Annotated in this window: 80 protein-coding genes (1 of these 80 cut by a window edge); 20 read left to right on the plus strand and 60 right to left on the minus strand. The window is 54.9% G+C overall.

The genetic code is table 11. The features are described 5' to 3' along the window. The 7 genes from C7433_RS22225 to mobA all read right to left on the minus strand — a co-directional run. A partial coding sequence (locus C7433_RS22225) for a toprim domain-containing protein (protein WP_369974393.1) occupies positions 1 to 1551 on the minus strand: 1551 nt, incomplete at its 3' end. 26 nt (positions 1552 to 1577) lie between these two features. Further along, entirely contained in the window at positions 1578 to 1838 is a 261-nt protein-coding gene (gene icmT, locus C7433_RS22230) for an IcmT/TraK family protein (protein WP_110268932.1), read from the minus strand. After that, positions 1828 to 2994, minus strand: a complete 1167-nt coding sequence (gene traJ, locus C7433_RS22235; protein WP_110268933.1) for a plasmid transfer ATPase TraJ — start codon at positions 2992 to 2994, stop codon at positions 1828 to 1830. The genes icmT and traJ overlap by 11 nt, the downstream gene beginning before the upstream one ends. A gap of 10 nt (positions 2995 to 3004) precedes the next feature. Next, positions 3005 to 3784 (minus strand): type IV secretory system conjugative DNA transfer family protein, encoded by a 780-nt coding sequence (locus C7433_RS22240; RefSeq protein ID WP_110268934.1) that lies wholly within the window; start codon positions 3782 to 3784, stop codon positions 3005 to 3007. Beyond that, a complete protein-coding gene (locus C7433_RS22245; protein ID WP_110268935.1) occupies positions 3781 to 4281 on the minus strand; it encodes a DotD/TraH family lipoprotein in 501 nt (166 codons plus the stop codon). The genes C7433_RS22240 and C7433_RS22245 overlap by 4 nt, the downstream gene beginning before the upstream one ends. Positions 4282 to 4293: 12 nt before the next feature. After that, complete coding sequence (traI, locus tag C7433_RS22250; RefSeq protein WP_110268936.1) at positions 4294 to 6270, minus strand: TraI/MobA(P) family conjugative relaxase; 1977 nt, start codon at positions 6268 to 6270, stop codon at positions 4294 to 4296. Continuing rightward, positions 6260 to 6577 (minus strand): plasmid mobilization protein MobA, encoded by a 318-nt coding sequence (mobA, locus tag C7433_RS22255; RefSeq protein ID WP_110268937.1) that lies wholly within the window; start codon positions 6575 to 6577, stop codon positions 6260 to 6262. Before mobA ends, traI begins: the two co-directional genes overlap by 11 nt. Positions 6578 to 6854: 277 nt before the next feature. Here mobA and C7433_RS22260 point away from each other — a divergent pair, with 277 nt between their 5' ends. Beyond that, positions 6855 to 7217, plus strand: coding sequence for a MobC (locus tag C7433_RS22260; protein ID WP_233255823.1), 363 nt, complete (start codon positions 6855 to 6857; stop codon positions 7215 to 7217). Between the two features lie 504 nt (positions 7218 to 7721). Here C7433_RS22260 and C7433_RS22265 read toward each other — a convergent pair. The 30 genes from C7433_RS22265 to C7433_RS22415 form a co-directional block, all read right to left on the minus strand. Beyond that, a complete protein-coding gene (locus C7433_RS22265; protein ID WP_110268938.1) occupies positions 7722 to 8258 on the minus strand; it encodes a hypothetical protein in 537 nt (178 codons plus the stop codon). 131 nt (positions 8259 to 8389) lie between these two features. Then, entirely contained in the window at positions 8390 to 8701 is a 312-nt protein-coding gene (locus C7433_RS22270) for a hypothetical protein (RefSeq protein ID WP_110268939.1), read from the minus strand. A gap of 45 nt (positions 8702 to 8746) precedes the next feature. Beyond that, on the minus strand, positions 8747 to 9190 hold the full coding sequence (locus tag C7433_RS22275; protein WP_110268940.1) for a single-stranded DNA-binding protein: 444 nt from the start codon (positions 9188 to 9190) through the stop codon (positions 8747 to 8749). Between the two features lie 73 nt (positions 9191 to 9263). Further along, positions 9264 to 9482 (minus strand): hypothetical protein, encoded by a 219-nt coding sequence (locus C7433_RS22280; RefSeq protein WP_110268941.1) that lies wholly within the window; start codon positions 9480 to 9482, stop codon positions 9264 to 9266. 155 nt (positions 9483 to 9637) lie between these two features. Next, positions 9638 to 9919: a hypothetical protein gene (locus C7433_RS22285; protein WP_110268942.1), complete on the minus strand. Its 282-nt coding sequence runs from the start codon at positions 9917 to 9919 to the stop codon at positions 9638 to 9640. Between the two features lie 44 nt (positions 9920 to 9963). After that, positions 9964 to 10404: an antirestriction protein gene (locus tag C7433_RS22290; RefSeq protein WP_110268943.1), complete on the minus strand. Its 441-nt coding sequence runs from the start codon at positions 10402 to 10404 to the stop codon at positions 9964 to 9966. 204 nt (positions 10405 to 10608) lie between these two features. After that, entirely contained in the window at positions 10609 to 10923 is a 315-nt protein-coding gene (locus C7433_RS22295; RefSeq protein WP_110268944.1) for a hypothetical protein, read from the minus strand. Continuing rightward, positions 10920 to 11384 (minus strand): DUF1380 family protein, encoded by a 465-nt coding sequence (locus tag C7433_RS22300; RefSeq protein ID WP_110268945.1) that lies wholly within the window; start codon positions 11382 to 11384, stop codon positions 10920 to 10922. The genes C7433_RS22295 and C7433_RS22300 overlap by 4 nt, the downstream gene beginning before the upstream one ends. A 583-nt stretch (positions 11385 to 11967) precedes the next feature. Beyond that, positions 11968 to 12198, minus strand: a complete 231-nt coding sequence (locus tag C7433_RS22310) for an Hha/YmoA family nucleoid-associated regulatory protein (protein ID WP_110268947.1) — start codon at positions 12196 to 12198, stop codon at positions 11968 to 11970. A gap of 1 nt (position 12199) precedes the next feature. Continuing rightward, the gene (locus C7433_RS22315; protein WP_110268948.1) at positions 12200 to 12445 is read right to left on the minus strand and encodes a hypothetical protein; all 246 of its coding nucleotides are present in this window, start codon (positions 12443 to 12445) and stop codon (positions 12200 to 12202) included. 46 nt (positions 12446 to 12491) lie between these two features. After that, entirely contained in the window at positions 12492 to 12830 is a 339-nt protein-coding gene (locus C7433_RS22320) for a hypothetical protein (protein WP_110268949.1), read from the minus strand. 185 nt (positions 12831 to 13015) lie between these two features. Beyond that, a complete protein-coding gene (locus tag C7433_RS22325) occupies positions 13016 to 13876 on the minus strand; it encodes a DUF4942 domain-containing protein (protein ID WP_110268950.1) in 861 nt (286 codons plus the stop codon). Between the two features lie 72 nt (positions 13877 to 13948). Further along, entirely contained in the window at positions 13949 to 14128 is a 180-nt protein-coding gene (locus tag C7433_RS22330) for a cobalamin biosynthesis protein CbiX (RefSeq protein WP_110268951.1), read from the minus strand. A gap of 624 nt (positions 14129 to 14752) precedes the next feature. After that, the gene (locus C7433_RS22335; protein ID WP_110268952.1) at positions 14753 to 16036 is read right to left on the minus strand and encodes a DGQHR domain-containing protein; all 1284 of its coding nucleotides are present in this window, start codon (positions 16034 to 16036) and stop codon (positions 14753 to 14755) included. A gap of 62 nt (positions 16037 to 16098) precedes the next feature. After that, entirely contained in the window at positions 16099 to 16365 is a 267-nt protein-coding gene (locus tag C7433_RS22340; RefSeq protein ID WP_110268953.1) for a DNA-binding transcriptional regulator, read from the minus strand. A 44-nt stretch (positions 16366 to 16409) separates the two neighbouring features. After that, positions 16410 to 16859 (minus strand): RadC family protein, encoded by a 450-nt coding sequence (locus tag C7433_RS22345; protein ID WP_110268954.1) that lies wholly within the window; start codon positions 16857 to 16859, stop codon positions 16410 to 16412. Positions 16860 to 16982: 123 nt separating this feature from the next. After that, on the minus strand, positions 16983 to 17378 hold the full coding sequence (locus C7433_RS22350; protein ID WP_110268955.1) for a hypothetical protein: 396 nt from the start codon (positions 17376 to 17378) through the stop codon (positions 16983 to 16985). A gap of 137 nt (positions 17379 to 17515) precedes the next feature. Continuing rightward, the gene (locus C7433_RS22355; RefSeq protein ID WP_110268956.1) at positions 17516 to 17944 is read right to left on the minus strand and encodes a hypothetical protein; all 429 of its coding nucleotides are present in this window, start codon (positions 17942 to 17944) and stop codon (positions 17516 to 17518) included. Beyond that, entirely contained in the window at positions 17944 to 18378 is a 435-nt protein-coding gene (locus C7433_RS22360) for a hypothetical protein (protein WP_110268957.1), read from the minus strand. Before C7433_RS22360 ends, C7433_RS22355 begins: the two co-directional genes overlap by 1 nt. 20 nt (positions 18379 to 18398) lie before the next feature. Beyond that, positions 18399 to 18878: a hypothetical protein gene (locus C7433_RS22365; protein ID WP_110268958.1), complete on the minus strand. Its 480-nt coding sequence runs from the start codon at positions 18876 to 18878 to the stop codon at positions 18399 to 18401. Next, the gene (locus C7433_RS22370; RefSeq protein ID WP_110268959.1) at positions 18871 to 19116 is read right to left on the minus strand and encodes a sugar ABC transporter substrate-binding protein; all 246 of its coding nucleotides are present in this window, start codon (positions 19114 to 19116) and stop codon (positions 18871 to 18873) included. The genes C7433_RS22365 and C7433_RS22370 overlap by 8 nt, the downstream gene beginning before the upstream one ends. 327 nt (positions 19117 to 19443) lie before the next feature. Continuing rightward, positions 19444 to 20001 (minus strand): phospholipase D family protein, encoded by a 558-nt coding sequence (locus C7433_RS22375; protein ID WP_110269019.1) that lies wholly within the window; start codon positions 19999 to 20001, stop codon positions 19444 to 19446. A 56-nt stretch (positions 20002 to 20057) separates the two neighbouring features. Further along, complete coding sequence (locus C7433_RS22380; protein ID WP_110268960.1) at positions 20058 to 20492, minus strand: plasmid partitioning/stability family protein; 435 nt, start codon at positions 20490 to 20492, stop codon at positions 20058 to 20060. Between the two features lie 2 nt (positions 20493 to 20494). Beyond that, positions 20495 to 21475 carry a plasmid segregation protein ParM gene (locus tag C7433_RS22385; RefSeq protein WP_110268961.1) on the minus strand — a complete coding sequence of 327 codons (981 nt, stop codon included), beginning with the start codon at positions 21473 to 21475 and terminating at the stop codon, positions 20495 to 20497. Between the two features lie 229 nt (positions 21476 to 21704). Continuing rightward, positions 21705 to 22457: a tyrosine-type recombinase/integrase gene (locus tag C7433_RS22390; RefSeq protein WP_110268962.1), complete on the minus strand. Its 753-nt coding sequence runs from the start codon at positions 22455 to 22457 to the stop codon at positions 21705 to 21707. An 18-nt stretch (positions 22458 to 22475) separates the two neighbouring features. Next, positions 22476 to 22724, minus strand: a complete 249-nt coding sequence (locus C7433_RS22395; protein WP_110268963.1) for a hypothetical protein — start codon at positions 22722 to 22724, stop codon at positions 22476 to 22478. Continuing rightward, a complete protein-coding gene (locus tag C7433_RS22400; protein ID WP_110268964.1) occupies positions 22721 to 23203 on the minus strand; it encodes a hypothetical protein in 483 nt (160 codons plus the stop codon). The genes C7433_RS22395 and C7433_RS22400 overlap by 4 nt, the downstream gene beginning before the upstream one ends. Continuing rightward, entirely contained in the window at positions 23200 to 23787 is a 588-nt protein-coding gene (locus C7433_RS22405) for a restriction endonuclease (protein ID WP_110268965.1), read from the minus strand. The genes C7433_RS22400 and C7433_RS22405 overlap by 4 nt, the downstream gene beginning before the upstream one ends. Beyond that, complete coding sequence (locus tag C7433_RS22410) at positions 23780 to 24028, minus strand: helix-turn-helix transcriptional regulator (RefSeq protein WP_085107945.1); 249 nt, start codon at positions 24026 to 24028, stop codon at positions 23780 to 23782. Before C7433_RS22410 ends, C7433_RS22405 begins: the two co-directional genes overlap by 8 nt. A 33-nt stretch (positions 24029 to 24061) precedes the next feature. Next, the gene (locus C7433_RS22415) at positions 24062 to 24487 is read right to left on the minus strand and encodes a hypothetical protein (RefSeq protein ID WP_110268966.1); all 426 of its coding nucleotides are present in this window, start codon (positions 24485 to 24487) and stop codon (positions 24062 to 24064) included. A 142-nt stretch (positions 24488 to 24629) separates the two neighbouring features. Between C7433_RS22415 and C7433_RS22420 the strand changes: the two genes are divergently transcribed. Then, positions 24630 to 25175, plus strand: a complete 546-nt coding sequence (locus C7433_RS22420; protein WP_110268967.1) for a hypothetical protein — start codon at positions 24630 to 24632, stop codon at positions 25173 to 25175. 472 nt (positions 25176 to 25647) lie between these two features. Here C7433_RS22420 and C7433_RS22430 read toward each other — a convergent pair whose 3' ends face one another. Genes C7433_RS22430 through C7433_RS22460 form a run of 7 tightly spaced genes read right to left on the minus strand, consistent with a single transcriptional unit; the run spans position 25648 to position 28218 of the window. Continuing rightward, complete coding sequence (locus C7433_RS22430) at positions 25648 to 25839, minus strand: hypothetical protein (RefSeq protein WP_110268969.1); 192 nt, start codon at positions 25837 to 25839, stop codon at positions 25648 to 25650. A gap of 25 nt (positions 25840 to 25864) precedes the next feature. Beyond that, positions 25865 to 26266, minus strand: a complete 402-nt coding sequence (locus C7433_RS22435) for a hypothetical protein (RefSeq protein ID WP_110268970.1) — start codon at positions 26264 to 26266, stop codon at positions 25865 to 25867. A gap of 40 nt (positions 26267 to 26306) precedes the next feature. Beyond that, entirely contained in the window at positions 26307 to 26540 is a 234-nt protein-coding gene (locus C7433_RS22440) for a hypothetical protein (protein WP_110268971.1), read from the minus strand. Between the two features lie 40 nt (positions 26541 to 26580). Beyond that, positions 26581 to 26805, minus strand: coding sequence for a hypothetical protein (locus tag C7433_RS22445; RefSeq protein WP_110268972.1), 225 nt, complete (start codon positions 26803 to 26805; stop codon positions 26581 to 26583). Further along, entirely contained in the window at positions 26802 to 27119 is a 318-nt protein-coding gene (locus tag C7433_RS22450; protein WP_110268973.1) for a hypothetical protein, read from the minus strand. The genes C7433_RS22445 and C7433_RS22450 overlap by 4 nt, the downstream gene beginning before the upstream one ends. Before the next feature lie 47 nt (positions 27120 to 27166). Beyond that, positions 27167 to 27763, minus strand: coding sequence for a type II toxin-antitoxin system RelB/DinJ family antitoxin (locus C7433_RS22455; protein ID WP_110268974.1), 597 nt, complete (start codon positions 27761 to 27763; stop codon positions 27167 to 27169). After that, positions 27760 to 28218 (minus strand): hypothetical protein, encoded by a 459-nt coding sequence (locus tag C7433_RS22460; protein WP_110268975.1) that lies wholly within the window; start codon positions 28216 to 28218, stop codon positions 27760 to 27762. The genes C7433_RS22455 and C7433_RS22460 overlap by 4 nt, the downstream gene beginning before the upstream one ends. Positions 28219 to 29099: 881 nt before the next feature. Here C7433_RS22460 and C7433_RS22465 point away from each other — a divergent pair. After that, a complete protein-coding gene (locus C7433_RS22465; RefSeq protein WP_110268976.1) occupies positions 29100 to 29387 on the plus strand; it encodes a hypothetical protein in 288 nt (95 codons plus the stop codon). Between the two features lie 101 nt (positions 29388 to 29488). Then, complete coding sequence (locus tag C7433_RS22470; RefSeq protein WP_110268977.1) at positions 29489 to 29737, plus strand: hypothetical protein; 249 nt, start codon at positions 29489 to 29491, stop codon at positions 29735 to 29737. A gap of 19 nt (positions 29738 to 29756) precedes the next feature. Here the strand turns inward: C7433_RS22470 and C7433_RS22475 are convergent, their stop codons facing one another. The 4 genes from C7433_RS22475 to C7433_RS22490 form a co-directional block, all read right to left on the minus strand. Next, a complete protein-coding gene (locus C7433_RS22475) occupies positions 29757 to 29960 on the minus strand; it encodes a hypothetical protein (RefSeq protein WP_110268978.1) in 204 nt (67 codons plus the stop codon). A gap of 29 nt (positions 29961 to 29989) precedes the next feature. Further along, positions 29990 to 30292 carry a hypothetical protein gene (locus C7433_RS22480; RefSeq protein ID WP_110268979.1) on the minus strand — a complete coding sequence of 101 codons (303 nt, stop codon included), beginning with the start codon at positions 30290 to 30292 and terminating at the stop codon, positions 29990 to 29992. 10 nt (positions 30293 to 30302) lie between these two features. Continuing rightward, entirely contained in the window at positions 30303 to 30629 is a 327-nt protein-coding gene (locus C7433_RS22485; protein ID WP_110268980.1) for a hypothetical protein, read from the minus strand. Positions 30630 to 30762: 133 nt separating this feature from the next. Further along, positions 30763 to 31056 carry a hypothetical protein gene (locus C7433_RS22490; RefSeq protein ID WP_110268981.1) on the minus strand — a complete coding sequence of 98 codons (294 nt, stop codon included), beginning with the start codon at positions 31054 to 31056 and terminating at the stop codon, positions 30763 to 30765. 161 nt (positions 31057 to 31217) lie between these two features. Here C7433_RS22490 and C7433_RS22495 point away from each other — a divergent pair, with 161 nt between their 5' ends. From C7433_RS22495 to C7433_RS22515, 4 genes are read left to right on the plus strand one after another with little or no spacing between them, the layout of a single operon-like run. Continuing rightward, entirely contained in the window at positions 31218 to 31886 is a 669-nt protein-coding gene (locus tag C7433_RS22495; RefSeq protein WP_110268982.1) for a type II toxin-antitoxin system RelB/DinJ family antitoxin, read from the plus strand. Continuing rightward, positions 31883 to 32446 carry a hypothetical protein gene (locus C7433_RS23985; protein WP_233255824.1) on the plus strand — a complete coding sequence of 188 codons (564 nt, stop codon included), beginning with the start codon at positions 31883 to 31885 and terminating at the stop codon, positions 32444 to 32446. Before C7433_RS22495 ends, C7433_RS23985 begins: the two co-directional genes overlap by 4 nt. Before the next feature lie 25 nt (positions 32447 to 32471). After that, on the plus strand, positions 32472 to 32888 hold the full coding sequence (locus C7433_RS22510) for a hypothetical protein (RefSeq protein ID WP_110268983.1): 417 nt from the start codon (positions 32472 to 32474) through the stop codon (positions 32886 to 32888). A 48-nt stretch (positions 32889 to 32936) separates the two neighbouring features. Continuing rightward, positions 32937 to 33494, plus strand: a complete 558-nt coding sequence (locus C7433_RS22515) for a hypothetical protein (RefSeq protein ID WP_110268984.1) — start codon at positions 32937 to 32939, stop codon at positions 33492 to 33494. Between the two features lie 170 nt (positions 33495 to 33664). Here C7433_RS22515 and C7433_RS22520 read toward each other — a convergent pair whose 3' ends face one another. Next, a complete protein-coding gene (locus tag C7433_RS22520; RefSeq protein ID WP_110268985.1) occupies positions 33665 to 34408 on the minus strand; it encodes a DUF4145 domain-containing protein in 744 nt (247 codons plus the stop codon). Between the two features lie 682 nt (positions 34409 to 35090). On the opposite strand from C7433_RS22520, the gene C7433_RS22525 reads away from it, so the two are divergent. Next, positions 35091 to 35519, plus strand: a complete 429-nt coding sequence (locus C7433_RS22525; protein ID WP_110268986.1) for a hypothetical protein — start codon at positions 35091 to 35093, stop codon at positions 35517 to 35519. Between the two features lie 226 nt (positions 35520 to 35745). On the opposite strand, the gene C7433_RS22530 is transcribed toward C7433_RS22525, so the two are convergent. Next, positions 35746 to 36156, minus strand: a complete 411-nt coding sequence (locus C7433_RS22530) for a hypothetical protein (protein ID WP_110268987.1) — start codon at positions 36154 to 36156, stop codon at positions 35746 to 35748. A 116-nt stretch (positions 36157 to 36272) separates the two neighbouring features. On the opposite strand from C7433_RS22530, the gene C7433_RS22535 reads away from it, so the two are divergent. Genes C7433_RS22535 through C7433_RS22555 form a run of 5 tightly spaced genes read left to right on the plus strand, consistent with a single transcriptional unit; the run spans position 36273 to position 39216 of the window. After that, positions 36273 to 36971: a type II toxin-antitoxin system RelB/DinJ family antitoxin gene (locus C7433_RS22535; protein WP_110268988.1), complete on the plus strand. Its 699-nt coding sequence runs from the start codon at positions 36273 to 36275 to the stop codon at positions 36969 to 36971. Beyond that, entirely contained in the window at positions 36964 to 37149 is a 186-nt protein-coding gene (locus C7433_RS22540) for a hypothetical protein (RefSeq protein WP_110268989.1), read from the plus strand. Before C7433_RS22535 ends, C7433_RS22540 begins: the two co-directional genes overlap by 8 nt. 9 nt (positions 37150 to 37158) lie before the next feature. Then, entirely contained in the window at positions 37159 to 37557 is a 399-nt protein-coding gene (locus C7433_RS22545) for a hypothetical protein (protein ID WP_110268990.1), read from the plus strand. A 4-nt stretch (positions 37558 to 37561) separates the two neighbouring features. Further along, the gene (locus C7433_RS23990; RefSeq protein WP_233255825.1) at positions 37562 to 38203 is read left to right on the plus strand and encodes a hypothetical protein; all 642 of its coding nucleotides are present in this window, start codon (positions 37562 to 37564) and stop codon (positions 38201 to 38203) included. Further along, positions 38200 to 39216, plus strand: a complete 1017-nt coding sequence (locus C7433_RS22555; protein WP_110268991.1) for a hypothetical protein — start codon at positions 38200 to 38202, stop codon at positions 39214 to 39216. The genes C7433_RS23990 and C7433_RS22555 overlap by 4 nt, the downstream gene beginning before the upstream one ends. Before the next feature lie 53 nt (positions 39217 to 39269). On the opposite strand, the gene C7433_RS22560 is transcribed toward C7433_RS22555, so the two are convergent. Together C7433_RS22560 and C7433_RS22565 are read right to left on the minus strand one after the other, a co-directional pair. Beyond that, on the minus strand, positions 39270 to 39461 hold the full coding sequence (locus C7433_RS22560; protein ID WP_110268992.1) for a hypothetical protein: 192 nt from the start codon (positions 39459 to 39461) through the stop codon (positions 39270 to 39272). A 212-nt stretch (positions 39462 to 39673) separates the two neighbouring features. Next, positions 39674 to 39856, minus strand: a complete 183-nt coding sequence (locus C7433_RS22565) for a ribbon-helix-helix domain-containing protein (RefSeq protein ID WP_110268993.1) — start codon at positions 39854 to 39856, stop codon at positions 39674 to 39676. 272 nt (positions 39857 to 40128) lie between these two features. Between C7433_RS22565 and C7433_RS22570 the strand changes: the two genes are divergently transcribed. After that, on the plus strand, positions 40129 to 40428 hold the full coding sequence (locus C7433_RS22570; protein WP_110268994.1) for a chromosome segregation protein ParM: 300 nt from the start codon (positions 40129 to 40131) through the stop codon (positions 40426 to 40428). Positions 40429 to 40471: 43 nt separating this feature from the next. On the opposite strand, the gene C7433_RS22575 is transcribed toward C7433_RS22570, so the two are convergent. The 4 genes from C7433_RS22575 to C7433_RS22590 form a co-directional block, all read right to left on the minus strand. Further along, positions 40472 to 40711, minus strand: a complete 240-nt coding sequence (locus C7433_RS22575; RefSeq protein ID WP_110268995.1) for an Arc family DNA-binding protein — start codon at positions 40709 to 40711, stop codon at positions 40472 to 40474. Positions 40712 to 40742: 31 nt separating this feature from the next. Further along, positions 40743 to 42008 (minus strand): translesion error-prone DNA polymerase V subunit UmuC, encoded by a 1266-nt coding sequence (gene umuC, locus C7433_RS22580; protein ID WP_110268996.1) that lies wholly within the window; start codon positions 42006 to 42008, stop codon positions 40743 to 40745. Beyond that, positions 42005 to 42430: a LexA family transcriptional regulator gene (locus C7433_RS22585; RefSeq protein WP_110268997.1), complete on the minus strand. Its 426-nt coding sequence runs from the start codon at positions 42428 to 42430 to the stop codon at positions 42005 to 42007. Before C7433_RS22585 ends, umuC begins: the two co-directional genes overlap by 4 nt. A gap of 145 nt (positions 42431 to 42575) precedes the next feature. Next, positions 42576 to 43229, minus strand: a complete 654-nt coding sequence (locus C7433_RS22590) for a CPBP family intramembrane glutamic endopeptidase (protein WP_110268998.1) — start codon at positions 43227 to 43229, stop codon at positions 42576 to 42578. A gap of 112 nt (positions 43230 to 43341) precedes the next feature. On the opposite strand from C7433_RS22590, the gene C7433_RS22595 reads away from it, so the two are divergent. The 5 genes from C7433_RS22595 (at position 43342) to C7433_RS22615 (ending at position 48566) form a co-directional block, all read left to right on the plus strand. After that, the gene (locus C7433_RS22595; protein ID WP_110268999.1) at positions 43342 to 43692 is read left to right on the plus strand and encodes a DUF1496 domain-containing protein; all 351 of its coding nucleotides are present in this window, start codon (positions 43342 to 43344) and stop codon (positions 43690 to 43692) included. 104 nt (positions 43693 to 43796) lie between these two features. Continuing rightward, positions 43797 to 44192, plus strand: coding sequence for a lytic transglycosylase domain-containing protein (locus C7433_RS22600; protein ID WP_233255826.1), 396 nt, complete (start codon positions 43797 to 43799; stop codon positions 44190 to 44192). Then, positions 44192 to 45493 (plus strand): conjugal transfer protein TrbA, encoded by a 1302-nt coding sequence (locus C7433_RS22605; RefSeq protein WP_233255827.1) that lies wholly within the window; start codon positions 44192 to 44194, stop codon positions 45491 to 45493. The genes C7433_RS22600 and C7433_RS22605 overlap by 1 nt, the downstream gene beginning before the upstream one ends. Before the next feature lie 10 nt (positions 45494 to 45503). After that, positions 45504 to 46466 carry a DsbC family protein gene (locus C7433_RS22610; protein ID WP_110269001.1) on the plus strand — a complete coding sequence of 321 codons (963 nt, stop codon included), beginning with the start codon at positions 45504 to 45506 and terminating at the stop codon, positions 46464 to 46466. 12 nt (positions 46467 to 46478) lie between these two features. Beyond that, a complete protein-coding gene (locus C7433_RS22615) occupies positions 46479 to 48566 on the plus strand; it encodes a conjugal transfer protein TrbC (protein WP_110269002.1) in 2088 nt (695 codons plus the stop codon). A 942-nt stretch (positions 48567 to 49508) separates the two neighbouring features. Here C7433_RS22615 and repA read toward each other — a convergent pair. The 4 genes from repA to C7433_RS22630 all read right to left on the minus strand — a co-directional run. Continuing rightward, complete coding sequence (gene repA / locus C7433_RS22620) at positions 49509 to 50567, minus strand: plasmid replication initiator RepA (protein WP_233255828.1); 1059 nt, start codon at positions 50565 to 50567, stop codon at positions 49509 to 49511. Next, complete coding sequence (repB, locus tag C7433_RS24170) at positions 50564 to 50614, minus strand: IncL/M-type plasmid replication leader peptide RepB (protein WP_369896887.1); 51 nt, start codon at positions 50612 to 50614, stop codon at positions 50564 to 50566. The genes repA and repB overlap by 4 nt, the downstream gene beginning before the upstream one ends. Before the next feature lie 252 nt (positions 50615 to 50866). Continuing rightward, positions 50867 to 51097, minus strand: a complete 231-nt coding sequence (gene repC, locus C7433_RS22625; protein ID WP_110269004.1) for an IncL/M type plasmid replication protein RepC — start codon at positions 51095 to 51097, stop codon at positions 50867 to 50869. A 77-nt stretch (positions 51098 to 51174) separates the two neighbouring features. Continuing rightward, positions 51175 to 51802, minus strand: the 3' portion of a protein-coding gene (locus tag C7433_RS22630; RefSeq protein WP_110269005.1) for a hypothetical protein. 23 nt of this gene lie beyond the right edge of the window; the window shows 628 of its 651 coding nt (coding positions 24-651); its start codon lies off the right edge, out of view; its stop codon occupies positions 51175 to 51177.

Raw genomic sequence — 51802 nt, forward strand, 5'->3', positions numbered from 1 at the left:
CTCACTGGCTACCGGCGCAGCGGGTGCAGGTTCAGCTGCTGCAGACTCACTGGCCACTGGCGCTGTGGGTGCAGGTTCTGCTGCTGCAGTCGCACTGGCCACCGGCGCAGCAGGTGCAGATTCTGCTGCTGCAGACTCACTGGCCACCGGCGCAGCGGGTGCTGGTTCTGCTGCTGCAGGCGCACTGGCCACCGGCGCAGCGGGTGCAGATTCTGCTGCTGCAGTCGCACTGGCCACCGGCGCAGCAGGTGCAGATTCTGCTGCTGCAGTCGCACTGGCCACCGGCGCAGCGGGTGCTGGTTCTGCTGCTGGCATACTGTCTGCCGGGTTCAGGCCTTGCTCAGTTTCGGGTACGGCTTGATCGTCCTGGGGAGTTACGCTTGGCATACTTTCCACCCTGTTAATCTGATTAATGGAGTTTTCGATTTGCTCTCTGACGTGATGCAGACCTTCAGAAACATGCAGGTCGTTATAATCAGTCAGCCCTTTGCGGGGTTCGCGGAAAACAGGCGTGAGGACATGACCGCCTGTCAGCTCGGCAGCTTCGGTTGCTTTTTCGAGGCCGGCGTTTTCATCGCTGTAGATGTCGTTATCAGCCAGAAAGTAATGCTGACTGGCGGGGAAGGCTTCTTTGAGATGGCCGGCAACTTCAACCATGTTTCCGGCATTGACGGTCATAATAACGGGCTTATTTACAGCTTCGCTGATGCTCGCCGCAGTGGCATAGCCTTCGGCATAAAGCAGGTCGTCACCATCCTGCAGCTGACCACCCACAACAAAAAAACTTCCCCATGCCTGTCCACCCTTTTCAAGGTGCTTTGTCCCGTCCGTCCAGATACGCTCCAGCGTTCTGAATTCATTGTCTGCGTTATACAGAGGTATAACGGCATTTCCACGCTCATCGACCTTAACGCCATCAGCGGCTGTTACCTGCTTGTCTCGCAGGTACGCTACTTCACCCGTGGCATCCGGAAGGCGGTTATATTCATCCAGAAGCCGGGCGGCAACCTCGTTGTGAGATTGCTGCCTTTGCGCTTCTCGCACTTCACGCTGCGCTGCGGCTTCAGCTCGCATCTGAGCAAGGCGCTCCGGCTCAATTTTCTGTCCGGATGAAACCCACTTACGGGGCTCGTCATCGGTTTTGTAATTCCGGAACCATCCGGCCGGCCGTCCATCAAGAAAGCCCTGGTAAGCGGCCTTTTTACTGCCGAGCCTGGAGCCTTCAGTGTCAACGTAGACCTTTACGCCGTCGAGTTTGGCAGGCTCGGTCAGGATGGCCCCCTGCATTTCCAGCCAGTGGTTGAATTCCTCTTCCAGCTTCGGCAGATCCATGACCGGCGCAGCTGTCGGCGTTTTGTTTGGATCATATATCCATTCTTTAAGCCGGGTCAGATTCGCGCCTGGCTGGGCGTACCACACCTTTTCTTCCCGCACGTAATCCAGTGCATTGCTGCCATCGGCAAGACGGCCGGCGGCGCGCATAGCGCGCTCCCGATCGTCCCAGGGTATAGCGAGCCGGGTTCTTTCTGTCGCAATTTCAGGTTTAGCCATGAACTTATCCCCCTGTTAATTTTTCATTAACGCTGTGAACGCCGATACCACCACGGGCGGCCGGTCAGTTTTTTGCCACGGATCACCCGCAGGATGACCTGATAGAGCACCGGCACCGTGAATCCCATCATTGAAAGAATGAAGTAAAAAAAGACCACGCCGCTGCAGAAGAAAAACGTGTTCCATGACGGGAAAGGAAACCAGAGAAAGAAAACGAGAAATGACATGACCGGTATTCCGAAAAAGGTCATTCGTCTGCCGGCGTAACGCCACTGATTAATGTCCATACTTACCCTCTTTTAACGCCAGATAATCCATGTAGCCTGCGACCTCAATAACTTCTTCCTCATCAATGAGGTTGTCCTGATACATCTTCCAGGTGTTCTGAATGAGGCTGCGTTGCTCCATGATAAGAATGTCGTCGATGTACCGGCCCCAGCGGCTGTATTCAATGTCGAAGAGCTTGCGGCGCAGGCTGTTATCGATAACGATGTATTCACGGACGGCCTTACGACGCCCGTCCTGCGTTTTAAGCAGGCGTTGCACGATGATGTACTGAAGGATACTGAGCAGGTCGTAAGCAGCGGCCTCACGCATTTCTGGCGGATAGTTCTGAAGTGATCGGGAAATGGATTCCCCGCACGTTTTAACATGCTGAGTTCCCATAACAAAGTGACCCGACTTGCCGGCAAGTACGGCGGCTTCATACGACGCACGGTTTAATAATTCACCCACGCCCATGACCTTTGGTGAACGCCTTAACCCGGAGAGAGTAATGAAATTATGAAATGTATCGATGTCGCGGCCAATCTGAGACTGTGCCGGCTTGGGGGCTTTCCACTTTTTGGTTTTACCCAGACGGTACTCAATGGGATCTTCAACAGTGATGATTTTGCGGTCCTGATACGTCTCACCGCAGTACTCAAACGTGCTGGCCATCAGTGTTGATTTACCAGAGCCCGTCTCTCCGCAGATAAGACCCAGCCCCGCTGCCGGCAAAAGCGACCTGAAAAGCTCAGGCTCTAACTCCATATCCTCCAGTCTGGGGATGGTTTCGTTAAGTACGCGAAGAGTCAGGGACATTGCCGCTTCAGTATTACCGATATCGGCCTGAGTGAAGTTTGCGCGGAACCGGCGGGTTTCACCCCGGCTGAGTCCGATGGTGCAGGCTTCGTCACCTTTGAGCTGGATAGCAGAGTTATGCGTCTGGGCGCTTTTCAGGATGCCTTTGATTTCCTGCCCGAAGACTTTATCGACGTTGCGCTCAAGTTCAAGGTTATCAATCGGGTAGTCCGTCATAGGCAGCTGGCGCCCGTGACGCTCTACCCAGATCCTGTCTCCGCCCTGCAAAAGAATGTCAGAGACGCTGTTGTTGGAGCAGTGAACGAGAAAACTTTCGAGTTTTCCGGGAGTAAGCGTGGGACCGAAATTAAATGCTTCCATAAACGGTCCCTCAGCGCACCGTCGGCTTCCAGCTGCGTTTGTTTACGTCAAACTCAGCCTGTTGCTTCATGCGTTTAGTTTTGTCGCCCAGCAGAAGTCGGTTTTTATCACCCGTGACGGTCTGCTGCTGCTGTGTAATGACCGGTGCCTTAATCATGTCCTGCTGCAGCAGAGTGCTGTAGCGCAGCATACCGGTGTAATCCCGCGTAAGACGGTTAAAGTTTGACGTAAAGATCTCGTCAGCTTTTTTACGCCCGTCAGTCCAGCCCAGCTGAACTGCCTTTTTCCAGATATCACGTTCTTTGCCGTCTTTTGGCATGGCGGCCGGTTCAGGCAGTTCAATACGCTGCACCATCAGCCCCGTCAGGAGATAGCTTTTCCAGGTCGGCGGATTACTGACAAATCTCGCCGGCACAACAATGTCATAGGCGCGGTTCGCACTACGGATCTGGTCAGGGGTGATGTGCGCGACATCTTTGGCTTCAGCAATCACCGGCGGCAGATAGCCGTCAGTAGAAATCAGCGGCTGGAAAGAATACATGTAGTCCAGGTTAGAGCGCTGATTCTCAAGCGCCGCACGGATCTCTTTGGAACGCTCAGCTTTGCCGCCACGAAAACCAATGGTATGAGCAGCCTCGTTAAGCATGCTGCCCGTTACGTCGCTTTGATCTTCACCCTGGCTTGGCGGGTTCATGTAGTAATCAACGCCTTTGGGGTCTGAGTCGTCCGCGCGCGCCACGTTCGCAGCGAGCAGCGGAAGCGATACGAGCACGATCAGTTTGAGTTTCATGAGCGGCCTCCCCGCAGGAACGTATTTTTGTTGGACGGGGTGAGGTAAAGCAGCTGCAGTTCGCCAGGTTTCTGATTGATGGTTGCACGATACTGCGTCTGCTGACGGATAAGGGTCAGAAGCTGTTCAAACGTAACCTTCGAACCGCCAACGTCGATGTTAAGCGGCAGAGGCAGCTTGATACCCTGGCTGGTAAACTGCAGGCCGCGTTGTTTGGCCAGCTGACCAAGCAGCTCATAGGCGTCGCCCTGCCAGGTCACACGAACATACTGACTGTTTGCATTGATGACGGTAGGAAATTTGTAGCGGGTGCGGTTAATGGCGCCTGCCTGATACAGCTCATCCTGTGCAAGTTTAATGGTAATGGCCTGTTCACGGATTTCCTGATCAACGAGTTGTTGGGCAGAAATCTCTTTTTCTTTGTTACTGTGAGAACTGCAACCGGCAAGCACCAACACAGAAACGGCCGCGAGGGCCGTTTGCATTTTCATTTTCATTTCCTACCTCTTTTAATTCGGTTTGAATTTGTCGTCGCTTTGACTTCTGTTTTGCATTTCATTTTTACTATCATTTTGCTCACGAATCAAACGATGTTTCGCGTCCTGAGCATAAGCCTGCTGGCTGGAATCAGTGAACGTAATGCCCTGCGCGACAGGGTGTGAATGCTTAACAGCAGCATCTGCAATACGATCACAGCAGAACTCCTTGAATTCAGCATCCCCGGTTACGCGGACAGATTCAGCTTTACCGGCGAGCGTTAATGCAATTGCAAGATCGGCGGTTTTCTCTTTTCCATCGCCGTGACTTTCGGTCAGCACCACATGACCACGATCTGCCGCAACAGGCTGGCCATCTTTCGCAAAGATAACGGTGCCGTCCTTGAGCAGGCGAGGCTTCACGCCGTGGCGGGAAGAAGCCATAACGGCCACGTCGTCCCGATCGTGACTGGTAATACCGTTCTGCGTCTTAACGAATCCGATTTCAGCGACCAGCTTCTGCTTATAGGTATCCTTCTTCCTGGAGGAATAGGCAAAGCCACGCATCTGACTCAAAGCTGCCTTATCACCCTTAAGCGCTTCCTGCTCAACCCACTCACGATATGACAGTCGGGGATTAGCAGCCCGGAATCCGTTACGCTCTTCCCGCAGATTGAGACGCAGGTTAGCAATAGCCTGCATACGCTTGAACTCGGCAAGGTTATACATCAGCTTTCGGGTGTAGGGATCGGACACAGTCATGCGGACGTTATATTTAAGCAGCCGCGTATGCTGTGCAATTTTACGGTATTCGTCGGATATGAAGTTTTTATCCGGTGAATAGGCAGGCAGGTTATTACGGTAGGCACGATAGCGGCCTTTAAGTAACAATCTTTCTTCGGCACGCTCAATTTTGCGCTTCAGACGTTTATTTGCATCGCGGCGATAAACACCAGGCGTATACGCTGTTTTAAATACTGACACTTTGGCCGGAGCAACCTGAGAGGGCTGATAATCACCAAATCTTTCTTCCATAGCCTTAAGCGTATACTGAGCTTTATTGAAAATAAGGCTCGCTTTAACGGCCGTCTTCTTGTTCTGATGTTCGTGGGTAATCACGTACCCCTTTTTACCCTGTGCTTTTTCTACTCGCAGACCAATATCCGAAAACGTCTGGTGTATATCCTGCCAGCTTTTAGCCTCACGAAGTCCGGTGGAGACATGAATAAAGTTCTGACGGCTTCCCGGCTTCTTGTCATCACCAACGATATAACGATAAAGGGTTTCAACGCCCTCTTTGTTTTCAACCTTGTTGATGCGATCGAGTGAACGAGAGTTGCTGCGTTCCTGTTTGCTATGCGTGTTACGGACAATCTGCTGTCGCTCGTTAACAACATAAGCACCGTTGGAATGCGACCAGCCATGTTTCATTTCCAGCATTCGACACGCCTGATGCAGAGTGTCTTTTGTGAAACTTGAAGATGCCGCCTTGTGTGTCTGCGGATTGATACGGTTCACGGCGACGTGAACGTGCAGATTATCGGTATCGCGGTGAATGGCGGCCACATACTGATGTTCACTCATACCCATTGAGGCAAGCGTAAACTTCACGGAATCAAACACCTGATCGTCTTCCGGTTTCTCGTAGTCAGGCCATGAAAGAACGTAGTGCATGACCGGATCTTTACATCGGGTATTCTGTTGAGAAACAGAACTCATTTCGAGTGAGGCGCCATCCAGTGAAAAGGTATTGTACTGACAGGTAACGTCGCCGACCTTAACACGCTGAACGCCTGGCTCAACGTCAACGGGTTCGCTGATCACTTTTTGCTTACGGAGCAGATACGCATTAAGACCTTCAAATATATCGGGCTCTACAGCCGAAACCGTCTCAGGGGTTGGCTGAACGGTATCAGTCAATCCCTGAGACGGCTTATCAGCCATGTACTTAATCAGCTGGCCAAAGCTGGATTTTTTATCACGCCTTGCCTCAATGATTTTAGGTATCACCGTCAATCTCCTTCTGCAGAAGCTGGGCTGCTTTTTTAAGTTCAATCATGATGTCCGCATACTCCTTACTGAACATTCCTTCCCCCTCATTGAACAGATGTTTTTGAAGAGCTGTCATCTTGATAAGCGCAGCCAGCGCGTTGTAATTCCCCTTTGATTGAATGCGCTTTCCAAGCCCGGATTTGATAAGATATTGACTAAGGCTGAGTCCTGATTCTCGTGCCTTTTCAGTCAATAACTCTTTGATTTCTGCCGTGCAGCGGAAATTTATTTGCACGTCCGTTTTTCGGGATTCGCTGCGGCTCATCAGATAACCAACTCCGGTTGGGGGTGTCGGGGCTTGCCCTGACCAAGACGTTTTTGCGTTACTGCCGGCGTGTCGGCGGTATAGCAAAAACACATCTTGTCCCGTATTTAAACAAGAGTCTGAATTGTACCATCAGCGCCCCCTGAAGGCCAGCAAAGCCAGGTCAGATCCGATGCCGGTTTGAAATCCGGGCATTAAAATGTAAAATCAGCGGGTTAGCTCGCTCCCCTTCAGCAACGGGAACGCGAAAATTATCGGACCATATACGAGGTTAGAGATGGCTGGAAAACGAAAGGCTTTTTACAGCAGTGAGGATGTTGGTAAGTTTAAAAATGTACTTACAGAACTTCCTGACATTACCTCTCAGAGGCTGGAAAAAAAACACGTTCTGGATGAGCTTAAAGCTGATATACGGACGCTCAAGGAATCGAAAGGGTATGACGATAAGGAAATACTAAAGTTTCTGAGCGATGCGGGATTCAGTGACGTTACGCTGCGTGATATTAAAGATATTTCGACCGGCAGGGTACGCAGAAGCCGTAACCCCGCCTCCGGTAAACCTCAGCAGCGTTCGGACGACAAAGCGGCTGATAATGGCGCATCGTCCGAACAGCGTACTGATGGTTCCCTGACTCAGTAGGCAGAAATATTTCTGAAAATTATTCCCCCTTACTCTGCCCTTTTATGTTCCTCCCGGCCATCATTGGCCGGGCAAAAGTTGTCTTCGGATTTAGCCAGAGCGTAACCCGGCCCGTACACGGGACGGGATGCGCATTGGCCGGAATTTCATTCCGGTCCCACTGCTTCGCAGCGCTCAATGCTGCACGCATTTAACACCGGATCCGCCTGCGATCCCGATAAATTTACAGGGTAAAGAGTCGGGTAAGGGCATAAAAAAGGGGGCGCTTATAGCGCCCCCTGTGCATCGTCTGTCTTACTTAGCTGTGGCTCTTATCCTCTGGTAAACATGCAGCCAGAAAATAAAGTGTTCCCACTCTGCCGCGTTCATATGGAGCGCCTTACTTTTGACGCCATTTGCGACATCTTCCGCATAGTGTATAATCTCTAACGGCATTTTGAACCTCACAATTTAACTTGCCTACCTCGCCGGATTGTTGACGCAATCCGGCACCTTTTTTAAAGTTCACTGATTTTTCACCTCCTTTATCTCAACTACCATAAAACTGTCGTTAGCATGACGCTGCCCCAGTATAAAAGCGGCATCGTACAAACTGATGGCGGTAATGCTTGCTTTGCACATTATTTCTGCACCTGTGATATTGACGGTCTCAAAAATAACCTCGAATTCTTTCGCTGAATCTGAATACTTCTGCTCCTTCCAGTTCTCCATACGTGTAAGCAGTTCTGGCGCAACCAGCTGGCGAACGCGGTTGAGTTCGTACTCACGATTCATAATCAGGCGGTAATCAATTATCAGCTGCTCAATGATGCGGTGCTCATCCCATTCGGTCAGAAGCAGCACATCGTCACAGGTGATATTTCCGGCATTAATCATATTTTCACGAATGCCGTTTACAACCTGAATAACACTCACACCCTTTTCATAATTTGACTTAATTTCATTTTTCCCAGGATAGCTGACGCTTATATCTTTGAAAGTCTGTAAAATAAGTTCTGACACGATCAGGGAATAAACCTCATAGGGATATAAGGTAGACATAAAACACGCTCCACGTTATTTACACTGCGTTTCTACGGATTAGATAAATTAACAACACGGTTAATTATACGTCTAATGAGCCATTAAATGCAAGAAAAAAAAGCCGCTTCCGGGCCTCATTTTTTCCGCTGTTACCACTCCTGCCAGGCCAGTTTTTCCACCCTGTCTGCGTCGCGCTCAAACCAGATCCAGTCAAATCCGGCCGCTTCCAGTGCTGCAATGTTATCGACAGTTTCAGGGCTGACCTGAGCGTTAAACAGCTCAGCTCGCCAGTCTTCAGAAGCAGAAATGCGCAAGAGCCAGCCGTATTCAGTCTGCTGCACCCAGAAGATTCCGCGCCCGGCTTCCTGCTTTTTCCAGGCTTCCCAGAATCGCTGCGAATCGCTTCCTGTCATGTGCCCTGTGCTTATAACGGCAACGTGATGACGTTCGTTAATTTGCATATCATCTCCGGTTCAGGATTGGCCCGCAAAGCGGGCCGGTTCCGTTCAGACTTTTGCCTGGGGGTAGTCGCTCGCGTCCGGGAAAGGCGGCTCGTCCTGCTGATTGCTCCCGCTCTGGTGCTGCCCGCTTGCCTGCTTCGGACCGGACCCCGGCAGCATCTGCATTTCACCGTCATTATCGATCACGATCTCTTTATTGCTGCGCATCACGCCGTCGTTACCTTCCCATTTGTTGTTACGGATGCGTCCGACGAAATACAGCATCATGCCTTTTTTGAAATACTTTCCGGCGGCTTCCGCCTTTTTTCCAAAAATGACAATATCGTGCCATTCCGTTTCTTTTTTCTCGCGATCATCGCTGTCCTTATAGCTGATTTCAGTAGCCAGCGTCAGGCTCGCAATGGCCGTTCCGTTAGGCGTATAACGTAGCTCGGCATCTTTGCCCGCGCGCCCCATAAGGATGACTTTGTTTTCTCCACGCTTGAACATTTTTCACCTCTCATTTTCATGATCGCCCGTGTAGCAGGCGGGGAAACAGAGGGGGTTATCCCCCCTCTTTCTTTCAGAATCTCACATTAGATTTCAGAGCCTTTTCGAAGTCTTTTACAAAGTAATTTTCGAAAGTAAAACCGCGATGAATCAGCTGGTTTGTTTTTGGGTTTCGCCATTCAACCCGAATGGATTCTGCGGAGTATTCGATTACCTCAATCTGGCTTTTTACACCCAGATAATCTGCGATAGCCATTACCGCGTTAAGTTTTTTCTGGTCAGCTTCTTTCATGTTTTTTCCTTCGCCAGCCGGGGCGCTACCGCCAAAGGCCGGACTGCCTTTGGATGTGATAATTATACGACTAATGAGCCATATAGACAAGAAAATAATCCCGCTTATCACATCTTTTTTTGTTCAGATATGAACAAATCCTAATGCTTATTTTGTCAGTCTTCCCTTATGCCTGGCCTGTTGTAGACAATCCGATAGTCTTTACACGGGCCATTGTCCCGCAGGAACTCCAGCGAAACCACGTTAGCAGCAGCGCGGTTAATGCACATGATCGCCTCCAGCGCCCCGAACAGGTCCGCATCGGCGGCCAGCGGAAACCATAAATCGCAGTCGCTGCCGCTTAATTTTTCATGTGCGCAGAAGTGTACTGCCCGCACGCCGTTTATTTCGGTCACAATTACGGTGCTGCTCGCGCGAGCGTCGGTCTGAGATTGCATTTTTCCCCCTGCTTATTCTGGCCCCCTGTGCGGGGGCCGTTTGGTTAGTCAATGGCGCGATATATCAGACCGGCCTCCGGGTGCTGGTCAGCGTACAGCTTCAGCCTTTCCTGCTGGGTGATCAGCATGTTGCAGATATGCGCATAGCCTTCGTCGTGGGCGTGCCAGATAAGATGATTCAGCGTGAACAGGGTCAGCACGATGCCGGTTGCTTCGGCGCTCAGCTCACCCTCGAACCAGTTTCCGCTAACGGACAGCGTGAAACGTTCGGCACTCAGCGGGTACAGAAAGCCGCTGCCGCAGGACAGCTCTACGAACTCCCATGAGCCGCCCACGTAACCCGCGCACATGGTGCGGGCGTGGGTGTACACGCTCGCCTCAGCGGTGAGATACCAGGCACCGAACAGGCGCGGCAGAAACGCCATGCGGCGGTTATCAGGGATAGTGCGGGCGGTGATGGGAAACTGGATTGTTTCATCAGACATTTTCTTGACTCCTGCGCCAGTCGGGGCGCTACCGCCAGAAGCAGGTTGCCTCTGGATGTGATAATTATACGTCTAATGAGCCATATCAAGCAAGCTGATTTTGCCTTCCGCAGTGTTTTTTTTTGCACTGCACCGCTCTCTTTTCCCTGTTAATTTTTTCCCTGGTTTTACCGGCAAAGGGGCAGCAGGCTGCCCCTTCTGCGATTATCCCTGCGGCTCGTTTATCTCAGCGTTAAAGTGAACGGCGGCGATGCGTACCAGGGGGATCACCGCACTTTCCGCATCGAGCACCCGGAAATGTATCACCTCACCCAGGTGCATCAGGTCAGCAAGAAAGTCCACGATGATTTCTGACACCGGGCAGCCGTCGCTGTCCTGCTCGTTCAGGCGGGCAAAGCATGCCAGCGCTTTAGCCGCTTTGGTGGCCCGTGTCTCGTTGTCTTCATCAATACAGCCGAAGTCCCATTCACCTTTTTCGATGCGGGCCAGCGTGTCAAAATAGGCATCCTGATGTGTCATTTTGATGGCTCCTGCATCCGGTGGGGGGCGCTCACGGCGTCAGGCCGCGTCAGTTTTTCAAGCGTTTCTCTGACAGAGCGAACCGCCTCAGACTCGTCCGCATAGAGTCGTTTTGCCGCACCTTCACCGCCCTGAATATCTTCCAGCCGCAGAAATTCCGCTGCCAGCTTAAGCACCTCCTGTAGCGGCCCGGCTGATACGGTGATTTTGCGCTCGCGCGCGGCGTCCTCGCGCAGCTGCTTCGCCAGGCTCCAGATCGTGTCGCGTCCGACGCCATACTGATGGTGAGAGTGGCATTCACTGATTTCTGCCAGAACGGATTCTGCTTCCTGGTGTGACAGGCACATATCACTGGTGCTGTCGTGAATGTCGTCAGTCGTCCAGATGAGGATGCTCAGGGGGGTAGAAGGATCGAACTGATCCAGCAGTCGCGCGCAGATGTCGTTTACGTTGCCGTGCATGGTTTATCTCCTGCGCCAGTCGGGGCGCTACCGTCAGAAGCGGGTTGCCTCTGGATGTGATAATTATACGTCTAATGAGCCATAACGCACAAGCTCTTTTTCATGTAAAAAGCGCGGGCACGCTATGCAATACCCGTCACTGTTCAGAACGGACGGCCAGTCGTCCCGCCCGCATCCGGCGAGGCGGCACGCGCTGAGTTCGCCGGGGTGGTAGTCAAGATGCTGGCAGAATGCACACAGATCGTCGTCTGAGACAGAGCGGGAAGGAATGAGGTCATGGGTCACTTTAAGCTCCTGCGCCGGAACGGGGCGCTACCGGGGTTGAGGTCAGGGGGCTTTCGCCCCCTGCGCGGGTTCAGTCCTTACCTTTATCCTTCATCACTTTAATCAGGCCGGTCACGGCAGTGATCAGGGTTGCGACGGCGGTGATAATCTGGGGAAGATTGTGGAGGATTTCAGAAGAGGTCATAGAGCACCTGTAAGGCTGGTTAGGAAGGTACTGATTTCGTCATCAGTGGGATTATTATACGTCTAACGAGCCATGATAGCAACCATAAAAAACGCCCCGTCTGGGGCGCTGTCATTATTTTACATACTGCCAGATGTGCGGCGGGATCTTATCCCACAGCTTCCCGGACGCGAGTTCTGCACGCCGGTGATCGGCAGCAGAATCAAAGGCGTCTCTGTCCTCCGGGGGAACCTGCCCGCGATCGCGCATGGATTCATACACTTTTTCCAGCGTGTCCGCGCTGCGGCTGCGGCGAAAGCGCAGCAGATAATAACGCCGCCTCGCCTGAAATTCAGTTTCAGCCATGTTATTCCTTTTCCGTTTTATCAAGCGCCAGGCACATCAGGCGCACAAATGCACCGCCATTTCTTTCAACACGCTCAGCCCACACCGCGATAATGTCCTGTTCAACCTGTACAGGCCGGTTGCAGTAATCGCCGGTCGGATGCTCCCTGTTATCAAGCGGGCGTTCTGTTACCGGGATGCCGCTGCATAGCAGCAGCGTTTTAACGTCTGACGCATGGTCTTTCGTGGTGATTATCTTTGTTTTCATCGAATAAGTCTCCGGTGTTACGCCCCCTGGGGGGCGTAACGGATGATCAGCCCCAGGAGCTGTAGAAATGGCTTTCAGATGGATCGGTTATGATTGCCCGTTCAAAACTTTCGATAAAAACAGAGGGGCTTTCGTACTCATCCCGGATGCGTCGGGTGATCGGCTCGCCTTTAAAGTCGTCAGGAACCGGCTTTAATTCGCCGGACATAGAACTGTCAGCTTTCACCTGCTGCGCGGCAATACGGCGAAGGACGGCTGTTTTCTTGCCACGCAGAGCCGTTACCTGGTAGAAATAGGTGTTGGTCTGCTCATAGCCCCAGCTTGAGACAAAAATACTGCCGAGCGAAACGGAACCGTTACGAAACTGAAGGGACTGGATAGTCATAATTATCACTCCTGCGCCAGTCGGGGCGCTACCGCGGAAGACCGATTGCCTTCCGATGTGATAATTATACGTCTAATGAGCCATAAACAGCAAGCACTATTTAACGTCCGGGCGCGATATTTCAGGCCCGGATTATTTCCTTTCCCTGTTAATTTTCAGGCCGCCGGGGCGGCCTGTGCTCTGGCTCAGACGCGTGGCGGCAGCATCCCCGGATAGTGTCGGGCAACCAAGTTGTTAATCTCATCAACCAGATCCGGACGCGTGAACGTGATGTGCCCGCTACCTTTTTTGAAATAGCGCACGGTGAAGTAATCACACTCAAATACTTCGCCGTTGAACTGGTTGGCCTTGAAAAACTCATCCAGTCTGGCCCCGTCAGATACGCGGTAATCCGGCACGTTGCGCCCTTCAAGCACATAAAACGGGCGCGCCAGGTCGTCTATTTTCGTATGTCCGTCAGATGAAAAGGTGATCCAGCCGCCCCGGTGCACGTCGAGCAGTGGCGAGATGATCACGCGCTTGCCAAACATGCAGGGATTATTTGTTTTGTAATCCCACGAAAGGGATTTAAAAATGTCGATAAGCCCCTGTGTGAACGTGTCGCCTTTGCTGGCGTTAAGCTGGCGGAACGTGTTCAGCACGTTGTCGAGCGTGATTTCAGGCATGTCCTTACCGGCAACTTGTTTATCCCATTCACTCCGCTGTTTGTTGCTCATAAGCGTGTACATGCCTGTTTCGGACATCAGGCGATCCCAGATTTTGCCGTCAATGACGCGCCCGATGGCGGTTTCTGCCTGACTGGTGCCCTTATCGCTCCAGCGGAGTGCGCTTTCAACGGATTTTTCAAAGTCGAAAAGGTACGAATCTTTCCCGGCCATCTGCATCAGATCGCGTGCCCTGCATAGCTGCTCGATGCCCGCCATGTAAACCCGGATGCCTTCGTTCCGCAGTGAGATAATGTGTTCAATGGCGGTGGACGGGATAGCGTCGGTGCCCTGCTGACGGCTGAAAATATCGACGGATGGAACGTTGTTTTTTTCTGACATGTTGACTCCTGCGCCAGGTCGGGGCGCTGCCGTTAATTCTGAAATCGGGCTGACTGTGCCAGCCCGTGCGGTTTATTTGCTGCTCTGGATCAGCCTGTCGAGCTGCGCGGCCAGCGCGTAGGTTGACGGAAAAGGCCCGCTCAGACGGGTGTTAGGGATTTCATTCAGGGCGTGCAGGCACGCTTTCAGCAACAGATCTTTCTGTGATTCCAGTTCTGCTTTGAGCTGTGAGGGGGTTTGTGGTCTGGTCATGGGGGTGACTCCTGCGCCGGTCGGGACGCTACCGCCAAAGGCCGTACTGCCTTTGGATGCGATCATTATACGTCTAATGAGCCGTAGTAGGCAAGTACTACTTACCTGATTAGTAAGTTTTTTTTAGCTTTTCTTAAGACTTTTCCCCCTGTAAATTTTTCTTTTTCAGGCAATGACGGGGCAGCAATGAGTCGGAGGGTTCCAGACCTCAGTCACCAGTGATCCAGACCTCAGACACTAGCGATAGCCCGAAACCCCGCAGGGGGTTCGGCGGAGCTGCACGGCTGGCCGTGCTAGCGGAGTGTGGCTGACGACTGCCCGACGGGCAGGAGCCGAAGGGGGCCCGGAAGTGTTTTTTTCTTTCTGCAGGCCTGCCAGAAAACGCCGGCAACCGGGCAGAAATAAACAGGGATGAGACGTTCTGAGAGTGTCAGAACAGGACTACTGGCTGACGCCAGGCCGGAAATCGCGGCAGAAAGGCTAAAACAGGCGACTGGGAGCGTTACTATGATTAAGGCAACATTGGGTACGTCTTTTTCAGATACGCCTTTACAGAGCCGTACAGCGCGTTTCAGGGCAACACGGGGTTAACCCCGTATTACCCCGCATGATCAGCCTGTCGCGTCAGCCCTGAGTTCCAGCCAGAAACTGGTTCAGTCCCTCACGGGAAGCCAGAACCGCCCTCCTGTACTGCGGTTCCCCGGTGGCCAGCGCTTTCAGCTTCTCCACAATATCGATCATCGGTACGGCAGCGTGCTGCTTACAATTCTCGATGTCGGCCGCATATTTCAGTAATGCCGTATCACTTGCTTCTTCAGCTGGCAGATACGCACGCAGCCACATCACATCCGCAAACGGATCTATCAGCTTTTGCAGCGCTTCGGCCGTGGCTTCAAGCGCCCGCCGGTCAGTTTTAATCGTGCCGGTTTCCGGATCAACACACTTCCCTTCCCAGCACTCAGGTACAAACGACTCACGATAATGAAAACCGTTGTCGCCGCTCTCAGCACAGGCCAGCAGTTTCTCGATGCTTTCACACGTTCTGTGTTGCAGCATTCTGGCCGTCGCCATCCCCATTGCATTAATCATAATGCCATGCAGGCCAAGCGCCTCCTGACGGTACTCCGCGGCGATATCATCCTGGGCAATGTCATTCCAGCGCATGGCCAGCGCCCAGGCTGTCCAGAGTCTTTCCGCCATAGCACGCTGTTGCGGCGAAGGGACGCTGTTGACCCGCAGACGGAGCATTTTTTTCGTCGCATCGTTCAGCGCTTTAAAGCTGATAAGCCGTGAACTTTTCGCCGGGACCACGTTGTGTTCGAAATCCACTGTACCCGCCAGCCCGGTGACGGAGCGGGCCAGATGCATTGCCAGCTGGTTAACCGGATCGTTGTTGTTATATGCCATGCTGATCGCCGCTGCCGGTTTACTGGCGTTGTTATTAATATCCGCGAAAAACTGCTGGCGTAATTCAAGTGGCAAGCCAACGGTAAGCAGTAAGCTGATCGTATCTTCCGTATTGGAATAATCGCGCACAAATTCAAAAATACCCAGGGCACGGTGCTGGCCGTCGAATAATTTTAAGTCTGCGTCCATTGGAATCTTGAGAATACCCACTGCCGGCGAGAGTTCGCTGGGGAGGAATTCAACATGACTGTCAATGTTTCCGGTGATTGACGGCAGTATGTAGGGGGCCCGTGAAGACGTTGCGCCAGCAACATAATTCCGTATTTTTTTCGCCCGCGTTTTGTTCGCTTCTCGCTGGCTGCGGTCCATAACATCGCCATCATCATCCATCGCAAGAATACGGCGTAACACGACCATAGGAACCGTCAGCATGTATTGTTCTGTGCCGCCCTGTATCCCGCGTGTGGCCGGCACTCTGAAAAAATAGTTATCAGCATTCATAATAACTCCTTCGTTTATCCGATACGCTCAGGACGCACATTTGCGCGTCGGTGTTGGCCCTGTTATTTCCAGATCGGCGGCAAGCCGGCATCGATGCAAAGGACGCACCAGACGGAGTACGCGATACCACTGTCTCCGTTCACCCAGCGGCGAACCGTTCTGCCGTTAACACCAACATATCTCGCCAGCCCTTCCTGACTCAGGTTGAGCACATTTTCCAGCAGATAGCGAAGCTCATCCCCTGTCGGCGGGGTCCATTTATCAGCGGGCCGGAAACAACTTTCGCGGATCGCGCCAACGTCAAGCGGTACGGTATATTTATTGCCCATAGCAAGGCTCCAGAGCAGGCCGCACCACCGTGCGGCCGCGGTTGTCAAATCAGACCATGTTCAGCAAAAGAGTAAATATCGCGGCTGCCCACAATCAGGTGATCGAGGACCCTGACATCAACCATCCCCAGCACCTGCGCAAGACGCTCAGTGATCAGCTTGTCAGCCTGACTGGGGTTAGTGACATCGGAAGGATGGTTATGCGCCATGACCACGGCGGCGGCATTGTGATGCAGAACGCGCTGCAGGACGATACGGGGATGCACGGTAACGCTGCTGATGGTTCCCTTAAACAGCTCTTCAAATGCAATCACACCGTTCTGGCTATCCAGAAAGAACATACAGAATGATTCGGCTGGTTCTGCAACAAGACGAAACCGCAGTAAGGTACGCGCGGCATCGGCACCGGTGATAAAATCCGTTGTAATAATTTTGCCGGCAATAATGGCATCTGCCTGGCGAATGATATTGAGTTCTTCTGCTGAAAATTTCATATATTTCCCTCGATAGGGGACCTGAGCACCGTGCCCGGCCACAAATATATAATAGGACAAATTGTCCTATATGTAAACCCAGCATCACATAAAAAAGCCCGTATTAACGGGCTTTTATGGACTTCAGTTTTTGTGCATGTGGTTCATCCAGATCCTGATAGCGCTGATAAGTATCAGCACTAGCCCTGTAACCAGACTGAGTGTGGCCAGCTGTTCAGAACTGCTACTAATAAAGTCTCCGGTATCCGCACTGTTGCCGAAATAGCCCAGCTTCGATCCGGCACCGTACACTGTCAGGGCTATCCCGGCCAGTGGGATCAGGGTGGTCATCACTGTCCCAATCACCCCGTCAAAGCTGCCACTTTTGTCGTATTTGTCGTTCAAGATTATCGCCAGCGCAATCAGCGCGCAGGATGCCAATACATAGTACAAAGCTGAGTTCGTTTTCTCAGGCGGCATCTGCTCCGTCACAATCGTGTACAGCGCGGAAAAGCCGCATAACAGTATCAGGTATCGCATCGTTGCTTCCTCTTCAGTCGGTGACGCTCAACACGCTCTCAGCGCCATTTTCGGCCTGTAGGTATAATCTTCCCATGCTTATGCTGCAGCCCCTCAGCGTGCTGCAGGCAGCGTCAGGGACACGGCTTACGTGCAGGTCAGGGGTTCGCAGCCATCACGAACTGGCCATCCGGACGCTGCAGCCGGGTGATTTCGCGTTTATGTGCGTCTCTGGCACGGATGATCTGCCAGGTTTCAGTGACGGAACCGCCCGGCCGGTGCAGACTCACCCTGACCGTTTTACGCCCCTCAGACAGGACGATGCAGTGCCCTGCATCGGTCTGCGCGGCGTGCTCTGTGTCGCCGCCTGAAGGCGGGCATTTATCAAATCCCGACACCGGCACCGCCTGCCCGTCGATGCGCACCTGATAGCCTGGCGAGATCACGGAAACGGGCTGAGGTGCATCAGGAAAATAGTCCGCAAGGTCGCAGGCTGTCAGGACGACAGGCACGCAGCCCAGCGCAAACAGCACGAAAAACCGTTTCAGGGCGGTTGGGCGTCCTGGATATGAGCTGCAGTCACGCATCAGGGGTTCTCTCCGGGTCGGATCGCGGTGTGTGACAGACGCACGGTGTCTGCTTCTCCGTTCGCTGTGTTCATAACAACAAGGTATTTTTCATCGGCAGCCACGACGTTCATCTGCGCGGCGTCCTTCTGATACACCCTGACCGAAACCACACGCACGGCGCGGCCGGCGTCATCTGCACTCATGGTTGTCACGCGCAGTGGCACTGCAACCTGCTTTGCGGGCTCTGGCGTGGATTCGTTGTAGCCCGGCTGCACCCGTTCCCGCACGGCCGCAACGGCCCTTTCATCCTGCTGACTGGCGGTTACCAGCGGCGGCGGTTTGGGCCTGCCAGATTTCCCCTGTTCACCACCAAAGAGTGAAAATCCCGCTATGACGCATGACAGAATCGCTGCAGCGGTCAAATACATACGCTTATTGCTGAAAGGACTCATAGTTAAGCCTCTGATCCGGATTAACTCCGCTTTTCAGTGAGATGCAGTGACGGGTGCTCACCTGCCAGCAGGAGCAGAAAATTGTACTCTCCGGTCTTGAGCTTGACGCCGCGCTGAGCGGGCTTTTCTTTGGTCTGCCAGGAGGCCGGCTTGTAGCCGAAGAGCGCAGCAATTTCGGCATGTTTCAGGCCCAGCGCCATGCGCAGCCGGCGTACGTCAGCGGCCGTGGCGGGCGTCCTGACAATATCCTCCGGGGTGAATGCTTTATCCAGGCGGTAGTGCGGATGCACGCCGGCAATGAGCATCAGCATGTTGTACTCGCCCGGACGCAGGCTGGTTTTATTGTACTGGCTGAGGTCGTCACTGATGGCTTCCTTTCGCTGCCACGCGCGCAGCTCGTACCCCATAACCGCACCCAAAGCAGTTTCAGTCATGCCGGTTTTTTCGCGGATCGCCTTCACCGTCTCCGGTTGCGGAACCACGCTGACCACCTTAATCATCGCCTTTCTCCCAGAAGTCAGAGTTCAGAAAAATTTGCACCTGACGGGTGCGCGGATAGTCATGGTGCCTGAGCGCTTCGCGCGTCTCGGACAGAAACTCACTCTCCTGCATCACCTTGTTAATTTTGCCGTTCCACTTACGGACCAGCGCCTGATAAGTACCGTTCTCCAGCTGATAGACCTCAAACGTGTACTTGCTGGCAGAACGCCAGCCCTCGTTGTAATAAACCTGTTTCATACGGTTATCCGGATCAACGCGCCCCGTTACGCCCGGTGGGCAGAAATCCCGGCTGCAATACGTCAACCAGCTGCCGCGGGGCAAACCCGGTGGCCGGTCCGATTCGCCCTGCCTGAACCCCGCGCGGCAGCAGGGCACATAAGACGGTCTTGGCGTGCCAGTACGCCTCAAAGTACGCGGGTTGTGACGGTGTAAACCGTTCGCAGCAGCGGACGCCGGCTGACCGGCACGGGAAATTAACAGGGGGAAAAATTGCATGGGACTCACTCCTTCGCCATTCGGGGCGCTACCGTTGATTGTGCTTAATTATACGACGAATGAGCCATATCAATCAAGCTGTATTACTTCGTGGCCACGATTTATCAGGCGGCCCGATCCGTACCGTGGCGCCACGTCCTGGCTTTCCTGCCACAGCCGGGAAAACTCATTCACGTAAGCGCTGGCTACATCCGGTACGCCGCTGATCTTCACGACGTTTTCCGCATTGCGGCTGTCTGCGCTGGCGCTGTAGTTGAATGAGCCCGTCACCAGAATGCTGCGATCGATGACCAGAAACTTGTTGTGCATCGCCTCGTAGCGGTCGTTTATGCGCACCGGTACGCCATTGTTGGCCAGAAAGTTGACGGCCGTGTAGCGGTTATCGTTGGCCTTGCGATCGGCTACAACCGCGACCGTGACGCCCCGCTCCATAGCGGCGCGAAGTTCGCCGGCGACAGGGCGGCTGGTCAGGCTGTAGGCCGCAACCAGGACCTCATGCCGGGCACCCTTAATGGAATCCAGTACCAGCCGCAGAGCGGTTCCGCCGGGAGAAAACCCGGTCTGAACCTCTACGCCGCTCAGCGCAGAGGCGGGGGAACTGCCCGGCTCCGCGACCGGGCTGGCCATGACGTTCGTGGCCAGCATCGCTGCAACTAACAGAACGTATCTCACTGGCGGCTCCTTCAGTCGTCGTCCGGGAACATATTCTGGCTGTTACGCCGGGTTTCTTCCCCGTTGCTGTCTTCGGCCGGCGTCGCCGTCGCAACGCCCCCGCTGCCCGGCTGCAGCTGCAGCAGCTGCACCGCACTGGCATTGCCGCCCGTGGCCTGACGAAGCAGCTCCGCGAGCCGGTTTATATCATCCTGCTCCTGCTGTGGCAGCGTGCTGCTTATAATGCGCTGGATGTCCTGCATCGAGGTCCTGTCCGTCATGAATTCGGCGATCAGGAACGGCAGACGTTCATCCTGCTTCATCAGCGCCGCGCCACAGAGCATCATGGCGCGCATGGCCCGGCCGCGCTCTTTCTGCGGCAGCCTTTCAAGAAGTCCGTCAGCCACCCGGTCCGCGGCGTTGCGGTCCGGATAGATGTAAAATGAGCACTTGCGGTTATCAGTCATGATCAGCCCTTCATTGCCACCATACCCAGCACCAGATCGAACTGCGGGTTTTCACTTACAAAGAAACGTCCTTCGCCCACGCCGGTTGCCGCTTTTACCGCCTCCGCCACGATGCCGGCACCACCGCCAACCACCATAACGTGCGTGAAGCCGGAGAAACGGCCGACCTCTTTGATGACGCGGTTGGTCAGGGTCTTTTCACGTTCCTGCATGACCTGCAGTACCTGCGCGCGCTGATCGGCGTTCTGCAGGTAGCTGGCCAGAAATGCGCTGTCGTTACGCGCCTGAATAAGCCGGTCGGCTACATAGGAGCTGGTTCGGGTGCTGACGCTGGTATCCAGCGCGTGCTTGACGGCTTCGGTGATGATGGACACGCCCGTTTTAGGATCGCATGAGGTTTTGACAAAGCCTGACATTTTGCTGCGGACGTGGGAAATATCGAGCGTGGTTCCGCCGATATCCACGATAAGCAGCGATTCGAGCTCGTTCAGCTCTTTCAGAACGTCAAAGCCGGCGGGCACGGATTCCGGCAGCACGCTGACTTTACGCACGGTAAAGCTCTCCTGACCCTGCACGCTGACCGGACGCTTCACGTTGGCTTTCTTGCGTTCGATATTTGCAAGATTCGGCTGGTCGTGTTCGTCCAGGTACTCGCTCAGCGGCAGCGTCACCACAATATCGATCGGCTGCGGCGTCAGTCCGGACTGCATCAGCGCATGATGGATGGCCACAACGTTAACGTCACTGTACTGATAGCGGATCTCCGTCGTGCGCACGGCATCCGGACTCAGCTGGTCAAAGCTGTATTTCTCGCCGTCAATTTCATAGTTCTCGGAGGTGCCCACGCCCGCACCGGAAATCCCCGGCAGCTTCATGGACCATTCGGGCTTGAAGCTGTTCGGACTGATCAGCGTCTTCACCGTACCGTTTTCTGACCATGCCAGTTTGATGTTGGTCGAGCCGTCGTCAACAAAAATGCGCATTCTGAACCTCACGTTGTTAGAAAAAAAAAGTACTAATCAGGAAAAACATAAGACACATATGGATTATTGCGTAAGCCGATCGGCGTGTAAAGACACGAAAGCGATTTAATTTAGATTAATATAGAAAAACAGAGAATAAAACGCGCATCAGGCCGGTACAAAGGCCGGCTTTGCGGATAAATATAGAAATACTGCGGATTAATGACGAATGAAAAGAGAATTACGATGACTAAATCTGGCGCTTGTCAGGAAGGGGCTGGAAATCGTCGGGTACGCTGAAACGCACGCCGAACTGACGCCCGACGTCGAGGGCAAACACGCGGGTATACTTCTCCGTGCTCTCCAGGCGTGTGTGTCCGGCATACGCCTGGATAACCTTAAGCGGCACCCCGTGCTGAACCAGGTGCATGCAGAAGCTGTGACGGAAGGTGTGGCAGCTGATAGGAATACTAAAAGTGACAGAGTCACTTTCTGCAAGCTCCACGGCCTTCCTGATCCAGTTGCGCGGCGTGTTATCGCTGAGCACGGGCCACAGCGCCTGCTGACGGCCTATGCGAAACGTCGTCATAAACTCCCGCACCTTGCGGACGTAGTGAGGATCGGTCAGCGGAACCACCCGGAAAACGGTGTCGTCCTTTCCCGGACGACCGCGGCCGCGCTGCCGCTGCTTCAGCGTCTTCAGCCGCACGAACGGCCGGCTGCCATCAAGCTGAAAGCTGCCGCCGGTGAGCGCCAGCGCTTCGTTTATTCTGGCACCGGTGTTCCAGAGCGTGTCAAACAGCACCTGCTGGCGCAGGTCTGGCACGTAGCGAAGAAAGGCGGAAACCTCCGGGGCCAGCAGGTAACGGGGCAGATCGGCCTGGGCCGCCATTTCCCGCAATGCCAGCGCGTCAGCGTAATCAAAGTAGGCATAGGTCACGCGATCGGCGCTGATGGCGTCGCTACGCGAATTCTGGGAGATCTGCAGGGGGAAAGTAGTCAATTTTTTAAAATCCGCTGATCAGGGTTTACTGCCCTGATTTTTATGATATTTGTCACTGAAATCGATAGCTTCCTGCATATCGAACGTCATACTGCGCGTGGTTGTCGTTGAGCTCCAGCTCTTACCGCCGGCGATGGCGAAAGCCGGCAGCGTTAGCCCGCGAAGCGGCTGGCCATGCCTTGCGGCAAAGACCAGCTGACCTGCCGGCAGTTTCAGCATGGCGGCGAACATGTCTGCACTGATTCGGTGACCTTTTAATCCACTCATAGCAACCTGTAGCTGAAGCCAGCACCCCGGCTGTTGTTATAAATCTGCTGGCCCGACTGGCCCGCATCCTCACTGTACACCATCATGCGGCGACCGTTACGCAGTGAATCCATTTTCCGGCGTGCGTCCCTGTCATCGTAGCGGACCGGCAGGCAGGCCCCCTTATCAGCGCTTTCGCTGTCAACGCGGAACACCCTGACTTTAACGGCGCTGCTGCGCACCTGGGCAGGATCTTCCCCGCTGACAAGGCCGGTCAGCTTCTGGAAGGTGTCGGCGGGGCTGCTGTATTCCGCCTGACTGAGATAGCGGCCGTTCTGCGTCAGCCAGAAATCCTGACCGGACGTTACGCGGTAGGTTTCACCCCGGCTGGCCAGACCCGATACACTGCAGAAGCGATCGTAATCGGACTGCCCCGGCAGCATGGCGCAGCCGGTAAGCAGCAGTGCCGGCAGCACCGTAATAAGTCTTCTGTAACTCATGTTGTTTCCTTCTCGATCTCAGTTTGCAGGGGAGCCGGACGGTAGCCCGGATAGGGTACAAACGGGGCATCGGTGGCAATCAGATCCAGCAGTTTCTGACCGCTGATCAGCACCATCCGGCTGTTACTCCGGATCAGCGATTTGGTTCCCTCGCGCGTTTTACCGGTATGGCAGAAGAAGCCACGGGCGCCGGCCCCGTTCAGGAGCGCGTCGAAATCACGGACGTGGCCAACCGCAATAAAGCTGGTATAGCGTTTCGCCTGGATGAACCACGTTCTGCCGTCAATGACTACCCGTCCGTCAATGCCGCCGTCGCCGGTATAGCGGCGGTTGCGGATCACCTTAAAGCCCCGCCGCTCGAAGCCCTCAAGCAGCAGCTCTTCAAACACAAACGGGTCAATTTTACGCAGATAGGCAATCTTCTGCCCGAAATGCGGAAAGGCGTTGATCCTGTCAATCACGCGGCCGGCGCTGGCCTGCTTGCGCTCATGCCGGCGGTTGCGTCGCCGCGTACCCCGCCACAGGAGGAAAAGGGTGATAACGGCGGCAAATAGATAGCCTGCGGCGTGCAGCTGATCAATCATCCTGTGTCCTCATCACCTCATACTTCAGCAGGTGCAGCAGTTTGTCTTTATTCATGTTTTTCATGGCTGGCCATTCAGCTTTCAGGGTCAGGGCAACGGTGGCGAGCTGGACAGTGCGGGGCACGGCCGCGCCGTCCTCGTACTTGACCAGGCTGGTCCGGCTGATCCCGAGCTCTGAAGCTGCCCGCTCCTGGTTCCAGTTCAGCCCCCGGCGCCAGAGAATAAGGTCAAAGCCGGTCAATCCGGGACTCTCCCGCAGGCGTTACGTGGTTTATCATCCTTTTTCCCCGGTTAATTTGCTGTCCGGATAGCGATGACGCAGCTGAAGGGAAAATCCGTTATAGAGTTTAAGCCAGGCAGAATCAGGCAGGTCATAATCCGTAAGAGCGGTATGCTTTGCTGACCATGCGTCAAAGGCTTCCGGTTCCATGCCGGCACCTTTGCGCGCCTGCTGCTCGTCGAAGTAGGCGCAGCTGACCAGATTTTTCCTGTCGTCCGTGCTGAGCTTCACTTCATTACTGTTTTCCGGCCCCGCCTGCCTGAGTGCGCTACTGGTTTCCGGTAGCGTCTGCCTGAGTGCGCTGCAAAGGCCCTGCACGCCTGCTTCACTCAGCATCTGCTGCATCTCCTGATTATCATTCTGCGCGTGAGCGCCCTGCGTCATAACCAGCAGGATGCCGGTCATCAGTAATTTTTTCATTTTTCCCCCGTCCTGTTCATCGCTTCATGGCACGCCAGAAATGCTGTGCCGTCATGAAAAATATACGTCAAAAATGTTCAGATATGAACATTTTTATAATACATTTAACAGGCTTATATATTGCTGACTGAACGGAGAGACGATGAACATCAAATATTATGACGAGCATGCTGCTGAGTTCGAAGCGATCACGCTGGCGCTGAAAAAACAGATGGAAACAATCTGGGGGGAGTCTCTTAAAGAGAACGGAGACACCCTGGATGATGAGGCCGTCTATGCCGTGCTGTTTGAAGAGCTGCAGTATAACTTCACCCCGCAATCCTTCAGCGAGCTGGACCCGGCGCAGACGCTGAATGAGGACCAGATTGCCGCGTTTGTGGCGAAATCGCGCCGTTACAAGACCGGTATCACGGTGAAATGCGTGCCGGGAAAACCGCACAAGTGGCTTAAAGCCTGTATTGCGCCTTACGAGAAGGCTGAGGGGACCAACCTTATCTGGATCGACGCTGCTGCCATTGAGCACATCGGTGCGGGATCGCAGTTTGAGGACCAGTATTATCTCAGTGTGACCACACGCAGCGGGCAGACTTACCGCGTGAATGACTTCCGCCTGCCCGGTCGCCTGCTGGAAAGTGCGCATGACACCCTGTTCAGGGCACTGAATTCAACCACCGGCGGCAATTTCTGATACGCAACTGCATCGCGCTGACCGGGGTTAACATCTTAATTTTCCGTTCACTCCGGACAATTAAGCCGTCAGAACGTCCATAACTGAAAGGCGTCCTTCTTCAGAGCTGGACGCCTTTTATGTCTGTAGTGAATGCCGCTCTCACTTAATCTTGACAGTCAGGGTTGCTCTGAACGCTAATCCAGTAAGCAGGCTCGACAACCCAGATTCCGCAATCACAGGCTATCGCCTTATGACGGCGGTTAACCAGCCATACCGCCCAGGCAAGTAAGCGACTATTTCCACGATAAAGGGTTCTGACTCCCTTTATCATGACAATATAACGAGGCTTCCTACTCATCTCTTCTCCTCACCGCCTTTTCCATTATTCGATCTCAGTATTATATCCCGATAAAGCATGCCCGCTTCAGGATGCTATGCGCCGGGCAGTAAGCTCTGTTCAGCCATACGGTCACTGATTGCATTTTAACTGCTACCAGATAGGGAAAACGAAAAAGCCGCTCCCTGCCAGCATCGTGAGTACAGTAGCAGGAAGCCTGAACTTCATGACATAACTGATAAAGAAGCCTACTACGCCGCCAAGAATGATGGCCGCGCCAAATTGTGCAACGGCAACCAAATCAATGCCGTTCAAAAAGCCGTTCATATTATCCAACGCGCTCATATAACCCCCTCCGGGTGAGTCAGGTTCAGCTTTCTGAATGCCCTGAGAGAAGTGTGAAGGGTATGCTGTCGTCCTCACGCCCGACCATTACCGGTACGTCTTTCCAGCGCTCCGTGTCTTTACCCCAGCGCTCCAGGTCCGCACAGGACAGACCGTGTTTCCGGCATATCTGCTGGATCTCGTCGTTCGAAAACCATTCAATTCGTAACAGGTGTTCACTGATCACCCATTCATCCCACGGCCTGCCATCAAAGGTGGGTTCACGCAGTCGCCAGTCCGGTGCATGATTGACCAGAAAGTTGCCGAACAGGCTGTCGGTTATCTGATAGATATCCGTATAGCCAACTTCACTGTCCGGGATAATTTTAAGATAGAGCATGCCCGCTTCAGGATGCTCTGCGCCCAGAAGTACGCGCTTTTCTGCCATCACTATTACTCCTTCACAACGTTCACTGTAGTCAGAGTTTTCATGACTCTTTCCCCTGTTCATCTTTCTCTGTCCGGCGGGCAAGCGTTTCCAGCGCCCTGACTTCACGCTCTCGCCAGCTCGCCTCCTGACGGTCCTTTTCCTCTCTTTCCACCTGCCTTATGATCGCGCAGGAACACCAGATAATACCCAGCAAAAACGCACCCGCCACAAACCAGGTGCCGTCATCGATGGGTATCAGGCTCTGCAGCCGCTCAGAAAAATTTGTGTTCACGTTCCGCCCCCCCTTTGCATGATGAACCCGCCGGCAGCCATCATCGCCGGCTGTTCCTTTCTGCTCTGCGCGCCTGCCTTTTCAGCCACGCCTTATGAAAATCACCCCTGACCCACTTGACGACGATCACCACGCCCAGCAGAGCGACGCCCGCCGCCGCCGCCAGTGGGTTGTACCGGTCAGGCAGAAACGTTTTGTACAGCCAGTCCACCACGGCGTAGGCACCCAGGAGGACGACCGACCAGAGCCAGGCATAGAGTCTCATACGCCTCTCCGCGGGCCGGTGATCTCAAAGACGTGAAAAACCAGCGGATGCGAATTCAGGTTCACCACGTTTTTGCCGGCAATGAACGGCATCTGCACCGTGCCAATAAAGGTGAGTCTGTCCTCCGGTGGCAGCTGGTCGCCCGTACCCGCGACCAGAAAGCGGCGCGGGGTTTCCGGTGCCGCGTTATCAACGCGCACCCACAGACAGATATCGCGTCCGACTGCACCGGCAGTCAGGATCTCTGCGCCGTCGGGCATGCTGATGGTCTGCCTCAGTTCCGCGTCCAGTACATATTTCCAGATAGTATTCATGATCACTCCGTTGTATTAAGCGGCAGCGCTGCGGGCCAGCCTGGCGGTCAGGACTTGCTGCTGTTATCCGCCTGCCGTGAAGGTCTGAAGGGACCGGTATCAACCGGGCCATAGAGGTCAATAAATGTTGCCAGCTGCCAGTACACAGCGTTGATCTGCCCGGTCATGGCACTCAGTAACGCTGACATGTTTCCGGCGGCGTCTTCCAGTACGCCCTCTGCCTGCGCCAGATGGTCCTGCATCCACTGCCAGTAAAGCCCGGTATTTTCATCCGGTTCGCGTGGCAGCGGATCGCGGCAGGCCGCCAGAGCCATAAACGCGGCCGATCCGGCAATGTCCTGCCGCAGTTGCTCGCAGCGCAGCCGGCACTGAGTCGCCAGGTAGTCACGTTCGGGGGCAGCATCAGGCAGTGCCGCAAGACTCTGCAGCGCATCGATGGCCAGTCGTACACGGATCAGCGTGTCCCGGAAAACGTCAGCGGGTGCTTCAGCGCGCTTTGACACCCGGAACGGCAGCTGGCCGTGCTGGACAAGATACAGATAAAGGTGGTTGACGGCCTCGGTCGGGCTGACGCCATGACGGGCCAGCACGTCCTCAGCCTGCGCCTTCAGCTGGTCTTCAATACGCACGGTCACGGTCTTCATTGTGGCCCCTTCACGGTGCGCGGATACTGCCAGGCGGCAACGAGCTGGCTGTCGGCGGCGCGTGCATCGAGCTGGGTTTTCTCCAGCCACCCGGCCCGGCTCAGCGGTCTTTTGCCTTCCGCGGCCTGTTCTGTCGCATACCGCGCCCAGAGACAGCCCTGCAGGTCATCGCGTTTCTGTGCGCCCAGCGGCCTGTACCGGTTCAGGTCACTGAAGGCGAGGCGGCACCATTCGTTAGCGGCGGCCAGCTGCAGCATGGCGTCAAGCAGGTGCTTATTCTCCTTTTCAATGGCAACCTGCGCGTCCGCCGGCCCCCATTTTCCTGTCTTGGCGTCATCTACCTGCATTCTGCCGGAAGGCGGCGGCGGATCGCCGGCGTTCTCCATACCCGCGATTACCGTCACCGGCAGCGCGGAGACAAAAAGCAGCGTCAGCAGGGTTTTGTTAAAAGTCATGCTTGTATTCCTTATAAGGTTCAGCTGAACGGGATAGGCTGACGGTTAAAAAGGTTTGCCGGAAATCATCAGCGCCAGCATCTGAACTGCGCAGTAGGCGCTAAGCGCTGCACATATCCCGAAGACAATACAGCCGAGTGTCATTTTATCCATCCTGCCGCTCCACTGTTATGTACTGCAACATTGCAGTGCACCATTACCTTACACCCCGGCTTAACGTACTGCAACATTGCAGTACACCATTACCTTACACCCCGGCTTAACGTACTGCAACATTGCAGTACACCATTACCTTACACCACGGCTTAACGTACTGCAATATTGCAGTACACAAATTAAATACGTTTTCGCCCGCGCACGGATTGCGGAAAAAACGAAATACACGCGAAAGGCAAAATTAACAGGGGGAGACGACAGGGGCGGGACAGGCGCGATCACTACATCTTGTGCCCGCGTCAGCTGCCTGAACCACAACATCCAGGCTTATCCACAGAAATTGGGGATAAGTGCGCCGCTGCGTCTTCTGCCGGAAAACCGCAACAGCAGAAAAAAGCGGTCACAGGGCACCGGAACGGCGCCGGATTTGCGTTTACCGGGTGACAGTTCAGTGCAGAAGAATAACGGGCGGTATTATCTGCAACGGCGGGTAACTGACCGCCGGAACGCAACCGCTGCGCACGGGCACAAAAAACGTGCGGTCTGCCGCGTTGTCCTGTGTAATGGCTGCCGTACACAAACTACCTGCGTGAGGCTCCTGTGACCCCCGACACCCCGACACCGGACGAACCGGCTGCGGATCTGCCCGCCCGCTGCGGCGGCAGGGATACCGCACACAATATTACCGATCAGATGTGCCGCGTGCCGGCCAGGGGGATTGCGCCATGACAGCCAGCCATGCGAAGCGGGTTTGCGCCTCAGACGCCGGCTTTACGCCGGCCAGCGCACGTCCGGGTGACTATGCCGCCCAGACCGCCCAGGCAACGGCCGTTCTGGAAAGACTGGCCGCCCGCCTGCACAGCGACGGTGAGCGCATCCGGCCTTCGGTGCTGGCGGTTGCCGGCATGATGAGTGAATGGTGGGAACAGGGCATCGCCGGCACGCAGGACCCGCGCGAGCACGCTGACCGCGCCCGTTTACAGGCGATGGCGGCCGCGCTGCGATCGTCTTAATCATTGCGTCACGGTCCTGAAGCCGCACGGGCTGCGCCGGTGCAGGCTACTGCTACACTACGGTGATGCGGCTTTTAACCTGTAACGGAACGGAGATAACCATGACCATACGATTTGTATTCAGCGGAACGACCCTTGCCGAATCGGCTTCGGACCGCGTGCCTTCCGTGGGCGATGAGGTGACGATCAGAACCGCAACCTATAAAAAGGGACTGGAGCCCGGCACGCTGATTTCCTTCGTCGTCAGCGATGAATTCCCGCCCCATTACGATTACAGCGGCGGCGGCGAACCGGTGATTTATATTGACGTCAATGACTATACCGTCCGGGACGCACAGGCTGAGGATTAGCCTGACGACACGGTTATTATCACCTTTCCGGCTGACGGGCCGGGCAGGCTGCGGGGGCCGGCGAACGCGCCGGCGTCAGCGCATGACCTATCATGTAAAGGCCTCCAATATAGAAGGCAGCGTAAATAATGATGGCCGTCACGTCTGTCATGTCGTTCTGCTGCATCCACGCCACAAACCCCTGAGTGCAGTTATCGATCAGCTTTTCCAGTTCTGTTTTCATCGTCTTTATTCCGCAGTTTCAGTTAAAAGTCATTCCGGCAGCTTATGGCGCTGCAGCGCGTCCCGGCAGCCGTCATAGCCCCGGTAGCACAGCGCGGCCACGATGAAGCAGAACGTGGCAAACGCAAACGCCACGCCGGCCTGCACCGGATCGAGCCCTTTCAGGGTATAACCCCACACGCAGATAACCAGCCTGAAGGCGGCCTGAAACAGCATGAACGCGCCCAGAATGCCGAAGCCCCACAGCCCGCATACGGCCGCCACCGTGCGCCTGTTCACGGCATACACCTCACCGCGCATCGGGTCACTGTTTTCCCTGTCTGATCTGTTCATAGTGTTTTCCTTATTTCTGGCCGGAAGAGTGCGCCGCAGCCAGCTCGGCCCCGAACCGCTGCTCTGTCCGCTGGCGTATCAGTTTCTTTGTCATGTTTTCCCAGCGGCTGACCGTCCTTTCCGTGCTCCAGTCCGGGTTATCAATCTTGTGCTGCACCATCTCCGGCGTAAAGGTTTCCAGCAGGATCAGAAACGCCTGTGGCGTACTGACGCCGCCATGACGTGCAAGCAGCTCCGACACGAAATGACAGGCTTCCCTGTCGTAAAAGTCCTCTCCGGGAAACAGATGATCACCCAGCCTGCTTGAATAACCCTGAAAATATTTTTCCGATTCCATTGCAGCCCTCCGGCCTGTAAACGCTGAACCTGCCAGTTTTTAACCGGTTATCCGGATACCTTTAATACCCGGCATCTTACGAAGGCCGTACAGGCAGGGATCATAAGGATATTTTTTCACAGTATATCCTTCTTTATGAGTGGCTTTCGGCATTCTGGCGGGCTCTCCGCTCCTGAAGCTCGATAGACAGTACTGACAGTGACTCCTGCAAATCACCTACCGTCAGGCTGTTATACATTAACTGCGTCTTAATACAGTCATTGTGGTTCTGACTATGCAGGTTGATGACTTCACTGACTTTTACCTTACTGAGCCCCGATACAAACCGTCTGAGACTGCTGTTATAGGCAGCCTGATGGCGAAGAATGATACTCTCAAGCAGAGCAATATCCTCTTCAATTTCCGGTACTGACAGGTCGCTGCTCATCACCTTACCCCGCATTATGTTCTGTGACAGATGCCCCGGAAGTGGGGCCTTTCATTCATCATGTCCCGCATTCCACTAAAAAAATGGCACAAACCTTGGTCATTGTAAACAAATGGCTGTACGATTGATACAGCCATATGACTATACAGAAAGGACAAAACATGACCGGATTTTTTGACCGCCCGAAGCGGGCTAAAAGCGCCCAGCTCACTGTCCGCATTGATGAGCAGCTGAAGAAGCGTGCGGAACTGCGGATGGAGGCGATAGGCATGACCGCCACTGACGCGGTGGAGCAGCTTTACCGCTATATCGCTGAGCATGGCCGCATGCCGCTGGCAACCAGCGTGGTGACGACCGACGATCCCTTTTTCCGGCAGGGTGAGATTACGTCGTTCAGTCTCAGCAGGCTGAACAGTGAAGACCCGGAAGACAACGTTCTTCGTGTGCCGCATGGCGCCCACTTTGCCGCAACAGCTTCAGCCTCATCAGACGGTAACGAAGACAGTCAGGCGGACAGCGACGCGACAGGTTTCGCCCGCCGCTTTTTGGCCTTTCTGGCAGCGCGGGGGATCAGCTGCAGTGACTCTGCGCGCTTTACGGCTGAGGTCTGTCAGTACAAATCAGTTGAGGGTATCCGCCGGACCGTTATGCGGGTCATGACGCAGAGAGGCATGTCGCATGCACAGTTTGTCTTTCACAATGAAACCGTGGCAGAGCTGCCGCGCCTGGCGGAATCGCTGCCACGCGAACTGATGACGGAATTCGGTTTTACGGCCGATGAAGCCGGCGTGGTACTGAACCAGATCCAGCCCGCGCGGAGGATGGAATGAGTAACGAATGGCCAGCCGGTGCAGAACGGCTCTCCGCGCAGGCGTTCCGCAAGCAGGTAAAGGATAAGGGCTGGATGATCAAAGCGGTGGCCGCACGCTGGCAGATTTCTGACACCTGGATGAGTAAGCTGGTAAACGACAACAGACGGGGCACGCAGTGGGATGATGCCTGCCGGGGTCTGCCGGACCTGCGCTGCGGTGTTGCGGTCATATCAGCGGCGGAACTCCGCGCGCTGAAAAAGGAAAAAGGTGGCTGGATGAACAGCACGCTGGCCGCCCGCTGGAATATGACAGAGCAGACGGTCGGTCACTTTTCCAGACAGACCTGCCGGGTGTTACTCTGGGACGATGCCTTTCGCGGCCTGCCCCATACCAGTGAGGACGCACCACCGCTTACCGCTGAAGAATTCCGGGCCCTGACGGAAAAGAAAGGCTGGACTTCAGGACTGCTGGCCGCACGCTGGGCCGTCTCACCCGGACAGCTGTCTGAAACGGTGAGCACCCCTGACCGGGGTTCTTTCTGGGACGATGCCTGTCGCGGTCTGCCCGACTTTATCTGATTAACCGTTTGCAAAAGGAGCTCCCGTGAAAACAAGCCTCCGTGGTTTACTCCGCTCGCCTAAAGCCATCTTCTTCATCTCGCTTACCCTGTATTTTTTATGTCAGTGCGCAGACCTGCATGTAGCGGCGTCCGGCGCCTCACCGTGGCAGCAGGCGGTGAGCGGCCTGTTTTTTAACATTGTTTTCCCGGTACTTCTTTACTGGCGGCTTTTAAGGGTGGCACATCCTTTCCTGCGCGACCCTCGCATGCTGCCGGCCATGCACTGCGTAGCCGGGCTGTTTGGAACCATTCAGCTTCATACGTTTTCAGACACGCTGGTAGGCTTTTCAAGGCCCTGGCCCGTACTGTGGCTGGTCCTGTTTACCGCTGCACAGCTGATGACGCTCGCGGTACTTTTCCTTCTGTGCCGCCGGTTTTTACGGATTGCCCGTGCACGGTGATAACCGCTTTCTGTCGCTTAACATGACACACACAGTTCAGGAGTAATAATGGGCACCACTATTCAGACCTGCGCGGAAAAACGCACGCCGGAAGGCTGGAAACAGATGGACGACGCGGTATTTCCCCGACCGCCGTCTTACATCGATGCCGGCGAACCCGCCTTCAGCCCTGAGCCGTTCAACTACCAGAGCTACGGTATGTTTGCGCTGTTTGCCGGCGTGCGTAACCGCAGCAACGGTCCGGTGCTGAGTACGCCCCGCGGCTTTCCCGAAGACATCACGGAATCTGCATTGCTGCATCTGGTGCCGGAAATTAGTCAGATCGAAACGGGGTGCGGTTACGGCGGGTTTGAAACGGAGCTGCCCGATTCAGTGGCGGACCGCATTGCAATGGCCGATAAGGAAAGTTATGGCCACAGCTGGCTCTCTGCCGCCGAGCTGCTGGCCTTCGACTATGACCGGTCATTTACCGATGTGAACGCCGTACCGCCGCTGGAAACGACCTGCCGGGAGTTTCTGGGCGAAATGTACTTTATTCATCTGGAAGTACTGAGGGAGCTGAACGCGGCGCAGGACATGCGCATACTGTTCTGCTTCTGCGGATAAGGCGCCGTGGCGGTTTATCTGCCTGTTATCGTGCGCTATACTGAACGGGCCAAAAGAGAATTTCACCCCGCTGCACGACGCTGACCGCGAATCAGCTGACGGCACCGGCAGAACAGCCCGCCCCGCAAAGGCGGGCTTTTTTGCGCCCGCGTCCTTTTTACCCTGTGCGTTTATTTTTTCCCGTATGTCGCCTTCAGCGTGGCCACCATTTTTGCGTGATCGGGTCGCAGCGCAAACAGCTGCTGTATAAGTTCGTCAAGGATCTGGCAGGCCCCCTCGACGTGGGAACGCCGGATTCGCCCGTCCGTATGGCTGCCATGATTGCCCAGGTCTTTCAGGGCATCAAACGCCGCGAAGTGATCACCCAGCGTTGCCTCGCTGTCCCGGATGCGTCGGGCAAGCGGGATGCGTTTCGGCGGATCGCCGTCCGTGAGCCGGGCGATGCTGAGCTCGTCAAGCAGCAGCTCCAGTGTCACGCGCAGCGCGTTGACGGCCGCATTGAGGCTGACCGGTATCAGCGCGGCGATTGTCTCCAGCTGATTTTTCACGCCCTCCGGACAGGCTACAGGCAGGCGAAACACCGGCAGGGGCGGGACAAAGGTGATGGCGCGATAGAGCGTATACCAGCCTGTCTTGCGCATCTGTTCATCGAAATCAATCATGCCCCGCCCCGTACCGGCTACCGCCACGGATTCCCGGCAGTCAGCCCGGCTGCACTCCAGCATGCAGCAGAACACTTCCCGGTCGTCCTCTTCGGTATACCAGTCCTCGCCGCGGTGGCGCAGCGAGTCAGCCGTATCCCGCGTGGTAAAGGAATCCGGCACCAGAACCAGCGAAGCGTTAAGGCAGGCCGGACAGCGCCACGCGGGCAGCCTGTCGGAGGTAAAGCTCTCATAAGGGAAGGGACCGGGCATCGGGTTTCATCGCAGCAGGAGGGAGGTGAGAGAAGTGTACACGCGCGCCACGACTTCGTGCTATGCGATTTCACTGCCCCGCTCTCAGCCCCTGAATATAATGAGATAACCGGAAACAGCTTATTAAAGCTTCAAAAATCACAGGGGGAAAAGATATTTTTTATTAAAAAATCGCGCGGTCTTTTAAAATATATTCGGCCATTTTTGTATTTATATTGGCTCGTTAAAAGTCGTGAAAAATCGCAAAGCCTTATATCATGCGGTCCGACAACCCATTACCACACTGAAAACCATAATGGAAGCACTTTTACAAAAAACTTGACTTTTTATCCGTAACCTGTTAAAGTGACTGCATAAATCGCTGATGGGTTCAGCGGTGAAAACTGGTAATCAGGGTCCGGAAGATATGAAATGAGCACAGCGTAAAGCAGATAACGGTGATCCGGATCGGAACCAGTTTATGCCCGGCGTGTGTCAGACACTCCGGGTATTTTTTTGTCTTAACGCAGTAAACGATATTTAAGGATACGGGGGTGAACTATGCGACGACGATAACCGACAGGCAGTAAAGCAGTAAAAACCGGATATTTATTTTTTAAACCATCATTTGGAGAAATGGCTATGAGAACGCCAGAAACGTTTATCAGAACCCAGAACCAAAATAATAAGAGTGAGATTTATAATGCTAAAACTGATGAAAAAGAGGGTCAACCGCAAGACCAGAAACGGCGATACCAGCACCACCATTTACACTTTAGAGCGTATTCCGGACCGCCGTAATCGTGATAAAGACGAACCGCCGGAAGCGGCTGAGCCGGAAAATAAAGGCTGGTTCAGGCGAGAGCTGAAAGAAATCAGAAACACGATCATTGAAGCGTCATTCAATAAGGCGTGGCATACCCCGATTTATATCGCGGTGTATGGATTTATTCAGCTCTACCTTCCGGGACTGATGGTACTGGTGCCGTGGCTGCCGCCGGTTGTGTTCTCAGCTGCAGCGGGCTATGTGGCCTATATCACCGGGGCGCTGCTCCTTTTCTACCTGCGCAGATTCGTGGTCTGGGCAGCAGGAAAAAGAAAGCGCAGATCAGCGGGAAAAAGGAAACAGTAATAAGAGTGGTCGCTCATTTACTGTGTAAATAATAACACAGCCTTACTGCCGGGGTCAAAGTCCGGCAGTAAGCAAACGAAGAAATAAAGGGTTCAGGCATGAAAACACTGATATTTTAGATTCCACAAACGTTTAACAGGGTCATATTTTTCTGAGCATCACGCTGTTATTTGACGGCGGGGACAGGTGCAACTTTTAATATCTTGTTACCCTGTTAATTTGTTTGTTAGCGGTAGCGGCGGCCGTACTCACGCTGACACGCCTCGCGCCTGCGGTCACGCTGGATCTGCCCGGTCAGCCGGCCTGTCAGCCAGTATGGCTGCAGTATCCATACGATTGCCGTCAGCATCAGCGGCGACCATATGATCCAGTCCGCTATTGAGGTAAATGGCACGCCGGCCCGAATAAACACTGACAAGGCTATTACCCCGATCAGCCGCATGGTCCCGCTTAAAGAGGGAAACGTCTTAAGCAGAGCGGCGGTAACGCCAAAACCACACGAGAGCAGACCTGCCGGCAGTCCCGCGCACAGGATCAGGAAGCGCCACCTGTCACCGCCGTGCAGCGCCGTCCCGTATTCTGCCAGTTCGTGCAGTGTATTCAGATGGTCCAGGACGTCGATTTCAGGGATCAGCATGGTTAGCTCCGAAGGTACGATATTGCGTGATGTTGAGTGGAATTTAAACTATAGCTTTACATTCAGCTTTACAAGCTGTAATTAACTCCGCATCACTTCTCAGACACGGAATCCGTATGCCAGATAAAAAAGTGACCGTTATTGCCGGTGAAACCGGCCCCGGTAAAACCCTCCCGCTGCGCAAAGTCATGCTTAATATCCGCATCGCTGAAGAGCTTAAAAAGCGGGCCGAAGCCATTCTGACCAGCCAGAACATCTCTGCCACCGACGCCGTCACCAGCCTGTACCGTTTTATTGTTGAGCACGGTCGCCTGCCGGTGCAGCAGCGTATTGTCACCGCTGAAGAGCCGGTTGAGTTTGTTCTTGCCGACGCCTCGCAGCTTGCATCAGCTTATCAGCCAGGCGAGATCCGGACCCTGCTCAACAATACCAACGTCACCATAGAGTTTGCTGATGGCGGCAGACGCCGCGCGTTTCTGGCGGAGGATGGCGTACAGTTTGCCTACCGCTTCCTGGCCTTTATGAGCGGACAGGGCATCGGCTGCAGCGAGCCGCAGCGCTTTGTCGGGCTGGTCAGCGGTCAGGAAGGCGAGTCACCGGCGCAGTCCCTGCAGGCCCAGATTGTCGCCCTTCTGACAGACCTGCGCGATCACGGCCTGACATTCAGCAAGAGCGGCGACACCAGTTGGGCACTGCCGCCCCATTCGCTGATCAGCGAGCTGAAAGCAGAGTTTGGCTTCAGTGACGAACAGGCGCAGATCGTACTGGCGCAGATCCGCCCCGGCGGCAACAGTGAGGAACACACCAATGGATGAGACCGTTCGTGACTACTACGAGTCAGCTGAAAACACGGCCATTTCCCGCCGGCGCGCCCTGGAAGAGCTTCGCCGCCATCAGCAGGATGCGCCGGAAGACGTGGCGGAATTTTACGCTGACGTGGGTGACTGCGATATTTATCAGGCGCAGGCCGTACTGCGCTGGCTGGGATACTGAGGGGCAGACATGGCCAGAAAAATAAAAGCCAGACCACGCTCGATACAGCTGGCCATTATGGTTCACCTGAGTATCGTGCTTGTCGCGGCCGTCATTGCGCTGACGCTGGAATACCACAACCTTATAGTCTTTCCGCCCACCTGGATTGTGCTGACTGCCGGGTACGGACTGGGCGGGGCAGAATGCCTCTGCTCAGGCCTTTCGGGACGCACGATGATCAAACGGTGGCTCACCGGCTTCGCGGGTGGCATTGCTGTCGGCATGGCAGCATTCGCCTTTTTGTATTCAGGAAGCGCATACCAGCGTGCCGCCGCGGCCGCTGAAGTCGAGACGCATCCGGAGAGGCTTACCCCGGAGCAGTTCAGTAAAATATATCCGCCGCTGGCCATTCAGGAAAAGAGGGACTGACTGCATGCTTTACATGTTGCTCTGCATTTTATTTATGGGAATGTCGTTTCAGCTGATGTTCCGAACCGTAACCGAAATTGGCGCAGGCCGTTTTACCGGTAATCGCCTGGAAGTCCTCGCGCTGGCCATGCTGCCGCTGGCGCTGGGATCACCTTTCCTCGCAGGCTTCTACACCCTTGACCGCGCCATGACCCTCGATCAGCTATCCCGTGCCTCATCATACGCACAGTGGGCAGGTCTGGCGGCCGCCGTTATTCTGACCGTGCTTTATGCGCGCCGTGCCTGGCGGGCATCGCGCCGCTTCTGGTACTCGGGGCTTGTCGTGGCCGGCGCACTGCTGACGTTCATCTTTGCCGACAGCCTGCAGTTTGTTTCGCGCCAGGATGCCGGCGTGATGGCCACGTTTGTGCTGGCAGAGGGAAGCGGGAACGACGTGGACTGCCCGCAGCCGGCAATGCTGATCCATTACACAAAAGGCGTGCCGGCTGACTGGCGCTGCCCGAAAGGCATTGCGATGATGTCTGATTCCTCACGCCCCTTCGTGCCCTGGCCTGACTATCACAGCGGCCGCAGTCAGCACCTGACGACCGTACTGGATACGCTTACTGACAGCGCACAACGCACAGAAAGGAGCCCGAAATCGTGAAAAAATTCCCGCAACCTGCCAGCCTGGTATCGCTGCTGCTCACCTGCATTGAAGGCATGGGGCTTGTATTGATCGCCTGGGTAGCCCTGAAGCATTTAAAGGAGCCGGCCACGGCGCAGGCGCAGCTGATGTTCAACGTCATTGTGGTCATCGGGGCTGTAATCATCCTGTATCAGATGTACAAAGACTATTCCCGCACCGGACCGAATCCGCGCGTCATGCTGTACGGCGCCGTTGCGCTGGTTTCGGTTCTCGCCGTAGTGGGTAACTTCGGTGACGATATGGTACGTGAACCGGGCTATCTGGCGCTGTTTATCGGCGCGGTGGCATTTTGCCAGATCGTAAAACTGAGCTGTCAGCTGGCAAGCAGCCAGCCTGACACTCAGCGCCTTTACGACGTGCGCCACGGCATGCCCGTTACGCTGCAGGCGCGCACGGCCACCGGACGGGACCGGCGCTTCATCGCCGCTCATGAGGCCGGACACGCACTGCTTTATGCGGCCTGGTCGCCGTATCCTGACAGTCTCCGGGTAGTGGTAAAAGCCGGCTCTGACGGCAGTAATTCGCTGGGTTACGTCAACGATGGCCAGCAGCGCCACCTGCTGACGGATAAGACGTTTGCCGAGTGGAATATGCTCATGTCACTGGCGGGCAGCGCCGGCGAACGCTGCTACACGGGCGAGATGTCGCTGGGCGCGATCAATGACAACCAGCGCTGGCTCTCCGTGGCCATACCGTATCTGAGCTGTTACCCGCAGAGCGGTATTTTCTACCCGGACCCGGCATCCCGGCTTGAAATCGAGGTCAACCAGCGTCACCTGTCCGCACTCAGGACCGCACAGAATGCCCGGCTTGAGGCATTTTTTGACCGTAACCGGGAAGTGCATACCCGCCTGACGGAGGCGCTGCTTGCCGGCAGCGCGCTGACCGGTGCCGATCTCCATCCGTTCTTTGCCGACGTGCAGCTGCCCGACGATATACCGCGACCGCAGAACGTGAACACGCAGGCCTGAGCAATCTCTTTTCCCTGTCTCATTTCACTGAAAGGGCGGCGCAGCCGTCCTTCTCAGTGCAGAAAGATGTACCAGAACTTCCAGTAATAGTCTGCCCAGCCAATCAGCACTTCCTTACCGTCCACTACGCCCCAGGTATGAAAGTCCGTGTCATCGCGGTGCAGGCTCTCTGCGGTGCGCACGCGGCTGAACTGGTGAAGGTAGGCGCGGTATTCATTTTCAGTGACGTATTTACGGATGGCCATGTTCGATCTCCTGTACGGGTGTCTGTTGCTCAGGCACGAACAGGATGCGGGCAAGCGGGGGATGCAGGGAGGAAGTGAGCGGCAGGTGCGGCCCGCAGCACGGCGAGGACACGGCAGCGAACGCCTTGCAGCCCGCGCGCGCGCTTCCAGGGTCTGAAATGGCAACAAACCGTACAGGGGAAACATGCGGCGGGACCGGATGCCGGTGAAAATCAGCGCCCGTCGTCAGTTGGCACAGCGACACCGTGCTTGGTGAGCAGATCCGCAATGGCCTCATCGAGCAGGCGGCTTTTCGGAATGCGGCTTGTGCGGGCAAGCTCGTCAAACAGGGGCACAAGTTTGTTTTCAAGGGATGAAGTAAATCGCTTCCGGTTTTTCAGAAAGGGCTCAGCCATTGGTTTCCGTCCTTAAATTATCAGACGGACAGTGTAGATAGCTGGCGCATAGATTAAAGTGGTTGCACATAGTGCCTATGTAGTGCTATATAGTACATAGCAACAGCGAACGACCAACACCAGAGAAAACCCCAGCCGCCGATAAGAGCGGCTTTTTCTTTTCCCGCAGTCAGTCAGCTTTATTGCTGCGACACCCGAGCTGACCTACACTCTGCGCTAACAATCCTTAATGATGTGACACATCATTAATTTTTAACAGGAGATCACCGGGTATGCGCCTGTCTTCCGTCCAAAAAGATGTGCTGTTTGTCCTGTGCGGGCTCACCCGGCGTGGCCAGATGAGCAATCCGCTGCCGGCGATGCAGCTGCTGACCATTCTCAATCAGGCCAGACTGCAGCCGGTTGCCGACACAAATTTCCGCCGCTCCTGCCATACACTCGCAGGCCACGGACTGCTGAAGCGCTATCGTTATCATCAGTCCCTGAATCTGGGCTTTGATCTGACGCCGAAGGGACTGGCGCTGGCCGAAGAAATCTACAACGCGCGCCTAGAAGAGGCTGAACCGTCCTGATCCGGAACGGCGTCAGGGGTGTTTAAGCTGCCGCGCGGGCCGCTCAGTCTCTTCCCTCAAGCATTGCCACACGCTCTTCAAGTGCTGAAATCCTTTCTTCTGCTGTTGCCGGCGGCTCGTCCGCCAGACCCTCTTCGTGCCGTTCAATCCATGCCGTGATCGCTGCCACCATTTCAGTGTTGGCTGACCTGTGGTGGCGTCCTGCCAGAGCGTACAGCTTTTCCTTAAGCTCTTCAGGCAGTCGCAGATTGACCTGCGGATGACGGTAGCGACGTTCACTCATAGTGGGTTATTCCTCCGGTTAGCTGCCTGCATTATCGCAGAAAAGCCGCCGGAATATCCTTCCATCGCGTGGTATAGGCGGGTGAGAGAAGGTCACGGCGCATGGCGTATGACGGATCGATGCCCTCGCCGGCAAAGAACACGCGCGATCGTCCGTCACGGTTAATTTTATCCAGCGTCGCCATCAGGCTTTCACTGCCGCGACGAACCGACGGCGGCGTAAAGAGGTCCAGCTGCGTTTCGCGGTCCTGCAGATCAGCCAGCATCACGCCCGCTTTGGCATAACGCACGCCGTCACGCCAGATACGCGCCAGCCCGGTCTGAGCTGCCTGGATGATGTCGCGCGTGTCCTGCGTGGGCATTGTCAGCACCTCGGTTGCCTGATTGCCGTAGGGCGCACCCTGCGTCTCATAGGCACTGCTGCGGATAAATACGGACACCACGCGCGCCCAGCGCTTCTCCTGACGGAGCTTTTCCCCGGCCCGCGTGGCGTAGCGGGTGACGGCCTGCTGCATATCTGCCAGCTGCGTGACGCGCCCGCCAAATGAACGTGACACAACCAGCTGCTGTTTGGCCCCGGCGCCTTCCTCCAGGGCAAAACAGACCTCGCCGCGCAGTTCGCGGATAGTGCGCTCAAGCGTCACGCCGTACAGCCGGCGCGCCAGCCGGATATCCATCTGCGCCAGCCCCAGAGCCGTCGTGATCCCCATACCGGCCAGCCCCTTTTCTGTCCGGTGCCCGACGCCCCACACATCACCGGTTCCCACCAGGCTCATGAGTTTTTTCAGCCTGTCCGGATCGCTCAGCGCGACAACGCCACGGGTCGCGGGCCAGGTCTTGGCAGCATGGTTGCAGAGCTTGGCCAGCGTTTTATTCAGGGATACCCCGACGCCACACGTCAGGGTGGTCTGGCGCTGCACCTCGGCGCGCAGCTGCCGGCCGAACGCCTCCGGCGACATCACCTGACTCATGTGAGACGCATCGGCAAACAGTTCGTCGATCGAGTAAACGAAGGTCCGGGGTGCCAGGCTTTCCACGACGGCCGCAAAACGCGCGGAAAAGGAAGCGTAGAGAGTGTAATTGGAGCTGAAAACGGCCACGTTGTTCTTTTCCAGCACCTGCCGGCAGCGGAAATAAGGTTCACCCCGCTTCAGGCCCAGCGCTTTCGCCGCCCGGTTAATGGCGACAAGCGCCCCGTCGTTGTTACTGAGGACGACAACGGGCCGCCCGCGCAGATCGGGCCGGAAGGCTTCTTCGCAGCTGCAGTACATGGAATTCACGTCAATCAGGGCCATCATGGGGCATGGCTCATTACAGTGAACGTCACCACGCCCCAGATCTGCAGCGTATCCGGATCAAAGCGGATGGGTGCAAAAGCCGGGTTAAGGGGCATCAGGCAGGGGTAGGGGCGCAGCTGCAGCTGCTTGACCGTGAACTCATTGTCGATGCTCGCGATCACGATGCTGCCGTGACAGGGCTCTTCCGCACGATCGACAACCAGCACGTCGCCGTCATGAATGCGTGCATCGCGCATGGAATCCCCGGTGACCCGCAGGAAAAAGGTCGCAGAAGGCCGGCGCACGCAGTAGTCATGCAGATTCAGCTCATTTTCTTCGTAGCCTGCTGCAGGGCTGGGAAAGCCGGCCGCCACAGGCTCGGCAAATAACGGCAGCAAAATACCTTCGTCAGAAGGCAGGGGAGTGATCCGCTCCAGCGCCATAATTGTCAACCTTTTAATACTGTATTTTTAAACAGTATATGACTGAGATTCGGCCGCTGGCAATGCCGGCGCAGAAGGTTGTGCCGGCAATTACGCTAGTTGGTTGATTCAGGTGAGAATTACGGAAAGGCTCGCCAGCACGTCATTATCCCAGCAGCAGACCCAGCGCGGTTGCCTCCATATGCAGCAGAACCGGCAGCAGAAGCCCGCCACTGCGTATGCGGGCCGCAGACGTGATGAACCCAACCATAAACATTTCTGCGAGCGTACTGACGTTCTGATACTGCGTATGCACGGCGGCGAACAGCAGGGAAATCAATACGGCACCCAGCCAGCCAGTCCAGCGGTACTTTGACAGGAACACGTTCAGCATGATCCCGCGAAACAGGGTTTCCTCATTCAGCGGCGCCAGGATAAAAATGGTCAGCGTGGTGCTCAGAACGCCGGCGGCGGTTTTTCCGGCGTAAAGCTCCGACACGAACGCTTCAGCCGGCTGCCCGGCGGCTTTGCCCCAGAGATATTCCGCGACATACACAGCGGCCATCGCGATAACGAGCCACAGCGCCCCCACGTTGCGAAGCTGTCCCGTTACCGGCAGCGGTGCTACCCAGCAGCGGTAGGCGAAAAACACACACAGAAGGTAAAGCAGTACGGCACCATGCCCCACAAACATACTGTGCTGTCCTGCACCGTACAGCATGACCGCCTGCCCCATAACAAACAGAGTTCCGTAAACGATCGCGAAAGGCGAGAGCCAGGCGATCATGTAACTCAATAAATTTTTGTGCGGATAGTGCATTTTTACTCCTGTCTGAACTGAATACGTTTTGACTTGACTTTGATAGTTTCTACCCTGTTAATTTAAATGATTCTTTCATCCAATACCGGATTTTTTAACAGGAGAATGAGAAATGAAGTTAACTACGAAACTGGCTTTGATGTTCGCTGTTTCCGCTGTCAGCAGCAGCGTACTGGCAGAAACAATAGTGGCCCCTGTTTCAGATAACATTATGAAGCAGCAGCTTGCTCAGCAGGCACAGACCAATCAGCTACTTCAGACACTGATCGCTCAAAACTCGTCTTCCGCTGTATCCCTGACCGACACACAGAAAAAAACCGCCTGTGTGTATGACAACAAATACTACAGTGGTGGTGCCCTTATCACTGTTGGCGCAATGACGATCCGCTGCGGCCGTGACGGTGACTATCCGGCCTGGAAAGATCTGAATGACGGAAAAACCGTATCACCTGACAGCAAATGATATTCACCCTGTAAATTCACTTACAGAGAAAACGAATTAATTTAAAAAACTCTCCTTTTGATGGTATATTTTTCAAACGAAAATTAAATCAATAGGAGAGTGTTATGGTTGACGTACCGCCCTCAATCCCGCTTCCTACCTGCATGATAGAAGCAGCCAATCTCTACCACATTCCACTCCGCGGATTCCTTGCTCTATGGCTTACGGAAGGCGGAAAACCCGGAATGAAAAATAAAAACAAAAATGGCACCTATGACTACGGCGCTTTTCAGGTCAATACCATCTGGGCTGACAAACTGCTTGCTGATTTTGGCGTTAAAGCTGAGCAGCTGCAGAACGACTTCTGCGCCTCTGCTTATGCCAGCGCCTATATCCTCAAATACAACATCATTCTCGAACGCGGCGATTTCTGGCAGGGTGTCGGCCGTTACCACTCCAATACGCCAGCGCGCAAGGCCTGGTATATCGGTCAGGTCTATCAAAATTCACTGAGGTTCTGATGCAAAATCAGCAGCAAAACAAAGGGGGCGGGGATGACGGTCTGATGATCGCCGGGGGCGTGCTTATCATGCTCACGGTGCTGTGGCTGGGTTTCCGCGATTATGTGGTGTACGGCGTATGCTACCTGCTTTACTGGCTCTACAGCGTCTTACCCGATGCCATCACGCCCGGCAATGCCGGTGAACGCCGCGACATGCTTCAGTCTGCCGCCCGGTACAATCATCAGGTTTCATTGTGGGATTTTATCGGTGTAGTGAATGACACGGCCAGCGTCCTTTTCCCCCTGTTCATTTTAATCATTGGCCTGTTTGTCTGGCTTATCTCGCGTAACCCTTACTACCGCCTCACCCGTAAGCTGACCATCCGCAATCTGCCGTGGGTCATGGTGAAAAACTACCCCGGCATTGCGCATATCCTGGCCCGGTTTGGACATTTCGATCAGCTGCTGCTGAACGAAGATCCTGAAGAGGCCCGCAGTGCGCGTTCGCCAGTGGAATTCGCGGAGCAGCACAGCCTGGTCGATAAAGCCCGCCGCCGGCTGCGAAAAAAAGCCGCTCATAAAGTCTTTCTGGCACAGGTGAACCTTGTGCCGGACGGTGCCGCGCTTTCACTGGCGCCGTGGGAAAAGGCGCTGGCCGCCTCATTCGTTCACCTGCGCTTTATGGGTGACCGCCCCACGGCCAAAGCCATACTCGACGACCTTAACCGCTCCTGCCTGCGCACCAAAGACGGCTTCCCGGATTACGGCCTGGCCGAAACATTCTGGACCACGGCAAGCGCGTGTGAAGACTTCCGCGCCTTTGCCGCCGGACACCGCAGCTCACGAACACTGCTTCACGCCCTGTTTGATGATGACCTGCAGCTGCCCTCCGCACACTTCCGCTGGCTGAAGGGCGTCGATCGCACGCTGTGGTACGCGCTTTCCAGCGTCGGCCGCGGCAAATACTTCATTGAGGGTGCCGGCGTTATTGCCTGGAGTCAGTGTGAGACGTATCGCCGGACACTGACAGAGGACAGGGTTGTGATGTTCCCGCCCACAGTGCGTGCGGCTGTACTCGGCCTTGAGCTCGACCTGCTGCATTTCCGTCTTGTTGACCGCCGCGAACCCGCGATCCCCGCAGCTGAACTCCCGGAAGACGTTATTCCCCCGTTTGCTTTTGAATCTGAAGAAGATGCTGACGGGCCCGCCGGCTTGCCGCCAGCGGACGCTGCTGAGCCTGAACGCCCGCGCCTGACCGACGATGAATCAGAGCCGGCCAGACCGTCATCTGCCCCCCGAATTGATCACCTGGAACTTTAAGCGAGGAACCATGAAACTTACCGTAAAAACCGACCGGAACACGCTATTTCTCTCTTCTGACGGAAGCTATCAGGAACATGCGCTGCACACTTTCCCCCTGTCAGCCTGCCATTTTGGCCTTGAGCAGGATCACACCAGTGGCCATACGCTGACGTACCGCGGGCTGAACGGCGAAGCAGCCCCGCTGTTCCGTTTTGAAAATGAATATCAGGCCATTGAAGCCCTTACCGGCATCCGCAAAAAGCTCCGGCAGCAGCGCGGGCTGAACAGCGTGCGCAGTCTGGCCACGTTTGTGTTCTGGCCGGTTGCCGCACTGGCATTCATCGTGTCAGTGAACGGTGCGATCATGAACATGAACAGGACTGCTCAGCAGCTGCCGGCAGACATGTATATCCCGGTTCCCGGCCAGCAGGCGGCACCTCAGCAGCAGGCACCTGCATCCCCGCAGCCACAGGTTCAGAAGCAGCCCGAAGCCCCTAAAAATCTGGCAGCTAATGATATTCTCGCGCTGAAGGATGCTGTCACTGATGGCCGCTTTACCATCTCCCTTTCCGCCGGACATAAACACACGCTTTACGTGTTCTCCGACCCGATGTGCCCGCACTGCCGCGATCTGGAGCCCCGCCTGCAGGAGCTGAGCAAGCGCTATAACGTTGAAGTCTTCCCCGTGTCCGCTTTTGGCGGATTACGTTCTGTTGTGCGTACCTCGATGGTTCTCGATACGGCTAAAAAAGACCGGGTTAAGCGCTGGCAGGATGTTATCAGCATGGGTATGACCACAATGGACCCGAAATTTGACGATCCCAAAGCGGTACCCGATACAACCGGTGCGCGCTTGTCTGAGGCGAATGACATGGCTTATAACAAGTTCGGTTTCATTGGCACGCCGTCAATCGTTGCCGACACAGGGGATGTGCTGCCCGTGGCCGTCGTTTTAGACGACGCCCAGCTGCAGCAGACGCTTGGTGAATAACCCGGAGACGTCATGCAACAGGAATCTGTAGACAGTAAAAAAGTCGTCCGCGGCGCCGGCTCCTTTATGGAGTGGTTCCTTACCCCCAACGTTCAGTTTGGCCTGCTGGCCATTCTGACGGTGCTGGGGCTGCTTATCCCCTTCACCATGCTGCTGAGCATTCTGTTCCTGCCGCCGCTCATGGTGACGTTTTCAGACCGTAAGTTCCGGCCGCCGCTGCGGATGCCTAAAGACTCTGAGATGTTTGATGACACCCTGACGACAGAATCACAGGAAGAATTCCGTCTGGGGCCGATACGCCTGCCGTATAAGGTCAGGAACCGCAACAAAGCGAAGGGGATCTTTTATGTCGGCTACGAACGTGGCCGGCTTTTCGGCCGCGAGCTGTGGCTCAATATGACCGACCTCCTGCGCCACATGATGTTTTTTGGTACCACGGGCTCGGGTAAAACAGAAACCTTCTACGGCTTTGTCGTTAACTTTCTGCTGTGGTGCCGGGGCTACTGTCTTTCTGACGGTAAGGCTGATAACAAGCTGGCGTTCGCCACCTGGTCGCTTGCCCGCCGGTTTGGTCGCGAGGATGATTACTACGTCCTGAACCTGCTTACCGGCAGCATCGATCGGTTCGTGAACCTGGTGAAGCAGGAAACTCAGCCCGCGCAGTCAAACTCTGTAAACCTCTTCAGCGTGGCGCCGCCCACGTTCATCATCCAGCTGATGGAGTCCATGCTGCCGCAGGTCGGCGGTGATTCTGCACAGTGGCAGGACACGGCTAAAGCCATGATGAATGCCCTGATCAACGCGCTGTGCTACAAGCGCGCGCGCGGCGAGCTGCTGTTATCGCAGCGCACGATCCAGAAAAACATGTCGCTGCCGGCAATGGCGGCGCTGTACGTCGAAGCGAAGAAGAACGGCTGGCACAGTGAGGGTTATGCGGCACTGGAAACCTACCTGGAAAACCTGCCAGGCTTCCAGCTGGACAATGCGGAATATCCGGATACCTGGGAGGCCCGTGCCTATGAACAGCATAACTACATGAGCCGTCAGTTCCTGAAAACGCTGTCGCTGTTTAATGAAACTTATGGCCACGTCTTCCCGGAAGACAGCGGCGATATCCGTATGGATGATATTTTCCATAACGACCGCATCCTGATAGTCATGATCCCGTCACTGGAACTGTCACGCGGCGAAGCATCAACGCTTGGCCGCCTGTACGTGACGCTGCAGCGTATGACGATCAGTAAAGACCTCGGTTACCAGCTGGAAGGTAAACAGGAGGAAGTTATGCTGACTCATTCACTGAAAAACACGGCACCTTACGGCATGATTTATGACGAGCTGGGCCAGTATTTTACCAGCGGTATGGATACGCTGGCCGCACAGAAACGCTCACTGGAGAAAATGGGGGTCTATTCTTCGCAGGACCATCCTTCACTGGCCCGCGGCGCGAACGGTGAAGTGGACTCACTCATTGCCAACACGCGCGTGAAGTATTTTGAGTCGATTGAGGACCGCAAAACCTTCGAAATCCTGCGCGAAGCCGTGGGACAAGATTATTACTCAGAGCTGTCCGGGCAGGAGGCTGAGCAGGGCACGTTCTCTAAAAGCATCCGGGAAGGCGATAAATACCAGATCCGCGAAAAGGATCGCGTCAACATCCGCGAGCTGCGTAAGCAGACCGAAGGACAGGGCGTAATTTCGTTTCAGGACGCCCTGGTACGAAGCGCCGCGTTTTACATCCCCGATAATGAAAAGTTCTCCAGCACGCTGCCCATGCGCATTAACCGGTTCGTTGAGGTTCTGCCTCCCACGCCGGCAACGCTCTACAGCATTTATCCGGAACGTCGCGATGACGAGCTGGCAGAAAGCAATCCGGATGAAATGCACTTCCCGCCGGTTAAGTTATTTGGCTACGACAAGTCAGCCAACAGCCTGCTGGAACAAATCGAGGTATTTTACGAGCTGCAGTATGGCGCCATCGGGCCGGAAATGATGTCGGTATGCCTGTTTGAGCTGTTTGCTGACTGGCTTGAGGATAAAGACACAGACGATGTGCTCTACCATCAGCAGGAAGACTTTTTCCCGATGATCGAGATGTAACCCTGAGCGCCAAAACAAAAAAACCCGATCTCACCAGTCGGGTTTTTTTTACCCCCTCCTGCTGAAATCACGTTAACTCAAATAAGCGCCTGAAACGCTCCCAGTGGCCTTCACTGCAAAAGAGCAACATTCCCCTGTCTTCACCCTGTTTAACGCGGCTGAGAGCGGCTGATGTGGATAACTGCGGCTAAATCACATCTCTTTTCCCTGTAAATTTTAAAATCTGTCAGCCGGCACGGAGGTGATTGCCTGCAAGGCACTGCAGTGGCCTGCAGACGATATTTCCGTGCCAGGCCTCCTGCAGCAGCGCCCGTGTATCATTATCCCCCTGCTACTGCGAGCGGGCGGTGTGACGCCTGTGGCGCACCGGGCGCGTGTGCAGTAGCGTTGTTGGACGGGTTGCGTTGCGCAGCCCGGACGACTTACGGGGATGTACTTAGTTACATCATCCTCACCTGTTTTTTTCTGCCGTGCCACAGGCACGGCGGGGAAAAACACGGCGAGGGCAAAAGATTAACCGGCATCGAAATAAGCACTGAGGGTTTTTGCCCGGCGAGTCTGCCGGGTGCTACCTTTAAGGGAGCCCGCGACCGCTGCTGTCCGTCGTGCCGCGTCAGCGGCGCTGAAAGGACAGACATTCCCCGTTATTCACAGAAAATCCCGCCTGAATAAACTATTAACTCTTTTATGAATTAGATCTTTTTAAAGAAGTTAAGAGTATTTTGCGGCTTGCTGATTTGATGATTGCCCGTATGTTCGTTTTCTTGTTTGCGGGTAATTGTGTAAAAGGTGCCGGCATGGCCATCTTATCCACCGGACATTCATTTTCGGGAAAAATGGCCGCTGGCCAGAAGGAAAACGTGCGCGTTTTTTGGTCGGGTGCGGCCGGCTGGCCAGCACGAAAACCGCCGGCGGCGGTTGAAGATTTACGGGGGAAGGAAATCAGTGGTAGTCGGGTGGCCCGGCTTCCCTCTCCAGTCCTAAATCGAGCTGGTAGAGGTGGCTGTACACCCGCTGCGCGAACTCACGGGGCGACAGCGCGTGCAGTTCGTCTCTGGGCAGGGTCCGCATCAGGTGATCGGACATGGCATACACGCGGTCATCAAACGGCTGCTCGGCCAGTTTCTTCAGCTTTTTCTCGCGCTTACCCTTCAGAGCCGCTTCCCGCCGGCGCACCAGGGTGGCATGTCGCATTCTCTCATACCAGCGCTTGCGGGCGGTTCTGACAGAGATTTCTTCGGCGTGGCCATCCTCGTCGCGGGTGATCCAGCCTTCTGCCTCAGCCATCACATACTCGGCCTGCTCAGCATAGAGCTTATCGAGATCGACGCCGATCATTTCCCACAGGCGCGCGGTCAGCACAACGTGCTTGGGGAACCACTTGCGGTTGAACGGGTCCCAGGTGACGCCTTCAGGCAATGCCAGGAGGCCGAATTCCATCATGTGCTCCAGCAGCCGGCTCACGCGCGTTACGGTCACTTTATTAATGACGTTGCCTTTGTCGTCCTTGTCGCTGAGCTGCCAGGCCATCTTACTGAGATTGATGGTATCGATATGGGTTGCTTTATCCACGGTGCTGACCATCAGCACAACGATTGCATCAAGCAGGTTTTCCCGTTCCGGCCGGAAATCGCGCTGGCGCCCGACCTCCTCACGCAGCTGCACAAAGTAAGGGTGACGTGAAATGCGTATACGCAGGCTCAGTTCACCGGTTTTGCGATCGCGCTTTACCAGACGGTTGTAACCGTGGCCGATTTCGCCAGGCAGCTTTTTGAAGTTATCCGGACGGAACCAGCGCGGATTCGGGCACTGGCAGGCTGTTGAATGGGTTCCCCGGCGCCGGCGAGTCTTGCGCGCAGGTGCAGAACCATCGCGTAAAGTCAGCGATTCCTGGGGATCAGGTGAGGTGTGATTTTTAAGCCAGTTGATGAAAGACGGTGTAAGTCCTTCAAATGACTCAATATCTGAAAATTCTAAGGAGTGTTTGTTTTTCTGATTCACCAGCCCCTGCACATATTGGCCGGGCTGTATTGCAATAGAGTACCCATTTGCTATAATCCTTTCTGCCAGCAGGCAGTTTCGACCCCCTGATTTCACCTCCCCTACCGGCCAAAGTTTGAGGGGTGAATCAGGGGGTTTTTACTTTGTGGCTCCAGCCACTTCCCCAAGCGGTACATCTCCGGGCCGCTCTCCCCGTACTTAATTCAGTAATAACCCCGTAAGGTTATGTAAACGGCGCTTAACATATCATGTGGTTTTTTACAGATCAATGCGCGCTGTTTAATGGTTACAGAGTAACTTCAGTCTCCTGAATCGTCAAACTTAATTCCGTCATGATAGCTCTTTATAAGGAATTCAAGGACTTCGGCTTGAGTCAGCTTCTTGATTTTTGTGATCTCAACGAGCATTTTTTTTGCATCCTTGGTCAGATAAAGGTTCAGCTGGTCGTGTGTTTCCCGGATACGGTTGCGATAATCCTGCTGCTTCTCCAGGTTACTCTTCAGTTCCTGCCGCTCAGCTACTCTGCTCACACATCCCCCCACATCTCACAACTATAACTATTTGAGTATACATAAAAAACCGCCAAATTTGGCGGTTTTGGACCATCTTAGTAAGTTCTTGGAAGCATCCATCCCTTATCAAGCATAGCTTTACGCCAGCCCATATACTTCTCACCCCTGTACTTTTGATGCTGCTCATACATTCGGGTCACCATTTCAAGCTGACGGTATGCAGCTCCTGCATTAATTAACACAAGCTCGATAGTAGGAATGTTGCGGTTGCGAAGGTTCATGGTCAGCTTTCCTTCGTTGTACTCCCATGACTCTATGGTTTCCGCTTCGAAGTAGGTGCGCTTGTTCCTTACGGCTCCCTGGGCATAGAGTGCTGCGATGCCAATAACCCCAGAATCTATGTCTATGCCCATATATACCTGCTGTGCCGGCATGATTTGTTCCTCTCTCGATGAAGGATTAAAGCATCCCTCTTCTTTCATCCCTGCAACAACGCCTTTGAGTCTTTTGCTCTTAATTTTCTTAGCCACATAAGTAAGCAAGACCAAATCCATCAGTAACGGGGCCACGAACCAGATGACAGGCAGGCTGCCTCCCAAGCAACGTAACCCGGCGTATATTGTTAACGGCAAGCTGACGACTAACACGACCATACTGGCAGCAACGGTTACTCTTGAAAGGTAGTAACCAGCGCCTTTCGCTCTGATGGAATTGTTGTCACTA

This window comes from Pantoea sp. PNA 03-3, from assembly GCF_003201175.1.
In the GTDB taxonomy this organism is placed as follows: Bacteria; Pseudomonadota; Gammaproteobacteria; order Enterobacterales; family Enterobacteriaceae; genus Pantoea; species Pantoea stewartii.

Excerpts from the sequence above, each read along its gene's own strand:
- icmT (WP_110268932.1), bottom strand. The coding sequence starts at position 1,838 with ATGGACATTAATCAGTGGCGTTACGCCGGCAGACGAATGACCTTTTTC.
- traJ (WP_110268933.1), bottom strand. The coding sequence starts at position 2,994 with ATGGAAGCATTTAATTTCGGTCCCACGCTTACTCCCGGAAAACTCGAA.
- C7433_RS22240 (WP_110268934.1), bottom strand. The coding sequence starts at position 3,784 with ATGAAACTCAAACTGATCGTGCTCGTATCGCTTCCGCTGCTCGCTGCG.
- C7433_RS22245 (WP_110268935.1), bottom strand. The coding sequence starts at position 4,281 with ATGAAAATGAAAATGCAAACGGCCCTCGCGGCCGTTTCTGTGTTGGTG.
- mobA (WP_110268937.1), bottom strand. The coding sequence starts at position 6,577 with ATGAGCCGCAGCGAATCCCGAAAAACGGACGTGCAAATAAATTTCCGC.
- C7433_RS22260 (WP_233255823.1), top strand. The coding sequence starts at position 6,855 with ATGGCTGGAAAACGAAAGGCTTTTTACAGCAGTGAGGATGTTGGTAAG.
- C7433_RS22265 (WP_110268938.1), bottom strand. The coding sequence starts at position 8,258 with ATGTCTACCTTATATCCCTATGAGGTTTATTCCCTGATCGTGTCAGAA.
- C7433_RS22270 (WP_110268939.1), bottom strand. The coding sequence starts at position 8,701 with ATGCAAATTAACGAACGTCATCACGTTGCCGTTATAAGCACAGGGCAC.
- C7433_RS22275 (WP_110268940.1), bottom strand. The coding sequence starts at position 9,190 with ATGTTCAAGCGTGGAGAAAACAAAGTCATCCTTATGGGGCGCGCGGGC.
- C7433_RS22280 (WP_110268941.1), bottom strand. The coding sequence starts at position 9,482 with ATGAAAGAAGCTGACCAGAAAAAACTTAACGCGGTAATGGCTATCGCA.
- C7433_RS22285 (WP_110268942.1), bottom strand. The coding sequence starts at position 9,919 with ATGCAATCTCAGACCGACGCTCGCGCGAGCAGCACCGTAATTGTGACC.
- C7433_RS22290 (WP_110268943.1), bottom strand. The coding sequence starts at position 10,404 with ATGTCTGATGAAACAATCCAGTTTCCCATCACCGCCCGCACTATCCCT.
- C7433_RS22295 (WP_110268944.1), bottom strand. The coding sequence starts at position 10,923 with ATGACACATCAGGATGCCTATTTTGACACGCTGGCCCGCATCGAAAAA.
- C7433_RS22300 (WP_110268945.1), bottom strand. The coding sequence starts at position 11,384 with ATGCACGGCAACGTAAACGACATCTGCGCGCGACTGCTGGATCAGTTC.
- C7433_RS22310 (WP_110268947.1), bottom strand. The coding sequence starts at position 12,198 with ATGGCTGAAACTGAATTTCAGGCGAGGCGGCGTTATTATCTGCTGCGC.
- C7433_RS22315 (WP_110268948.1), bottom strand. The coding sequence starts at position 12,445 with ATGAAAACAAAGATAATCACCACGAAAGACCATGCGTCAGACGTTAAA.
- C7433_RS22320 (WP_110268949.1), bottom strand. The coding sequence starts at position 12,830 with ATGACTATCCAGTCCCTTCAGTTTCGTAACGGTTCCGTTTCGCTCGGC.
- C7433_RS22325 (WP_110268950.1), bottom strand. The coding sequence starts at position 13,876 with ATGTCAGAAAAAAACAACGTTCCATCCGTCGATATTTTCAGCCGTCAG.
- C7433_RS22330 (WP_110268951.1), bottom strand. The coding sequence starts at position 14,128 with ATGACCAGACCACAAACCCCCTCACAGCTCAAAGCAGAACTGGAATCA.
- C7433_RS22335 (WP_110268952.1), bottom strand. The coding sequence starts at position 16,036 with ATGAATGCTGATAACTATTTTTTCAGAGTGCCGGCCACACGCGGGATA.
- C7433_RS22340 (WP_110268953.1), bottom strand. The coding sequence starts at position 16,365 with ATGGGCAATAAATATACCGTACCGCTTGACGTTGGCGCGATCCGCGAA.
- C7433_RS22345 (WP_110268954.1), bottom strand. The coding sequence starts at position 16,859 with ATGAAATTTTCAGCAGAAGAACTCAATATCATTCGCCAGGCAGATGCC.
- C7433_RS22350 (WP_110268955.1), bottom strand. The coding sequence starts at position 17,378 with ATGCGATACCTGATACTGTTATGCGGCTTTTCCGCGCTGTACACGATT.
- C7433_RS22355 (WP_110268956.1), bottom strand. The coding sequence starts at position 17,944 with ATGCGTGACTGCAGCTCATATCCAGGACGCCCAACCGCCCTGAAACGG.
- C7433_RS22360 (WP_110268957.1), bottom strand. The coding sequence starts at position 18,378 with ATGAGTCCTTTCAGCAATAAGCGTATGTATTTGACCGCTGCAGCGATT.
- C7433_RS22365 (WP_110268958.1), bottom strand. The coding sequence starts at position 18,878 with ATGATTAAGGTGGTCAGCGTGGTTCCGCAACCGGAGACGGTGAAGGCG.
- C7433_RS22370 (WP_110268959.1), bottom strand. The coding sequence starts at position 19,116 with ATGAAACAGGTTTATTACAACGAGGGCTGGCGTTCTGCCAGCAAGTAC.
- C7433_RS22375 (WP_110269019.1), bottom strand. The coding sequence starts at position 20,001 with ATGGCCAGCCCGGTCGCGGAGCCGGGCAGTTCCCCCGCCTCTGCGCTG.
- C7433_RS22380 (WP_110268960.1), bottom strand. The coding sequence starts at position 20,492 with ATGACTGATAACCGCAAGTGCTCATTTTACATCTATCCGGACCGCAAC.
- C7433_RS22385 (WP_110268961.1), bottom strand. The coding sequence starts at position 21,475 with ATGCGCATTTTTGTTGACGACGGCTCGACCAACATCAAACTGGCATGG.
- C7433_RS22395 (WP_110268963.1), bottom strand. The coding sequence starts at position 22,724 with ATGAGTGGATTAAAAGGTCACCGAATCAGTGCAGACATGTTCGCCGCC.
- C7433_RS22400 (WP_110268964.1), bottom strand. The coding sequence starts at position 23,203 with ATGAGTTACAGAAGACTTATTACGGTGCTGCCGGCACTGCTGCTTACC.
- C7433_RS22405 (WP_110268965.1), bottom strand. The coding sequence starts at position 23,787 with ATGATTGATCAGCTGCACGCCGCAGGCTATCTATTTGCCGCCGTTATC.
- C7433_RS22415 (WP_110268966.1), bottom strand. The coding sequence starts at position 24,487 with ATGAAAAAATTACTGATGACCGGCATCCTGCTGGTTATGACGCAGGGC.
- C7433_RS22420 (WP_110268967.1), top strand. The coding sequence starts at position 24,630 with ATGAACATCAAATATTATGACGAGCATGCTGCTGAGTTCGAAGCGATC.
- C7433_RS22430 (WP_110268969.1), bottom strand. The coding sequence starts at position 25,839 with ATGAGCGCGTTGGATAATATGAACGGCTTTTTGAACGGCATTGATTTG.
- C7433_RS22435 (WP_110268970.1), bottom strand. The coding sequence starts at position 26,266 with ATGGCAGAAAAGCGCGTACTTCTGGGCGCAGAGCATCCTGAAGCGGGC.
- C7433_RS22445 (WP_110268972.1), bottom strand. The coding sequence starts at position 26,805 with ATGAGACTCTATGCCTGGCTCTGGTCGGTCGTCCTCCTGGGTGCCTAC.
- C7433_RS22450 (WP_110268973.1), bottom strand. The coding sequence starts at position 27,119 with ATGAATACTATCTGGAAATATGTACTGGACGCGGAACTGAGGCAGACC.
- C7433_RS22455 (WP_110268974.1), bottom strand. The coding sequence starts at position 27,763 with ATGAAGACCGTGACCGTGCGTATTGAAGACCAGCTGAAGGCGCAGGCT.
- C7433_RS22460 (WP_110268975.1), bottom strand. The coding sequence starts at position 28,218 with ATGACTTTTAACAAAACCCTGCTGACGCTGCTTTTTGTCTCCGCGCTG.
- C7433_RS22465 (WP_110268976.1), top strand. The coding sequence starts at position 29,100 with ATGACAGCCAGCCATGCGAAGCGGGTTTGCGCCTCAGACGCCGGCTTT.
- C7433_RS22470 (WP_110268977.1), top strand. The coding sequence starts at position 29,489 with ATGACCATACGATTTGTATTCAGCGGAACGACCCTTGCCGAATCGGCT.
- C7433_RS22475 (WP_110268978.1), bottom strand. The coding sequence starts at position 29,960 with ATGAAAACAGAACTGGAAAAGCTGATCGATAACTGCACTCAGGGGTTT.
- C7433_RS22480 (WP_110268979.1), bottom strand. The coding sequence starts at position 30,292 with ATGAACAGATCAGACAGGGAAAACAGTGACCCGATGCGCGGTGAGGTG.
- C7433_RS22485 (WP_110268980.1), bottom strand. The coding sequence starts at position 30,629 with ATGGAATCGGAAAAATATTTTCAGGGTTATTCAAGCAGGCTGGGTGAT.
- C7433_RS22490 (WP_110268981.1), bottom strand. The coding sequence starts at position 31,056 with ATGAGCAGCGACCTGTCAGTACCGGAAATTGAAGAGGATATTGCTCTG.
- C7433_RS22495 (WP_110268982.1), top strand. The coding sequence starts at position 31,218 with ATGACCGGATTTTTTGACCGCCCGAAGCGGGCTAAAAGCGCCCAGCTC.
- C7433_RS23985 (WP_233255824.1), top strand. The coding sequence starts at position 31,883 with ATGAGTAACGAATGGCCAGCCGGTGCAGAACGGCTCTCCGCGCAGGCG.
- C7433_RS22515 (WP_110268984.1), top strand. The coding sequence starts at position 32,937 with ATGGGCACCACTATTCAGACCTGCGCGGAAAAACGCACGCCGGAAGGC.
- C7433_RS22520 (WP_110268985.1), bottom strand. The coding sequence starts at position 34,408 with ATGCCCGGTCCCTTCCCTTATGAGAGCTTTACCTCCGACAGGCTGCCC.
- C7433_RS22525 (WP_110268986.1), top strand. The coding sequence starts at position 35,091 with ATGCTAAAACTGATGAAAAAGAGGGTCAACCGCAAGACCAGAAACGGC.
- C7433_RS22530 (WP_110268987.1), bottom strand. The coding sequence starts at position 36,156 with ATGCTGATCCCTGAAATCGACGTCCTGGACCATCTGAATACACTGCAC.
- C7433_RS22535 (WP_110268988.1), top strand. The coding sequence starts at position 36,273 with ATGCCAGATAAAAAAGTGACCGTTATTGCCGGTGAAACCGGCCCCGGT.
- C7433_RS22540 (WP_110268989.1), top strand. The coding sequence starts at position 36,964 with ATGGATGAGACCGTTCGTGACTACTACGAGTCAGCTGAAAACACGGCC.
- C7433_RS22545 (WP_110268990.1), top strand. The coding sequence starts at position 37,159 with ATGGCCAGAAAAATAAAAGCCAGACCACGCTCGATACAGCTGGCCATT.
- C7433_RS23990 (WP_233255825.1), top strand. The coding sequence starts at position 37,562 with ATGCTTTACATGTTGCTCTGCATTTTATTTATGGGAATGTCGTTTCAG.
- C7433_RS22560 (WP_110268992.1), bottom strand. The coding sequence starts at position 39,461 with ATGGCCATCCGTAAATACGTCACTGAAAATGAATACCGCGCCTACCTT.
- C7433_RS22565 (WP_110268993.1), bottom strand. The coding sequence starts at position 39,856 with ATGGCTGAGCCCTTTCTGAAAAACCGGAAGCGATTTACTTCATCCCTT.
- C7433_RS22570 (WP_110268994.1), top strand. The coding sequence starts at position 40,129 with ATGCGCCTGTCTTCCGTCCAAAAAGATGTGCTGTTTGTCCTGTGCGGG.
- C7433_RS22575 (WP_110268995.1), bottom strand. The coding sequence starts at position 40,711 with ATGAGTGAACGTCGCTACCGTCATCCGCAGGTCAATCTGCGACTGCCT.
- umuC (WP_110268996.1), bottom strand. The coding sequence starts at position 42,008 with ATGATGGCCCTGATTGACGTGAATTCCATGTACTGCAGCTGCGAAGAA.
- C7433_RS22585 (WP_110268997.1), bottom strand. The coding sequence starts at position 42,430 with ATGGCGCTGGAGCGGATCACTCCCCTGCCTTCTGACGAAGGTATTTTG.
- C7433_RS22590 (WP_110268998.1), bottom strand. The coding sequence starts at position 43,229 with ATGCACTATCCGCACAAAAATTTATTGAGTTACATGATCGCCTGGCTC.
- C7433_RS22595 (WP_110268999.1), top strand. The coding sequence starts at position 43,342 with ATGAAGTTAACTACGAAACTGGCTTTGATGTTCGCTGTTTCCGCTGTC.
- C7433_RS22600 (WP_233255826.1), top strand. The coding sequence starts at position 43,797 with ATGGTTGACGTACCGCCCTCAATCCCGCTTCCTACCTGCATGATAGAA.
- C7433_RS22605 (WP_233255827.1), top strand. The coding sequence starts at position 44,192 with ATGCAAAATCAGCAGCAAAACAAAGGGGGCGGGGATGACGGTCTGATG.
- C7433_RS22610 (WP_110269001.1), top strand. The coding sequence starts at position 45,504 with ATGAAACTTACCGTAAAAACCGACCGGAACACGCTATTTCTCTCTTCT.
- C7433_RS22615 (WP_110269002.1), top strand. The coding sequence starts at position 46,479 with ATGCAACAGGAATCTGTAGACAGTAAAAAAGTCGTCCGCGGCGCCGGC.